Annotated in this window: 43 protein-coding genes (1 of these 43 running past the window's edge); 15 read left to right on the forward strand and 28 right to left on the reverse strand. The window is 71.7% G+C overall.

Annotation, left to right across the window (positions count from 1 at the left end; all coding sequences use genetic code 11):
- Positions 1–153 precede the first annotated feature (153 nt).
- The 4 genes from K8638_RS00005 to K8638_RS00020 form a co-directional block, all read right to left on the reverse strand.
- Entirely contained in the window at positions 154–5,763 is a 5,610-nt protein-coding gene (locus K8638_RS00005; RefSeq protein ID WP_223752284.1) for a DnaJ domain-containing protein, read from the reverse strand.
- Positions 5,764–5,777: 14 nt separating this feature from the next.
- Positions 5,778–8,165, reverse strand: a complete 2,388-nt coding sequence (priA, locus tag K8638_RS00010; protein ID WP_223752285.1) for a primosomal protein N' — start codon at positions 8,163–8,165, stop codon at positions 5,778–5,780.
- Positions 8,166–8,342: 177 nt separating this feature from the next.
- Complete coding sequence (locus tag K8638_RS00015; RefSeq protein WP_223752286.1) at positions 8,343–8,969, reverse strand: glutathione S-transferase family protein; 627 nt, start codon at positions 8,967–8,969, stop codon at positions 8,343–8,345.
- A 124-nt stretch (positions 8,970–9,093) separates the two neighbouring features.
- On the reverse strand, positions 9,094–9,849 hold the full coding sequence (locus K8638_RS00020) for a hypothetical protein (RefSeq protein WP_223752287.1): 756 nt from the start codon (positions 9,847–9,849) through the stop codon (positions 9,094–9,096).
- A 222-nt stretch (positions 9,850–10,071) separates the two neighbouring features.
- On the opposite strand from K8638_RS00020, the gene K8638_RS00025 reads away from it, so the two are divergent.
- Positions 10,072–10,923, forward strand: a complete 852-nt coding sequence (locus K8638_RS00025; RefSeq protein WP_223752288.1) for a hypothetical protein — start codon at positions 10,072–10,074, stop codon at positions 10,921–10,923.
- A gap of 1 nt (position 10,924) precedes the next feature.
- Here K8638_RS00025 and K8638_RS00030 read toward each other — a convergent pair whose 3' ends face one another.
- Positions 10,925–15,319, reverse strand: coding sequence for a hypothetical protein (locus K8638_RS00030; protein WP_223752289.1), 4,395 nt, complete (start codon positions 15,317–15,319; stop codon positions 10,925–10,927).
- 22 nt (positions 15,320–15,341) lie between these two features.
- Here K8638_RS00030 and K8638_RS00035 point away from each other — a divergent pair, with 22 nt between their 5' ends.
- Positions 15,342–16,367: a glycosyltransferase gene (locus K8638_RS00035; RefSeq protein WP_223752290.1), complete on the forward strand. Its 1,026-nt coding sequence runs from the start codon at positions 15,342–15,344 to the stop codon at positions 16,365–16,367.
- A 634-nt stretch (positions 16,368–17,001) separates the two neighbouring features.
- On the opposite strand, the gene K8638_RS00040 is transcribed toward K8638_RS00035, so the two are convergent.
- Complete coding sequence (locus K8638_RS00040) at positions 17,002–17,964, reverse strand: RluA family pseudouridine synthase (RefSeq protein ID WP_223752291.1); 963 nt, start codon at positions 17,962–17,964, stop codon at positions 17,002–17,004.
- Between the two features lie 333 nt (positions 17,965–18,297).
- Here K8638_RS00040 and K8638_RS00045 point away from each other — a divergent pair, with 333 nt between their 5' ends.
- Entirely contained in the window at positions 18,298–19,818 is a 1,521-nt protein-coding gene (locus tag K8638_RS00045) for a peptidase M3 (protein WP_223752292.1), read from the forward strand.
- Between the two features lie 18 nt (positions 19,819–19,836).
- Here the strand turns inward: K8638_RS00045 and K8638_RS00050 are convergent, their stop codons facing one another.
- The 3 genes from K8638_RS00050 to K8638_RS00060 form a co-directional block, all read right to left on the reverse strand.
- The gene (locus K8638_RS00050; RefSeq protein WP_223752293.1) at positions 19,837–20,193 is read right to left on the reverse strand and encodes a hypothetical protein; all 357 of its coding nucleotides are present in this window, start codon (positions 20,191–20,193) and stop codon (positions 19,837–19,839) included.
- Positions 20,194–20,342: 149 nt separating this feature from the next.
- Positions 20,343–20,870, reverse strand: a complete 528-nt coding sequence (locus K8638_RS00055; RefSeq protein ID WP_223752294.1) for a porin family protein — start codon at positions 20,868–20,870, stop codon at positions 20,343–20,345.
- A gap of 199 nt (positions 20,871–21,069) precedes the next feature.
- Entirely contained in the window at positions 21,070–22,107 is a 1,038-nt protein-coding gene (locus K8638_RS00060; RefSeq protein WP_223752295.1) for a hypothetical protein, read from the reverse strand.
- A 105-nt stretch (positions 22,108–22,212) separates the two neighbouring features.
- Here K8638_RS00060 and K8638_RS00065 point away from each other — a divergent pair, with 105 nt between their 5' ends.
- On the forward strand, positions 22,213–23,103 hold the full coding sequence (locus K8638_RS00065; protein WP_223752296.1) for a DUF2058 family protein: 891 nt from the start codon (positions 22,213–22,215) through the stop codon (positions 23,101–23,103).
- Between the two features lie 290 nt (positions 23,104–23,393).
- Positions 23,394–24,155, forward strand: a complete 762-nt coding sequence (locus tag K8638_RS00070) for an SDR family NAD(P)-dependent oxidoreductase (RefSeq protein WP_223752297.1) — start codon at positions 23,394–23,396, stop codon at positions 24,153–24,155.
- Between the two features lie 110 nt (positions 24,156–24,265).
- Here K8638_RS00070 and K8638_RS00075 read toward each other — a convergent pair whose 3' ends face one another.
- Positions 24,266–25,471, reverse strand: coding sequence for a methyl-accepting chemotaxis protein (locus K8638_RS00075; protein ID WP_370643889.1), 1,206 nt, complete (start codon positions 25,469–25,471; stop codon positions 24,266–24,268).
- Between the two features lie 289 nt (positions 25,472–25,760).
- On the opposite strand from K8638_RS00075, the gene K8638_RS00080 reads away from it, so the two are divergent.
- Positions 25,761–26,363: a hypothetical protein gene (locus K8638_RS00080; protein ID WP_223752298.1), complete on the forward strand. Its 603-nt coding sequence runs from the start codon at positions 25,761–25,763 to the stop codon at positions 26,361–26,363.
- Positions 26,364–26,366: 3 nt separating this feature from the next.
- Here K8638_RS00080 and K8638_RS00085 read toward each other — a convergent pair whose 3' ends face one another.
- Positions 26,367–27,113, reverse strand: coding sequence for a PP2C family serine/threonine-protein phosphatase (locus K8638_RS00085; protein WP_223752299.1), 747 nt, complete (start codon positions 27,111–27,113; stop codon positions 26,367–26,369).
- A 391-nt stretch (positions 27,114–27,504) separates the two neighbouring features.
- Here K8638_RS00085 and K8638_RS00090 point away from each other — a divergent pair, with 391 nt between their 5' ends.
- Positions 27,505–28,362, forward strand: a complete 858-nt coding sequence (locus tag K8638_RS00090; RefSeq protein ID WP_223752300.1) for a hypothetical protein — start codon at positions 27,505–27,507, stop codon at positions 28,360–28,362.
- Between the two features lie 10 nt (positions 28,363–28,372).
- On the opposite strand, the gene K8638_RS00095 is transcribed toward K8638_RS00090, so the two are convergent.
- The 3 genes from K8638_RS00095 to K8638_RS00105 all read right to left on the reverse strand — a co-directional run bounded on the left by K8638_RS00095 (position 28,373) and on the right by K8638_RS00105 (position 31,864).
- Positions 28,373–29,671, reverse strand: coding sequence for a choice-of-anchor X domain-containing protein (locus K8638_RS00095; RefSeq protein ID WP_223752301.1), 1,299 nt, complete (start codon positions 29,669–29,671; stop codon positions 28,373–28,375).
- A 21-nt stretch (positions 29,672–29,692) separates the two neighbouring features.
- Positions 29,693–30,577 carry a hypothetical protein gene (locus K8638_RS00100; protein ID WP_223752302.1) on the reverse strand — a complete coding sequence of 295 codons (885 nt, stop codon included), beginning with the start codon at positions 30,575–30,577 and terminating at the stop codon, positions 29,693–29,695.
- Between the two features lie 168 nt (positions 30,578–30,745).
- A complete protein-coding gene (locus K8638_RS00105; RefSeq protein WP_223752303.1) occupies positions 30,746–31,864 on the reverse strand; it encodes an aminotransferase class I/II-fold pyridoxal phosphate-dependent enzyme in 1,119 nt (372 codons plus the stop codon).
- A 172-nt stretch (positions 31,865–32,036) separates the two neighbouring features.
- Here K8638_RS00105 and K8638_RS00110 point away from each other — a divergent pair, with 172 nt between their 5' ends.
- Together K8638_RS00110 and K8638_RS00115 are read left to right on the forward strand one after the other, a co-directional pair.
- The gene (locus K8638_RS00110) at positions 32,037–32,510 is read left to right on the forward strand and encodes a peroxiredoxin (RefSeq protein ID WP_223752304.1); all 474 of its coding nucleotides are present in this window, start codon (positions 32,037–32,039) and stop codon (positions 32,508–32,510) included.
- A 61-nt stretch (positions 32,511–32,571) separates the two neighbouring features.
- Positions 32,572–33,618: an SDR family oxidoreductase gene (locus tag K8638_RS00115; RefSeq protein WP_223752305.1), complete on the forward strand. Its 1,047-nt coding sequence runs from the start codon at positions 32,572–32,574 to the stop codon at positions 33,616–33,618.
- Positions 33,619–33,633: 15 nt separating this feature from the next.
- On the opposite strand, the gene K8638_RS00120 is transcribed toward K8638_RS00115, so the two are convergent.
- Positions 33,634–34,743 (reverse strand): MJ1255/VC2487 family glycosyltransferase, encoded by a 1,110-nt coding sequence (locus K8638_RS00120; protein ID WP_223752306.1) that lies wholly within the window; start codon positions 34,741–34,743, stop codon positions 33,634–33,636.
- Positions 34,744–34,811: 68 nt separating this feature from the next.
- Here K8638_RS00120 and K8638_RS00125 point away from each other — a divergent pair, with 68 nt between their 5' ends.
- Both K8638_RS00125 and K8638_RS00130 read left to right on the forward strand, forming a co-directional pair.
- On the forward strand, positions 34,812–35,132 hold the full coding sequence (locus K8638_RS00125) for a hypothetical protein (protein ID WP_223752307.1): 321 nt from the start codon (positions 34,812–34,814) through the stop codon (positions 35,130–35,132).
- Positions 35,133–35,274: 142 nt separating this feature from the next.
- The gene (locus K8638_RS00130; RefSeq protein WP_223752308.1) at positions 35,275–36,180 is read left to right on the forward strand and encodes a LysR family transcriptional regulator; all 906 of its coding nucleotides are present in this window, start codon (positions 35,275–35,277) and stop codon (positions 36,178–36,180) included.
- A gap of 18 nt (positions 36,181–36,198) precedes the next feature.
- Here K8638_RS00130 and rsmB read toward each other — a convergent pair whose 3' ends face one another.
- From rsmB to K8638_RS00150, 4 genes are read right to left on the reverse strand one after another with little or no spacing between them, the layout of a single operon-like run.
- On the reverse strand, positions 36,199–37,515 hold the full coding sequence (gene rsmB / locus K8638_RS00135; RefSeq protein ID WP_223752309.1) for a 16S rRNA (cytosine(967)-C(5))-methyltransferase RsmB: 1,317 nt from the start codon (positions 37,513–37,515) through the stop codon (positions 36,199–36,201).
- Positions 37,512–38,432, reverse strand: coding sequence for a type II 3-dehydroquinate dehydratase (locus K8638_RS00140; protein WP_223752310.1), 921 nt, complete (start codon positions 38,430–38,432; stop codon positions 37,512–37,514). Before K8638_RS00140 ends, rsmB begins: the two co-directional genes overlap by 4 nt.
- A gap of 42 nt (positions 38,433–38,474) precedes the next feature.
- Complete coding sequence (fmt, locus tag K8638_RS00145; protein ID WP_223752311.1) at positions 38,475–39,416, reverse strand: methionyl-tRNA formyltransferase; 942 nt, start codon at positions 39,414–39,416, stop codon at positions 38,475–38,477.
- 30 nt (positions 39,417–39,446) lie between these two features.
- A complete protein-coding gene (locus K8638_RS00150; RefSeq protein WP_223752312.1) occupies positions 39,447–40,028 on the reverse strand; it encodes a signal protein in 582 nt (193 codons plus the stop codon).
- Between the two features lie 109 nt (positions 40,029–40,137).
- Between K8638_RS00150 and K8638_RS00155 the strand changes: the two genes are divergently transcribed.
- Entirely contained in the window at positions 40,138–41,733 is a 1,596-nt protein-coding gene (locus tag K8638_RS00155; protein WP_223752313.1) for a HEAT repeat domain-containing protein, read from the forward strand.
- A 112-nt stretch (positions 41,734–41,845) separates the two neighbouring features.
- On the opposite strand, the gene K8638_RS00160 is transcribed toward K8638_RS00155, so the two are convergent.
- The 4 genes from K8638_RS00160 to K8638_RS00175 form a co-directional block, all read right to left on the reverse strand.
- The gene (locus K8638_RS00160; protein WP_223752314.1) at positions 41,846–42,544 is read right to left on the reverse strand and encodes a hypothetical protein; all 699 of its coding nucleotides are present in this window, start codon (positions 42,542–42,544) and stop codon (positions 41,846–41,848) included.
- A 395-nt stretch (positions 42,545–42,939) separates the two neighbouring features.
- Positions 42,940–43,110: a hypothetical protein gene (locus K8638_RS00165; protein WP_223752315.1), complete on the reverse strand. Its 171-nt coding sequence runs from the start codon at positions 43,108–43,110 to the stop codon at positions 42,940–42,942.
- 122 nt (positions 43,111–43,232) lie between these two features.
- Positions 43,233–44,618, reverse strand: a complete 1,386-nt coding sequence (locus tag K8638_RS00170) for an LETM1 domain-containing protein (protein WP_223752316.1) — start codon at positions 44,616–44,618, stop codon at positions 43,233–43,235.
- A gap of 169 nt (positions 44,619–44,787) precedes the next feature.
- Positions 44,788–45,627, reverse strand: coding sequence for a metal-dependent hydrolase (locus K8638_RS00175; RefSeq protein ID WP_223752317.1), 840 nt, complete (start codon positions 45,625–45,627; stop codon positions 44,788–44,790).
- Positions 45,628–45,896: 269 nt separating this feature from the next.
- On the opposite strand from K8638_RS00175, the gene K8638_RS00180 reads away from it, so the two are divergent.
- Genes K8638_RS00180 through K8638_RS00190 form a run of 3 tightly spaced genes read left to right on the forward strand, consistent with a single transcriptional unit; the run spans position 45,897 to position 50,286 of the window.
- On the forward strand, positions 45,897–47,750 hold the full coding sequence (locus K8638_RS00180; protein ID WP_223752318.1) for an HSP90 family protein: 1,854 nt from the start codon (positions 45,897–45,899) through the stop codon (positions 47,748–47,750).
- The gene (locus tag K8638_RS00185) at positions 47,750–48,865 is read left to right on the forward strand and encodes a hypothetical protein (protein ID WP_223752319.1); all 1,116 of its coding nucleotides are present in this window, start codon (positions 47,750–47,752) and stop codon (positions 48,863–48,865) included. The genes K8638_RS00180 and K8638_RS00185 overlap by 1 nt, the downstream gene beginning before the upstream one ends.
- Positions 48,866–48,891: 26 nt before the next feature.
- A complete protein-coding gene (locus K8638_RS00190; RefSeq protein ID WP_223752320.1) occupies positions 48,892–50,286 on the forward strand; it encodes a hypothetical protein in 1,395 nt (464 codons plus the stop codon).
- A 10-nt stretch (positions 50,287–50,296) separates the two neighbouring features.
- Here K8638_RS00190 and K8638_RS00195 read toward each other — a convergent pair whose 3' ends face one another.
- The 5 genes from K8638_RS00195 to K8638_RS00215 all read right to left on the reverse strand — a co-directional run.
- Positions 50,297–52,702, reverse strand: coding sequence for a Tex family protein (locus tag K8638_RS00195; protein ID WP_223752321.1), 2,406 nt, complete (start codon positions 52,700–52,702; stop codon positions 50,297–50,299).
- 126 nt (positions 52,703–52,828) lie between these two features.
- The gene (locus K8638_RS00200; RefSeq protein WP_223752322.1) at positions 52,829–53,362 is read right to left on the reverse strand and encodes a GNAT family N-acetyltransferase; all 534 of its coding nucleotides are present in this window, start codon (positions 53,360–53,362) and stop codon (positions 52,829–52,831) included.
- 119 nt (positions 53,363–53,481) lie between these two features.
- Positions 53,482–55,680, reverse strand: a complete 2,199-nt coding sequence (locus K8638_RS00205; RefSeq protein WP_223752323.1) for an alkaline phosphatase — start codon at positions 55,678–55,680, stop codon at positions 53,482–53,484.
- A gap of 253 nt (positions 55,681–55,933) precedes the next feature.
- Complete coding sequence (gene recA, locus K8638_RS00210) at positions 55,934–57,019, reverse strand: recombinase RecA (protein WP_223752324.1); 1,086 nt, start codon at positions 57,017–57,019, stop codon at positions 55,934–55,936.
- 112 nt (positions 57,020–57,131) lie between these two features.
- Positions 57,132–57,173, reverse strand: the end of a protein-coding gene (locus tag K8638_RS00215) for a hypothetical protein (RefSeq protein WP_223752325.1). Its footprint extends 762 nt past the window's final position; 42 of the gene's 804 nt are visible here — the last part of the coding sequence; the start codon falls outside the window, past its right edge; the stop codon is at positions 57,132–57,134.

Consider the following 57,173-nt stretch of genomic DNA (forward strand, 5'->3'; position numbering starts at 1 on the left):
CCGCCCCAACCACCGACGCACCTCACGCAGCCTGCTCGGTCTCCCCGTTCACCCCTCGGGGCCCTGACGCAGTAGTGTTAACTCCCCCGGAGCGGGCGGGCAACCGCCCCCAGGGGCTTCCGGCCGCGCGCGCGCACGGCCGTCTTCCCGGCGTCAGTCGAGCAGACTGCGTGCGTACTCCGCGCGCAGCCGGTCGTCTCCCAGCGCCTGCGCCGCCTCGGAGAGCACGCTGCGGATCTGCTGCGCACGGTGCTGGAGCGCCGGGTCCGGATGTCCCGCGAAGCGCAGCGGATGGAACTCCGCGGCCAGCAGCTCGTACGCGCGCTTGACCTCCTCGCTCCCCGCCGTGCGGGCGAGCCCGAGCACGGTGAAGTAGTCGGCGTCCTGGATCTCCTCGTACTTCGCCTCCAGGCGGCGCACGTCCAGCTCCGGCGGCAGCTCCCCGGCGTCCTCCTCGTTGGCCGGCTGGAGCGTGATGAGCCCGAGCGTCCGCGCCACCGCGAGCGCCTTGAGGGCGGAGTCCTGCGGCAGCCCCGCGCCCAGCAGCAGGGCCTCCAGCGTGTGCTCGCCATCCACCTGCGACAGGAGCTGCAGGTCGCGCTGGGACAGGCCGAAGTCGTCGGGGCCCATCTGGATGTCGCCCCGGGTGACACGCGCGCGCAGGCTGCCGGCCGCCTCCAGCAGGGACTCGGCGGTGAGCGTGTTGCGCAGGGCCTCGGCCAGCAGGTGCAGCGGCGGACGCGTGGCGGCGGCGAGCGCCACCTCGTGCGGCGCCGGCTCCACCACCAGCCGGTACAGCGTGGAGGGCTCCGCGAGCGCGTCGAGGAAGACCTGCTCGGTGTAGCGCTGCACGAGCGGCACGGCCTCGGACTCGCGCAGGTAGCCACGGCCGCGCAGCGCGTCCAGCAGCGCGCTCGTGGTGGCGCTGCGCACCAGGCGCAGCTCGCCCTCCTGGCGCGCGTCGATGAGGCCATCCGCGCGGGCCCGGTCGATGAGCGACTCGCCGGACGCCGAGGAGACGGCGCCCACGAGCGCACCGTCCCGCAGCCAGAGGACGCGCAGGGCGTTCATCACCTTCAGCTCCAGGCGCACCTCCATGCGCGCCTCGCAGAGCCGGAGCACCAGCTTCGCCAGCCCGTCCTGGGTGACGCTGCCGCTGCGGGCCACCGCGAGCTCCGGACGGCCGGGCGGAGTCTCCAGCGGGAGCAGCGAGGCACGGGCCTGCGCGGCGGCCTCCTCGGCCTCGCGGCGCCCGCGCTCCTCCAGCTCCAGGCGCTCGCGCTCGGCACGGGCGCGCTGCTCGGCGGACTCGGTCTCCAGTTGCGCCTTCTCCGCGCGCAGCGCTTCCAGGGCCTTCTCGACGGCCTCCCTCGCCTCGCGCTCGCGGGCGAGCTCCTCGCGCACCTGCTGGATTTCACCTTCGAGGGAGGTGAGCCGGGCCTCGGCGGCGCTCCGGGCGCGGGACTCCTCCTCGTTCCGGGTCTCCGCGGCGGTGCGCTGCCGGGACTCGGCCTCCAGGCGGACCTCCAGCGCGGTGCGGTGGCGGCCCTCGGCCTTGGCACGGGCGGCGGCTTCGGCCTGGGCCTGCGCGGCCTCCTGCGCGCGAGCCTCTGCTTCCGCGCGGGCCTTGGCCTCGGCCTCCGCGCGGGCCTCGGCCTCCGCCCGGCGCTTCGCTTCCGCTTCAGCGCGAGCTTCCGCCTCGGCACGCTGCTTCGCCTCGGCCGCCAGGCGCGACTCCGCCTCGGCACGCTGCTTCGCTTCGGCCTCGGCGCGGGCTTCCACCTCGGCGCGCTGCTTCGCTTCGGCCTCGGCGCGGGCTTCCACCTCGGCGCGCTGCTTCGCTTCGGCCTCGGCGCGAGCCTCGGCTACGGCGCGCTGGCTGGCCTCTTGTTCGGCTCGGGCCTCGGCCTCGGCACGCTGGGTGGCTTCCGCTTCGACGCGGGCTTCGGCCTCCGCACGCTGCTTCGCCTCGGCTTCGACGCGGGCCTCGGCCTCCGCACGCTGCTGCGCTTCGGATTCCGCTCGGGCCTCCGCCTCGGCACGCTGGGTGGCTTCCGCTTCGGCGCGGGCCTCCGCCTCGGCGCTGGACGTGACGCCAGCCTCGGCGCGCGCTTCGGATTCGGCGCGTGCCCGAGCTTCGGCCTCGGCTCGCGCTTCCGCTTCCAGGCGCCGCCGTGCTTCCGCTTCGGCACGGGCCTCCGCCTCGGCCCTCAGCGTGGCTTCCTTTTCGGCGCGAGCCTCCGCCTCTACACGCCGCTGCTCCTCGGCGTCGGCACGGGCTTCGGCTTCCGCGCGCTGCTTCGCTTCGGCCTCGGCACGGGCTCCCGCCTCCTCGCTCCACTTCGCCGCCGCATTGGCGCGAGCCTCGTCCTCGGCACGCATCTCCGCCTCGGCCTCGATGAGCGCTTCGGCCCTGGCGCGCTGCTTCGCCTCGGCCGCCAGGCGCGACTCCGCCTCGGCACGCCGCTTCGCTTCCGCCTTGGCGCGAGCCTCCGCCTCCTTCCGCGCCTTCGCCTCGGCCTCCGCGCGCTCCTCCGCCTGGGCCTGGGCCTGGGCCGCCAGCTCCGCTCGGGCTTCCGCTTCCGCGCGCGCGCTGGCCTCGGAGGCCGCGCGGGTCTCCGCCTCGAGCCGAGCCTCGGCTTCCGCTTCCGCTCGGGCCTCCGCCGCTTCCCGGGCGCGAATCTCCGCTTCCGCCCGGTCCTCCGCCGAGGACGTCGCCGTCTCCGCCGACTCGGCACGGGTGTCCGCGTCGCGCCGGGCCCTGGCCTCCGCCTCGGCGCGAGCCTCGGCCTCGACGCGGCCGGCGGCCTCGGACTCCAGCCGCGCCTCGACCTCCTTCAGCGCCTGCATGGCCGCCTTGGCGCGCGTCTCCGCCGCCGCGCGGGCCTTCGTCTCTTCCCGGAGCCGCGCCTCGAGCTTCTCGATGCGCACCTGCAGCTCGCCGCGAGCCAGCGCCTCCGCGTCGGAGCGCACCTGCGCCTCGTCGCGCGAGGCCAGGACATCCCGCGCCCGGTCCTCCGCCTCGGCGCGGAGGCGCGCCTGCTCCTCGAGCTCCGCCGTCAGCGCGTCGAGCCGCGCGCGAAGCTCGGTGAACTCATGCTCCCGCTCCTCGAAGCGTCCCAGCGCCGCCTTCGCCGCGGCGTCCACGGTGGCACGCTCGCGGGCCGCCGTCCCCACGCGGGTCTCCGCCTCATTCAACCGCGCCTGGAGCTCCCGTACCTGGCGCTCCGCTTCGAGCCGCAGCTCCGCCTCGCGCGAGCGCTCCTCGTCCAGCACCTGCTCCCGCTCGCGAGCCGCCTGCGCGAGCTGCTCGGCCACGTGCCGGAGCGAGGCTTCCTGCTCTCGCGCGGCCTCGGCTTCGACTCGCAGCGCGGCCTCGCGGTCCAGGATGCCGCGCAGCGAATCGCCCAGCTCGCGAGCCTCGGCGACCTGCCGCTCGAGTTCGCCGCGGAGCGCGACTTCCTTCTCCAGCTCGGCTCGCGCCGTGAGCACGCGCTCGTGGGCTTCCGCGAGCTGGCGCTCCGATTCCTCCTGCTGGGCCTGCCACTGCGCGAGCAGGGCGGGCGTCGCGCCGCCGCCGGCAACGGCGAGGCCCCCTTCCGGTGCCGCGACAGGCGCCACCTCGTGGGTGAGCGGGTCGCCCTCGTCCGCCCCGCTTGACGGAAGCGTCGAGGACTTCTGCACCAACCCGGGAGGCGCGAACTCCAGCAGCGTCGGCGCGGATGCAACGGCGGGGGTAACCGGCTCCGTATCCGTGTCCGAGTCGAACCAGTCCGCGCCCGCGCTCGTCCCCGGAGTCACGGTGTTCACCGGAGCCTGGCCGCCGCTCCAGCCCGCGTCAGCGCCCACGTCCGGGGCCGAGGCGTCGGCCGTATCCGAGACGCCGCCCCAATCCGCGTCCGCGCCCACGTCCGGGGCCGAGGCGTCGGCCGTATCCGAGACGCCGCTCCAATCCGCGTCCGCGCCCACGTCCGGGGCCGAGGCGCTGTCCGTACCCGAGACGCCGCTCCAATCCGCGTCCGCGCCCACGTCCGGAGCCGCGGCGCTGTCCGTACCCGAGACGCCGCTCCAGTCCGCGTCCGCGCCCACGTCCGGGGCCGCGGCGCCGTCCGCACCCGATACACCGCTCCAGTCCGCGTCCGCGCCCACGTCCGGGGCCGCGGTGCCATCCGCACCCGATACACCGTTCCAGTCCGCGTCCGCATCCGGAGCCGCGATGCTGGCGGCAGCCGGCTCGCCGTCCTCTGGAGCCGCGCCGGCGGCAGCACCGGACTCGTGCCCGTCCCCGCTCGCGCCCGCGTCCTCGACCGGAGCGCGCTCACCCTCCCCGCTCGCCGCGGCCTCCTCCCCCTCGCGAGCGCGCACCGCGGCCTGCAGCTCCGCCTCGAGGATGTCCCAGGCCGACGGCACGGCCTCGTCCGAGGCGGGCTCGCCCGAGTCCTCCGGTGCGGCGCTGTCCTCGGAGGACGCGCCGGCAGAGGCCCCCAGGTCCGCCCCGGCCGGGCCGTCCTCTCCCAGCTCGGCCTCCGTTCCCCACTCCGAGTCCTGCGCGGAAGACGCATCCGGCGCCCAGGACTCGCTCTCTGCCCCAACCGGAGCAACCTCGGACGCCGGAGCCGGCTCGGACCAGCCCTCCGCCATCCGAGCGGTGTTCTCCATCTCGGGGTCCGGGGGCAGCTCCATCCACCCCGGAGTCTCGGCCGCGGCCCCCGCGAAGGACGTCTCGGCCCCCACCGCCGTCTCCCCCGGGACGTCGAAGAAGCCCTCGTCTCCCAGTTGCGGCCCCGAGGCCGCCGGACGCGTCACGGGCTGCGAGACGGGCTCCTCCGTCCACGCGAGCTGTCCGACCGGTGGCGAGGCCTCCGCCGCCAGCTCCGCCTGCTCTCGCGCCAGGGCCGCTTCGATTTCGAGCTGCGCCAGGCGCTCGGCCTCCGCGCGGGCCTCCGCCTCCACATCACCCGTCCCCGCCGGAACCTCCGCACCCACGGAGTCCGCCAAAGCCCCGGGCTCCGCCTCGGCCCCACCGTCACCCACGGCCGCGGCCCAGTCGTCGGCCGCGGCCGGCGGCGTCCCCTCGCCCCAGGCCTCCTCCGTCCCGCCCGAGGCGAGCACCGAGTCGATGGAGGCCATTGCCTGCGCCTCGACCTCCTGGTGCGCCTGCTCCATGGCGGTCTGCATGTCGAGGGACGTCTGGTGCGCGGTGCGCTCCTCCTGCGTCATCGCCGCCAGCTCCCAGTCCGCCTGGTGCAGCGGTGCCAGGTCGCCGAAGAGCGCATTGGCCAGCGCGGGGTCTCCCGCCACCGGAGACGGCGGCGAGGTGGCGTGCCAGGCCTCGGCCTCGGTCCCCGCCGGTGCGTCCGCATTGGGGCCGGACGCGGGCAGGGTGCGGTTCTCCACCACGTGCCAGGCATCCGCCTCGGAGGGCGCGCGGATGATGGAGTCCACCAGCACCATGAAGCTGGTGCCATCCAGGGGCAGCGGCGTCACCGGGGCGCTGAAGCCGGCAATGGGCTCGCCCAGCAGCAGCACGCGGGCCTTCTTCCCGTCCGGGTGCTGGAGCAGCTCCTCCAGCACCAGCCGGCCGCGCCCGCTCTCCACGGCGGGGGCGAGCACGATGAGCACGGGCTGGTAGTGCCCGAAGCCGATGACCGCATCCGCGACGGAGGTGGCGAGGATGACCTCGTACCCCTCACGCGTGAGGAGGCGTCGCACGGCGGCGATGGTGGCGATGTCGTCGTGGACGAGGAGAACCGGTGCGCCCATGGGGGGCAACCAGTCTACAGCATGGCCCCCGGATCCACGTCGATGACGACCTTCACCGCGTTGGGCACGTCAGCCAGGGCCGCCTCCACCCTGGCGAGCAGCGGGGCGAGCGCCGTATGTGTCGGCCCCTTCACGAGCAGTTGCCACCGCGTCTTTCCCCGGATGCGGGAGATGGGCGCCAGGGCCGGCCCCAGCAGGCGCACCCCCGCCGACGCGGGCGGCATGTGCCGCGAGACGAGGTTGCCCAGGTGGCGCGCCACGCTGGCCACCTGCTCGGGGTGCTCCCCCTCCAGGCGGACGGCGGCCATGCGCGAATAGGGAGGGTACGCCAGCGCCTTGCGCCACTCCAATTCCTGCCGCGCGAAGCCATCGAAATCATGGGCCAGCACGCGCTTCACCGGCTCGGCGTCCGGGTTGTACGTCTGCACCAGCACGCGCCCCGGGTCCTTGCCCCGTCCGGCGCGTCCGGACACCTGGGTGAGCAGGTGGAAGGTGCGCTCCGCCGCGCGGAAGTCCGGAATGGCCAGCGACGTGTCCGCCATGACGACGCACACCAGCGTCACGCCCGGAAAGTCGTGCCCCTTGGCCACCATCTGCGTGCCCACCAGCACGTCCAGCTCCCTGCGGGCGAACGAGGCCAGCATCTCCGTCAGCCGCTCCGCGCTGGTGGCCGAGTCCCTGTCCAGCCGCGCCACGCGGGCGGTGGGGATGCGCTCCAGCACCTCCGCTTCCACCTTCTCCGTGCCGATGCCCAGCTGCAGCATGGGGCCCGTGCACTCCGCGCACCGGTCCGGCACCGGCATGGCCAGGCCGCAGTAGTGGCACACCACCCGGTTCTGCGAGCGGTGGTGCGTGAGGCACACGTCGCACTCGCTGCACTTGAGCGACAGGCCGCACACCTCGCACAGCAGCACGGTGCTGTGGCCCCGGCGGTTGAGGAAGAGGATGACCTGCTGCCCGCGGCCAATCGTCTCCTCCATGGCCGCCAGGAGCGGCGGGCTGAGGATGGGCGCCTCCTCCGTCACCACGCCCTCGCGGGGGCGCTCCACGCGCAGGTCCACCAGCTCGATGCTCGGCATGGGCCGGTCATCCACCCGGTTCTTCAGCTCCAGCAGCCGGTAGCGCCCGCGCCGCACGTTCTCCAGCGTCTCCAGCGCCGGAGTCGCCGAGCCCAGCACCACCACCGCCCCCGCCTGCTTGCCGCGCACCACGGCCAAATCACGGGCCTGGTAGCGCAGCTTGTCCTCCTGCTTGAAGGACGGGTCGTGCTCCTCGTCCACGACGATGAGGCCCAGGTTGTCCACCGGGGCGAACACCGCCGAGCGCACGCCCACGGCAATCTTCACGTCTCCGCGGCGCAGCGCCTGCCAGTGGAAGAGGCGCTCGCGGTCCTTCAGCGCCGAGTGCAGCACCGCCACGTCCGAGCCGAAGCGGCTGCGGAAGCGGCCCACGAGCTGCGGCGTCAGCGCGATTTCCGGCACCAGGATGAGGCTGCCCTTGCCAAGCGACAGCGCATGCTCCGCCGCGCGCAGGTACACCTCCGTCTTCCCGCTCCCGGTGACACCGTGAAGGAGGAAGGGCTGGAAGTCGCCCACGTCCAGGGCCTTGCGCAGCTCCTGCACGGCCGTGTCCTGCTCGGGGGTGAGGCGCTCGGGACGGCCCTGGATGAGGCCCTCCTTCACCCCGGCCTCCAGCTTCTTCTCCTCGATGCGCGCCAGGCCGCGCGCGGCGAGCTTCTTCAGCGTCTCTCGCGCGCCCGGAATCGCGTGGGACACCTCCTCCAGCGGAGCGCGCCCTCCTACGGCCAGCAGGTAGGCGAGCGCGGCGGACTGGGCGGGCGCGCGGTGCAATTCCGCGGGCACCTCGTTGACGAGCGCCACCGCGAAGTGCTGCACGTCCGGCTTCGCCTCCTTCTCGTCCACCGCCTTGGACAGCCCGGGGGGCAGCGCGCCTCGGATGACCTCGCCCAGCGGGTAGCGGTAGTGCACGGCCGCGAAGCGCAGGAGGGCGATGAGGTCCGGCGGCAGCGACGGCGAGTCCTCCAGCACGCGCTGAATCGGCTTGAGCTTCACCCCCTCCTCGGCGGGCGGGGAGGCGGGCCCCAGGTAGAAGCCCAGCGCCGTGCCGCGGCCGAAGGGCACCAGCACGCGCTGGCCCGGCGCCAGGTGGCCGGCGAGCTCATTCGGGACGGAGTAGGTGAACTCGCCCCGGACGGGGCGGCCCACGGCGATGGAGGCCAGGACGGGAGGACTCACTGCGGGGCCCACTGTAGCGGCGCCTTCGGGCTCGGACAGTTCCCGGCGGCTCCTCGCACCGGAGGTACGCACGGACATGGAACCCCGCGTGGAGGGGTTCTCCACCGGCTCCTGGCGCGTGTCGTCCCACAAGGAATGCTGTTCCATGTCGCTCCCTTCAACCGCCGCCCCTGCCCCATCCGTCCTGCTCCCGGGGTACACAGTGCAGGACGGGTCTGACATGCCCTCCCGGGTCCTCACCCGTGGGCACGGCTGGCGAAGGCGGTGGAGCGGGCACGGGGCCCCATTCGAGGGGCCCCGGCCAGGGAGCACCGGTGCCGCGAACTACTTGCCGGCGACCTTCTTCCACGACGGGCGGGCGCCGACGCGCTCCCACCAGCCGGCCACGTTCTTGTACTTGCCGACGAGCTCGCCGCCGCCGGACGCGATGAAGAACTCCATGTACGGCATCCAGCACACCTCGGCGAGCGAGAAACTGTCACCCGCGAGGTACTGCTGCTTGCCCAGCACCGGGTCGACGATACCGAAGACCTTCTCCACGCCCTGGAGGCCCTCCGCCACGCGGGCCTCGTCCGCCGCGCCGCCGCCCATGTACGGCTTGAAGAACCGCTCCCAGATGACCTTCATCGCCGCCGGGCCGAAGTAGGAGCTCTCCACGCTGATGTACTGCTCCATCCGCGCGTACGCGCGCGCGTCCGCCGGCGTGAGCGAGGGGCCCGTCAGCTTGCGGTCCAGATAGCGGAAGATGGCGCTCGCCTCGTACAGCATGAAGCCGTCGTCGTCCTCGAACGCGGGGACGACACCGAACGGATGGCGGGCCACGTGCGCGGGCTGCTTGTGCTCACCCTTCCCCAGGTCCACGAGGACGAACTGGGCCTCGTGCCCCTTCTCCGCCAGGGTGGTGAGAACCTTGCGCGTATAGGTGCTCATCGGGTGGCCGTACACCTTCATGTGCGTCTCCTCTTTCTTCGTCGAGGGCCGGGTGGAGCCCCGGCCGTGCGGGCCGGACTCTTCATCGGCGGCCCGCGCGTCGCAAGGGCTACGGAGGTGGGAGCCCGGCGGAGCGAAGCGACGGCTACGGCGCGAAGAGCTTGTCCGGGATGGCCGCCCGGTTGTCCCCCTTGAGCGCGGTGAAGCGCAGGGTGCGCTGCCCACCGCGCCAGACCTCGATGGTGCGCGGCATCCACTCGCCCGTGGCGGGCGACGTGTAGTCCAGGAAGCGCACGTCCCAGGCGTTGTTGGCGCTGTCCGTGTAGCGCAGCCGCGCCGGCCGGAAGGAGTCCTTGTAGACCCAGAACTGCGGGCGGCCCTCGGCCATCTCGCCAATCACATAGGCCACCTCGCCGCCGAAGCGCGCCAGCCCGGTGCGGCCCGTCTCCACGCCCAGCGACTGGAGGTACTGCATCAGCGACTCCTTGAGGTCCTGCACGTCGCCGCCCCCCGCCGCGAGGATGGGGCACACCTGCGCGACGAGCACCGACATGGAAGGCACCTCGGTGCCCTCCGCGCGGCGGCGGCCACCCGCCTGCACCGAGGCGGCACGGGCGTTGCCGTCGGGCACGGCGGCCTCGAAGCGGCAGCGTCCCGGCACGCGGATGTACAGCGTGCCGTCGCCCTGAATCTCGGGACGGTCCGTGGGAGTGCCCAGCGCGGCGCCGGCCTCCTTCACCGCCGGGCCGCTGAAGCTGACCGAGCCTTCCACGCGGAGAGAGGACAGCTTGAGCTCGCTGCGCTCGGCCACCATGCGGCGGAGGATGGAGCTCCCGGGCAACACGTAGGCACCCGCGGCGAAGGAGACCAGGACTGCGAGGAGTGCGGCAATGCGCTTCACGGCTTCTCCGTCTCGATGACCTCGCGCAAGGAATTCGAGCAATCCAGGCGCTCGAGCGCGGAGGCGATATTGGCCTTGAGGGGGGCCGCCTTGTCACCCGCGACGTAGCGTGGGCCCGTGAACGTGTAGTCTGGTGGACCGAGCGAGGGGGCTGGCGGACATGCGGGCCGGGAATCTATTGATGGCCTCCGACCCCTTCAAGCTCGATAGGATGCGAACGCCATGCCGCTCCGCCCCACAGTCCTGCTGTTCGCCCTGTGTGTGTCCACCGCCGCCCTGGCCCAGCCCTCCGAGGACCTGAGAGACGTCATGAGCGCCCGGGCCTACGGCATGGGCGGAGCGTACCGGGCCCTGGGCCTGGGCTCCGAGGCCGTGCTGGGCAACCCCGCCGCCATGGCCCTCTACCCGTCCTACCGGGTGGAGGGCACGGGCGCGTGGGACGTCGAACAGAAGGAGGGCCTGCTGGGCATCTCCATCGTCGACGCCGCCACCAGCAAGCTCGCCATGGGCGTGGACTACCACTGGGTGAGCCTGGGGCGCGGCGGCGCCCGCTCCAGCGCGCACCTCAGCTCCCTGGGCGTGGGGTTGCCGCTGAGCCAGATGTTGATGATTGGCGCCACGGCGCGCTACCTGCGCCTGAGCGGCCAGTCGCGGTACGTGAACTCCGTCACCGTGGACACGGGGCTGCTGCTGCGGCTGTCCAACTCGTTCGTGGCGGGCGTCTCGGCGCACAACCTCATCGACACGGGTGACGAGGAGCTGACGCGCTACTACTCGGCGCACGTGGGCGTGCTGACGGGGATGCTGACGGTGGCCGGCGACGTGCGCGCGGACTTCACGACGAACAACGAGAACACGTTCACGTACAGCGGCGGCCTGGAGTACCTCCTCGGGCAGGTGCTGCCGGTGCGGGCGGGCTACACGTATGACGGCTTCCTGCGCACGTCGCAGCTCAGCACGGGCATCGGCTTCATGACGGAGAGCGGCGGCGGGCTGGACATCGGCTACCGCCACGACCTGGGCGGCCCGAAGGGGCGCCTGCTGGCGCTCACCTTCAAGATGCAGATGCGGTGAGTCAGCGCGGCGCGCGCAGCTCGAGGTAGCGCTCGGACGCGGCGAAGCGCAGCAGCTCCACCAGCTCCGCGTCCGGGTTGTGGCGCGCGCGCAGGACGGCCAGGGCGGGGCCCACGCTCCCACAGGCGACGAGCCCCGCGCGGTTGGCCGAGTCCCGTGCCGCGTCCGCGAGCGCGGAGGCATTGAAGTCACGGGTGCCGGGCTCCACCAGGGCGACGGCGCGCTCCAGGGCTCGGGGCGAGAGGGACTCGCGCACCACGCGGGCCTCGGGGCCGGAGGCGCGCGGGTCCTTCAGGATGGTGGTGAGGAGGGCCAGGGCGCGCAGGAGCTGGCCGCCCTTGAGGGCGCGCAGGGCCAGCAGGTCCGGGGACAGTGACAGCAGCGCGCGGCCGGCGTGGAAGCGGAGCTCGGCGGCGGGCAGCGGCTGGCGAAGCGCGAGCCGCCCCACGAGCAGGCGCGGGCTGCCGGTGTGGACGGCGGTGAAGGGCGGGCCGTCGTCCTCGGCGAGCACCAGTTCCGGCAGGTGGACGCCCAGCAGGCGCGCGGAGGTGTGGAGCGCGTCGAGGACGGCGGGAGCACCAGGGCCCGCGGAGGCGCGCAGGGGCTCCGACGTGCCGGCGGCGCGGCCCTGGGCGGGGAACAGGCGGCAGAGGGCGATGCCGGTGCAGGCGAGCAGCTCGCCCGAGGGCGTGCGCAGGCCGGGGTGGCGCAGGCCGGCGCGCTCGTCGGACGTGAGCGGAGGACGCTGGTGGCGGGGGGTTGGCGTCTCGCGCCCTTCGAGGGCGTCGGCGATTTCCCGCATCAGCGTGGCCCGGGCGGCGTCGCCGCGTTCGTCGAAGTAGCCGGCGAGCTCGCGGTAGGGCTTCGCGTCGAGCGGGCGCTCGCGGAGGTGGCGGAAGGCGTTGGGCTCGGTGTCCGGGGACGGCTCGACGACGACGGGGGCCTCGCGCGTCTCCGCGGCCCCGGGCCCCACCCTGGCGGGAGGCTCGCGCGTCTCGGGAGGAGGCGGAGGCTTCGCGGCGGCGGGGCGGCCTGGCGCGGGCAGGGAGACGGTGCCCTCCGGACGCGAGCGGACGATGCGGCGCACCGGGTCCATGCGGCCGGGAGGGGCTTCCCAGGAGATGACGCGCGTCTCCGGCACGGGCGCGGAGCCGAGGTCCAGGGCCTCGCCGGCCATGAGGTCCGTGGCCTGTGCGCCCCGGGAGGGCGAGTCGGTGTCACCGGCGGCGGACCGCCCTTGCTGACCGTGGACGCGGGTGCTGGCGCCCAGGGCCCGCGTGGCCGCGACGGAGGGCTCGCCGTCGCTCACGGCCGGAGGGGCGGAGTGCTTCTCTCCCCGTGGGGCCGCGCCTCGCGGCGGAGCGGGTGACTTCGAAGCTGGGGCAGCTCCACCTGAAGCGGAGGCGCGCGGCTCGGCCCGGCCCGAGGGTGCGGCGGGCGAACCGGCGGGGGGCGCCGCGACGGATGCCCGGTCAGCGCGGCGCGACCCGGCTCCGGCGCCCACCAAGGTGGAAGGAACGTTCGTTCCACCTGCAGCGGGGGCCCGGTCCGCGCGGCGCGACCCGGTTCCGGCGCCCACCGGCGTGGAAGGAACGTTCGTTCCGCCTGACGCGGGGGCGCGTTCGGCGCGGCGCGACCCGGCTCCGGCGCCCACCGGCGTGGAAGGAACGTTCGTTCCACCCGACGCGGGCGCGCGTTCGGCGCGGGACGCCCCGTCACCGGCGCCCTCCGCGGTGGAAGGAACGTTCGTTCCACCCGACGCGCGAGCAGGCCCGGCGGGGCGCCCAGGACCTTCACCGGCAGGAGCCGCATCGCCCGCGGCCGAAGCGGGTGCTCGGGAGGATTCAGGTCCAGCCTTCGCTGGCGGTGCACTGGCGCCACCCGCCTTGGACGCACGCTTCCCACGGCGAGCCGGCGACGCCGGAGCAGGCTCCTCTGGTGGCGCCTCCGAGGACTGCACGGCCTTGCCGGTCGGAGCCGCGGACGTACGCTCGGCCCGCTCTCCCGGAGGCCCGGAGACCGCTGACGCCCCTCCCGGAGCAGCCCTGTCGCGCGCGCCGGGGGACGACGCGCCCCCCCCGCGAGCACGTGCCCCCTCATTGCCGGAGACGGGTTCGCCCACCGCCGCGGGCGGAGCGTCAGGGTCGGTGGTGGAGGTGACCTCGTTGGCCAGTGCCGCGATGCCCGAAGGCGTGAGGGACACCGTGGGGGGAGCCGGGACGAGCGGCGACCTGGGGCCGCTCGGCTCGCGCCGGGGCGTGGCGCTGCGTGGGGGCTCGGGAGGAGGCATCTCGCGCTCCTCGCGGGCCAGCCGCAGCCCCTCCGCGCGACGTGCGAAGACCTGTGCGCGCTCGGGATTGCGCAGCACGTCCGTCCAGAGCCGAGCGAGCCGCTCCCAGGTGCGCTCGCGCTCCAGTTCGTCCTCCGTGGCGGTGGCGGCGTGCTCCAGCGCCCACGCCGCCTCGCCCATGTTCCCGCGCGCGATGAGCCGGTCCACCAGGAGCAGCCACGCCTCCTTGTGGCCGGGCTCGTAGCGCACCGCCTGACGCAGCTCGTGCAGCGCGGCCTCCGCGTCGCCCAGGGCCTCCAACGTGGACACGAGCTCCAGGCGGGCCTGGCGGGCGGAAGGACCTCGGGACTCCCGGGCAAGCTGCGCGCGGAGGAGGTGGCCGAGCGCCTTCGGGTCTCCCAACCTCCGCGCGAGCGCCACGAGCCGCTCTCGGGCAAGCTCGCTATCGGGGCTCTCCGCGAGCACCTCGGTCCAGGCCCACTGCGCCATGCGAAGGTCGACCAGGGACTCCTCGGCCGCCTGGGCGAGCAGGCGCAGCGCTTCGAGCCGGTCGGGCGCGCGGCGAGGCGCGGCCGCCAGCGCGAGACGGAGCCGCTCGGCGGCGGCTGGACGCTCCGCGTCGGTGACACAGCGGAGCAGCCCGGCGAGCACGGGCAGCAGCCCCGGCGCGAGCGCATCCGCTGCCTCGAAGTCCTCGCGGGCCTTGAGCGGCTCGCCCATGTGAAGCCAGCGCTCGCCCCGCGTGAGGAGGGCCCCGGCACGAGCCCGGTCCGAGCGAGCCCGCTGGATGGCCTCGTCGAGCGCACGCCGCACGAGGGATGCATCTCCACGCGAGGATAGGAGCCGCACCTGCTCACGGAGCGCGGCGCGGTCTCCGGTCAGGTCGACAATCTCGCGGTACATGCGCGCGGCGCCCGCGGGGTCCTGGAGCTCGGTCTCCATCACCTCCGCGAGGCGGGTCAGCGCTTCCGCGCGCACCGCCGCATCCTTCGCCCGGTCGGCGCGCTTCAGGTAGAGCTGGGCCAGCTCGCGCCAGGCCTGCCGTGCGATGAGCTGGGCCTCCAGCTTCTGTGAGCGTGCCAGTTCCTCCGCATCCTCGGCTCGGGAGGCAGCTCCCGGACGCGCGGGCCCGGCGCCAGCGGCTGGCACGGCGGCGCCCGGCGAATGCGCGGCTCCAAGCGCGGCCTCCAGGTCCGCCATGGAGACTTCCTGCGTCTCCCACGGAGAGGCCTCGGCGGCGGGCCGGTCCTTCACGGGTCCCGCTGCGGCCTGGGTAGCGGGTGGAGCCTCCGTTCGCTCCGCACGCACGGGTGATGGAGGCTCGGAGCGAGGAGCGCCTTCCCCCAGTGGCTTCGACCGCCGTGGCGCTCCCGGTGACAGGCCGAACGCCGGAAGCTCCACCTCCGTCTTCGTTCGAGACTCCGCGCCCGGCCCCCCCAGGTTCAACGCGGGGAGCTCCACCTCGGTCTTCGTACGAAGCTCGGTCCGTGATGCGCCCGATGACAGGTCCACCGCCGGAAGTTCCAGCTCCGTCTTGGAGCGGCAGCCGGAGTCCTCCTCCCAGATGGCGGGGACCTGGACCCCGGCCTTCCGGGCCGGCAGCTTCGACAGCACGCCACTGGAGGCCGGCTCACCCTCCAGCCGAGCCCGGAGCACCTCGAGTCCCCACCGTGCCCGCCGGTCCTCGGGGTACTCCGTGAGGATGGCCTCCAGCGAGGCGATGGCGCGAGGGAGCTGCCCCACCCGCCGCAGCACCCGCGCGAGCTGCCGGCGCGCCGCGAGGCGGACGGCGGGAGTCGGGCCCGTCGCGGCCTCCAGGAGGGTGATGGCGGCGGCCTCGGTGCCCGCCAGCAGGGCGAAACGCACGAGGGCGGCGGCCAGGCGCGGCGTCATGGGCGCGGTGCGGCTGGCGCGGGCCAGCTCGCCGAAGGCCCGGGGCGCGGAGCCCTCGCGCAACAGGCCCAAGGCGGACCGGAGGTGCCGGTCCACCGCGTCTCGCGTTTCCTCCGCCGGCCCGACGTCGGGCGCGCCGGCTCGCAGCGCGTCCTGTCGGGCGGCCGCGGGCTCCGGCGTGCCGGCGCTCTTGCCGTTTCTCACGCCACCCATGGGTGGGGCAGTCTACACAACGATGCCCGTCCCGGCTGTCACCGTCCTTCTCCCCGCCCGAAATGCGGAGACCACCGTGGCCCGGGCCGTGGAAAGCCTCCTGGAGGGCACCTTCGGGGACCTCCGCGTGCTCTCGGTGGATGACGGTTCCACGGACGGTACGCGGGCGGTGCTGGAGGGGCTCGCGGCGAGGGACACCCGGGTGGAGGTCCTCGACGGTGGAGGCCGGGGGCTGGTGGCGGCGCTGAACCTGGCGCTCGGGAAGGCCACCTCGCCCTATGTGGCCCGGATGGACGCGGACGACGAGGCACTGCCCCGCCGGCTGGAGGCGAGCGTGGCCGCGCTGGAGGCCGAGCCGGAGCTGGCCGGGGTGGGCACGGGCGTGGAGCTGTTCCGCGAGGACCAGCCCGTGAGCCCCTCCTTCCAGGCCTACGCGGCATGGCTCAACGGGCTGACCTCGGCCGAGCGCCTCTACCGCGAGCGCTTCATCGAGAGCCCGGTGTGCCACCCCTCGGTGTGCCTGCGCCGGGAGGCCGTGGTGGCCGCGGGCGGCTGGAAGCACGGGGACTTCCCGGAGGACTACGCCCTGTGGCTGGAGTTGATGGACCGGGGCCACGGCATGAGGAACGTCGCGGAGGTGCTGCTGCGCTGGAGGGACAGCGACCAGCGGCTGACGTGGACGGACCCGCGCTATGCGGTGCGGCGCTTCACGTGGACGAAGGCGCACTACCTGGTGCGTGGACGCGGGCCCCTGGCGGACGGGCGTCCCTGCACGGTGTGGGGCGCGGGCCCGAGCGGCAAGACACTGGCCCGCTTCCTGCGCGAGGAGGGCGCCGCGGTGGAGCGCTTCGTGGATGTCCACCCGCGCAAGGTGGGCACGTGCATCCAGGGCATCCCCGTGGTGTCACCGGAGAAGCTTGGCCCGCCGGAGCGTGAGCGGGGCCACCTGCTGGTCTGCGTGGGCGTGCGCTGGGCGCGGGAGGAAATCCGCGCCGACCTGACGGCACGCGGCTGGGTGGAGGGGCGCGACTTCACCTGCGCGGCGTGATGCGGCTCGTGTAGTAGGGTCGGTGCTGGGCGGGTAGACGCAGCGTTGCCGGTGGGAGGTATGAGTGATGCGGTGGCATCCGACGCGAACCATCATTGGCGTGCTCCTGGGCTCTGGACTCGCGCTCTCAGCAGGAGTTTCGGCATCCAGGGCTGGCGGCACTCCGCTTCCAGAGGGGGTCCGCGGCGTCTTCCACCTCCGCAAAGGGCCGGATGCGCTCAACCTTCAGCTCGATGACTCAGGCTGGCGCTGGACATTGAATGGCTGCGATAGCTGGGGCGAGGAGAAGGGCCGCTGGGAGCTGAACGGCACCACCCTGGTTCTGTTGCCGGAGCAGGGCAAGCAGCGCTTCAAGTGGATGGGGGTCATGGGGTGGTATCCCGGCCCCGAGCGCCTGGAACTGAGCCGTGAGCCTGACGGCAACCTCCGCGTACGTGGCAGAACCTCGAAGGAGCCGGTGGACCAGGTCCTCCAGCCGGGACGCCTCTGTGCGGTTTGCGCCGGAGATGCGGATGCCCCTGCCGAGCCCCCGACAGCGGAGGGCACCAACTCAATCCAGCTTGCGCCTGTCCGCCTCAAGTCCTGCGAGGGGCCGCTTCCCGCTGGCTCGCCATGGGACGAGTAGGCGGCCGCATCACCCCTCCTCGCCAGTCACGACTCGCTCGCCTCGCGACTCCGCGATGACGCCCTGGGGAGGAGGAATCCCCGCCGCGGTGAAGAACCGCATCAGGTCCTCCGGCACCGGCGCCTCCACGCGCAGCACCTTGCCCGTGCGCGGGTGTCCCAGCTCCAGCGCCTGCGCATGCAGCAGGCACCGCGGCGCCTCCACCCCACCCGCCTTCGCCGCGCCGCCATAACGCGCATCCCCGAGAATCGGCGCCCCGAGCGCCGTCAGGTGCGCGCGGAGCTGGTGCGTGCGTCCCGTCTGGGGCAGCAGCTCCACCACGCAGAACTCCGGCCCCGCGTAGAGCGTGCGGAAGTCCGTCAGCGCGGGCACCCCGTTGGCCGCGCGAGTCGCCCGCCAGCGTCCGGGACGTGACGGGTCCTTCGACAGCGGCAGGTCCACCGTCCCCGAGGGCGGCAGCCCCGGCCCCGTCGCCGCCACGTACCGCTTGCGCGCCCGTCCCTCGCGGAACTCCTCGGCCAGCGCCGACGTGGCCCGCGCCGTCTTCCCGAACACCGTCACCCCGGAGGTCTCCCGGTCCAGCCGGTGCACCAGCCCCGCCTCGCGTCCCAGGTGCGCGCCCACCAGGTCCACCAGACTCCCGCCCACGCGCCCCTCCGTGGGCTGCGCCGTCAGTCCCGCCGGCTTGTCCACGGCGATGACCTCCGCGTCCTCGTACAACACGCGCAGCGCCGGGGGCGGTGGCGCTTCGGCCAGCGGGCTCTCACCGCCCTCCTCCAGCACCACCATCACCACCTGCCCCGCCGTCAGCCGCGCCCGGGCGTCCCGGCTCCGCCGCCCGCCCACGTACACCGCGCCCACGTCCACCAGCCGACGCGCCTCCGCCGCCGGCAGCCCCAGCTCGGAGGCCACCGCGTCCGCCACGCCCCGCCCCACCAGTGCGCCCTCCGCGCGGAACGTCCGTCGCTTCACGGCTCCACCTCGCGCGCAGCCACGTCCACGGGGTGGCCTCCATGAGGAGGGGCACGCCTGCCCCCACCGCTCCTGGCGTTGGTCCCCCCACGGAGTGCCGCCAGCCCGACGCCCCAGGGCCCCGATGCCCGCCGGGCACCCGTCAGCCGGATGCCGCGCGGCGCCTGTCCATCGAGGGAGGCCTGCGCCCGAGCATGCCCCCCCACCCCATCCCGCTGCCGCTCGCGGAGCGCAGCCCCCATCCATGTGTCAGACGCAGCTGTCATGCGGCGGCACTCTACGCCCGCATCGCCCTTCCGCGCCGCCCGCTTCCTGTTACCTTCCGCGCCCTCTATGGACCGTCCCCTGCACTCCGTACGTACGCGGCTGGACGACTTCCTCGCCGAGCTCGCCACGCTCCACTACCGGCATGGCGCCGGCCTGGCGCCGGAACTCCCCGTCTCCCGCCTCCACGCGTCCTTCCCCGAGCTGTCCTCCCCGGACACCTTCGCCGCCGCCAACGAGGCCCTCTCCAAGGCCCGCACCCGGGACGAGCCCCTGGCCGTCCGCCGCATCCAGCTCCTGCGCGAGCTGGTCGCCACCCAGGTGGAGGAGGCGCTCGCCGCCCGTCCCGCCGAGGCCGTGGCCACCCTGGAAGCCCAGGCGCGCCTGCCCGTCGACGACCAGTCCCTCTCCTTCGGCGAGGTGCTGGCCCGGATTCCCCGCGAGCCCGCCCGGGGCCGCCGCACCCTGCTGGAGCGCGCCGCCGGCAACTTCCTCTGGGAGCACCGCGGCCCGTACGGCGACCGGCGCGAGGCCGCCCTCCACGCCGTGGAGCGGCTGGGCGCCAAGGACTACCCCGCCCTGCGCGAGGACGTCACCGGCATCCCCTTCGCGAAGCTGGCGGAGTCCGCCGAGGAGACGCTCCGCCGCACCGAGGACGCCTACCGCGACGTGCTCGCGTACGTCCTCAAGAAGCTGGACCCGCTGCTGCGCCCGCTGCCCGGCGGCGACGCGCGCCGGCATGACCTCCAGGCCGCGCTCCAGGCGCCGTGGATGGACCCCTTCTTCCGCCGCGAGGACGCCTTCCCCGCCGTGGTGCGCTGGCTGGGCGAGTGGGGCCTCACGCCCCACGCCGACGGCCGCATCCGCATCGACGACGAGGCCCGCCCCGGCAAGGCCTCCCGGCCCTTCGTCGCCGTGGTGCGCGTGCCCGGGGAAGTGCGCCTCGTCCTCCAGCCGCGCGGCGGCCTGGACGCGCTGGGCAGCCTCCTCCACGAGATGGGCCACGCGCAGCACCGCGCCCACGTGCCGGAGACGCTGCCCGTGGAGCTGCGCCGGCTGGGCGACGCCTCGGTGACGGAGGCCTACGCGTCCGTCTTCGAGCGGCTGCTGCTGTCCCAGGGCTGGCTCAAGCGCTACCTGGACCTGCCCTCCATGCCCGCGCGCGACGCGGTGCGGCTGGCCGCCTTCCAGGCCCTCACCGTGCTGCGCCGCCACTGCGCGAAGCTGTCCTACGAGCTGTCCCTCGGCACGCGAGGCCCCTCCACGGACCGCGCGGACGAGTACGCGGACGGCCAGCGGAATGCGCTCTTCGTCGAGCCGCACCCGGGCTTCTTCCTCCACGACGTGGACCCGCAGCTCTACGTGGCGAACTACCTGCGGGCCTGGGCCCTGGAGACCCGGCTCACCGCGCGCCTCACGGAGCGCTTCAACGAGGATTTCTGGAGGAACCCCGCCGCCGCGAACTGGCTGAAGGGGCTGTTCGCGCGGGGAGGCGCGGACGACGCGGAAGGACTGGCCACGGAGGTCTCGGGCACGCCGCTGGCATTGCCCGAGGCGGGGGAGCGCCTCGTGGCCATCCTCAACCGCTAGGGGGTACTCCGCGTACGACTACTTCTTCTTGCGGAGTGCCCGGACGATCTTGTCCTTCGTCGGGTTGCCGGCAGCCGCCTTCACCGGCGCCGGCGCGGGGGCCATGACGTGCTTGTTGTTCGCGCTGGCCACCGGCTTGCCACCGGCGCGGGCGCGCATGGCCTTCAGCAGCTGCATCTCGATGACGAGCAGCTCGTCGCCCAGCTCCTGGTTGTCACCGGCGGCGCGGGGGAGGGGAGCACGGGTGCTGGAAGCGCCTGCGCCGTGGCGCATGCGCAGAACCTTCTCCTCCTCGGCCGTCAGCGTGCGCGTCTTCTCCAGCGCAGCCTTGACCTCCTTGGCCGTCACCGTGCTACTTCCGACCTTGCGCTCCATCACCGCTCCCTTGCTGTGAGGCCCGCTGAACGCCCGTACATGTCGGACGCGTCCGAGCCGCAACCGGTGAGGATTGTAGAGGACGCAAGAGTGAGCGCAAATTTTCTTCCAACAGGCCGGTGCCGGGCTGTAGCGGAAGGGTCCGGGCGCTACAGACGGAAGCCCAGCCCCAGATACCCTGAGGTCATAGATTGCCGTTCACCCGAGAACGGATCCCCATCCGCGGAGAAGTTCTGGTAGCGGGCCTCGGCGGAGAGGAAGAGCTGACGCCCCAGCTCCACCCCCACCCCGCCGCATAGCTCCGCGCCCACCTGGAGCGTGCGCGAGGCGGCGGCGTCCTGCTTCTCGTGGGCCAACAGCAGGCTGGCCCCCGCGCCCAGGTAGGGCCGGATGCGCCGGGGGCCCGCCGGGGTGATGCGGATGGACATGGGGGTGGCCTCGGTGCGCAGGCGGCTGGACGCCATGTGCCCGCCCACCTCCACCACGGAGAGCTCCCTGCGGTAGCCCCAGGCCACGCCCGCGCTGTAGCCCGACTCGCGCGTCCCATCGGTGTCCTTCAGGACGTACGCCCCCACCGGCGCGACGGTGACGCCCAGGTCGCGCAGGGGCGGCTCGGCGTGCGCCACGGAGGCGGACAGGGCGGTGAGGAGGGGGGCGAATACGGTGAGGCGCGGCATGGCCCCCGCTTGAGCAAGGGGCACGCCACGCAGGAAAAGCCAGGAACATCCAGGACTTGCGGGCGACGTCCGGGCACCCTGTCCCGGGCGCCCGGGCGGGGCCGTCAGGGCAGGCGAGCGGCCCGGGGCGCCTTCGGGCCGGCCTCCCTGACACGCGGGCCAGGGGCGCGGCGCACCCGGTGGCCCGGCCTGCCGTGGCTCAGTTGCCCTCTTCGTCCTCGGGCTCGGGGGGCGCGTCCCCGCCGGCCTTGTCCTTGTCGGCGCCCTCGGGCTTCTTGCGCTCGATGCCGAAGGCGTCCAGCGCGTCCGCGATGCCCTGGGGCTTGTCGGCGTCGGGGAGGAAGCTCTCCGGCGGCTGGAGCTTCGGGTCCTGCCCCAGCTCGGTGAGGGCGGATTCCAGCGTCAGGCGCAGCTCGGCGGCCTCGGGCGTCTTCTCCGCGGGCACGCCGATGCGGCCATCCAGCCGGGCCTTGAGGACCACGGAGGTGGCGGCGTCCACCAGCACCTCGCCGTCCAGCGAGCGCGGCACGCGGTGGGCGAAGAAGTTGGCGCGGCGGCGGGTCGTCTCGTCGGCGCCGCCCTTCGGCTCGATGAGCCTGGGCAGCGCGCGGGTGGAGGCGTTCTCCAGCGCGGGGCCGAGCGTCACGGCGTAGCGCCAGGCGGTGCGGCCCTCGTGGGTGACGGTGCCCTGGGGGGTGAGCTTGATGCGTCCCTGGAAGAGGGCGTCGAAGTCGCGGATGGCGCCGGTCAGCTCCGTGCGGGTGCGCTCGGCCATGCCACGGTCGCGGAGGCGCTGGCGGAAGGGGCCGTAGCGGTTGCGGGCGAACACCTGGCCGCCCACGCGCATGACCTCCAGGCCCTGGTCCCTCGAGTTCTCCAGCACGCCGTGGAAGTCACCGCTGACGCCGCCGGGGCCGGCGCGGAAGGTGCGCGTCTCGGTGAGCTTCACGGGGTTGGCGTCCGCGGAGGTCCACTCATAGGAGAGGGTGGACTGGAAGCGGTGGGGCCCCAGCCGCTCGGTCACCTCGGCGGCGTCCATGCCCAGGATGCGGCGGGCCACCTGGGGGTTGTCCGCCACGTCCTCGGGGGGCAGCTTCTCCTTGGCGGACGCCACCACCTTGGGCGGGTCCTCGGGCGAGAAGATGCGTGCCTTGGCCGCCTTGTCGACCGGGTCGGAGCAGCCCGCGGCGGCGAGTGCCAGGGCCAGGGTGACGGCGGACTTCTTCATACGGCTCACGCTTCCTCCAGGACGGTACGGCGGGGCCGGCAAGTTACGTGGGCCATACAGGTGCGGCAAGCTGCGGCTTGCGTGCGGCCGTGCAAGGGATAGAACGCCCAACTCATGCAGAACCTGCGCGACAAGTTGTTGAAGGCGGGCCTCGTCACCGAGGAACAGGCCAAGAAGGTGGAGACGAAGGCCAGCCAGGCGGAAGCCCGGCGCCCCGCTCCACAGGAGGGCGGCCGTCCAGGCGGAAACCGTTCCGCCCCTTCCCGTGACGAGAACCGGACACAAGGGGGCCCGCCGCACCGCGAGGGCGGCGGCCGTGAAGGCGGACGGCGTGACGGCGGTGGCCGTCCCGGCGGCCCGGGCGGTGGTGGACGCTTCGGCCCGGGCGGCGGTGGCCGTCCGGGTGGCGGCGCGCCGCGCTATGGCGGGGGTCCCCAGCAGGGACGCCCGGCCGCGCCCGAGCGGTCCATTCCCAAGCTGCCGCCCCTGCCGGGCTCCAAGGCGTACCAGCGCGCGGAGTCCAAGAAGCAGGTGGAGCTGGACCGGGCCCTGCGGGAGCTGGTGCTCGGCGCCCAGGTGCCCGTCGAGCCGGGTGAGACGGCGTTCTACTTCATGACCCGCAAGGGCAAGCTGCGGCGGCTGGAGCTGAGCCCGGCGCAGGCGAAGCAGCTCGAGGACGGCGAGCTCGGCGTGGTGGAGCGGCCGGAGCCCGCGCAGATTGAGCACTCGCTGGTGCCCGCGGCGGCGGCGGAGCAGATGTACGCGCTGTCGAAGAAGGCGGTGCGCTTCCTCAACCGCAAGGAGAACCCCGTCGGCTTCATGAACGACGAGGAGCTCAAGGCGCAGCAGGCGGCGGAGGCCGCCGGCACCGCGCCGGAGCTGCCCGACGAGCCCGAGGCCGAGGAGGGCTCCGCTGAGGGCGAGGGCGCCGCGGAAGCCGCGCCCTCCGAGGACACCTCCGGGCAGACGCCCGAGGGTGGCGGCTCCAGCGTCGGAAACGGCTGACCCGTGCGCCGCCACCCTCCCCCGCCGGATGGAGGAGGGTGACGGCCTCAGCCGCCCCGCGCCTCCCCTCCCCTGCCCGCATCGGGGAGGGAGCTGCCCCCGGTCCTTCTGATACCTGGCGTGAGGGGCTCCGGAGGGGGCCCGCAACCCTTCGCCGAAGCGGGGGTTGCATCGGCGGGCGCGTCCGTCCCTCCGAGCCCCCCGCCACGCTGGCGCCCACCTCCTGAGGGCCTTCTCGGCGCGAGCCGGCGTTGATGCCGAAATCAATCGCTGACGCTACGCTCGCGCCCATGACGACGACCCAGAAGTCGGTGGTGGTGACGGGCGCGAGCCGGGGTATCGGCCGCGCCGTGGCGCTGTCCTTCGCCCGCGAGGGCTACAACGTCTGGGCGCTGGCGCGCTCAACGGAGGCGCTGGAGTCGCTCCGGAGCGAGGGCGGCGAGCGCATCCGCCCCCACGCGGTGGACGTGGCGGACGAGGCGGCCCTGCTGTCCGTCTGTAGAACCATCCTCGCGGACGGTGCGCCGCGCGTGCTGGTGAACAACGCGGGCATCACCGTCTCCGCGCCGCTGAACAAGACGCGCACGGAGGACCTGGCGCGGGTGATGGCCGTCAACGTGACGGCGCCCTTCATCCTCTGCCGCGAGCTGATGCCCGCCATGGCCCAGGCCGGCGGCGGCCGAGTCATCAACATCGGCTCCATGGCCGCGGTGCGCGGGGTGAAGTACACGTCGGCGTACTGCGCGTCCAAGCACGCGCTGCTGGGACTGACGCGTGCACTGGCGGCGGAGTACGCGAAGAAGAACATCACGGTGAACATCGTGAACCCGGGCTGGGTGGAGACGGACATGTTCACCGGGGCGACGTCCGCCATCTCCAAGTCCACGGGCCGCACCGAGGAGCAGGCGCGCGAGGCGCTCGCGTCCATGAACGCCATGGGCCGCATCATCCAGCCGGAGGAAGTGGCCGCGCTGTGCGTCTTCCTCGCGTCGGACGCCGCGGGAGGCATCACCGGCTCCGCCTACGCCATCGACGGCGGCGAGCTGGGCTGAGCCTCACTCCATTGGCCGCCCTGCCCGTGTCCACGGCGGGGCGTGTGGCACTCCGGGATTCGCATCACCGCGCTCCCAGCCGTGAGCCGCTCCGCCCTCCCCCACGCCGCTCAGAGCCGGTAGCGGTCGACGATGGAGATCAGCTCCTGCGAGGCGGTGGAGAGCTGGATGGCGGCCTGGTCGCTGGCGGCCATGCGGTCCACAATCTGGTCCGCCAGGTCGGCCATGGAGCTGAGCGCGGCGAACAGCTCCGCGATGCCGGCGTCCTGCTGGCTGACGGCGTCGGAGATGGCGCGCACCGTCTGGCCATTGGTCTGGATGATGGCGGCCAGCGAGCGCAGGCTCTCCCCCGCGGCGCGCACCTGCTCCAGCCCGCCCTCCACCTCGCGCGCACCGCCCTCGCTGGTGCGCACCACGTCGGAGATGGCCCGGCTGATGTCGCCCAGAATCGACTGCACCCGCGTGGTGGCACCCGCGGACTGGTCCGCCAGCGAGCGCATCTCCCGCGCCACCACCGCGAAGGAACGGCCCGCGTCGCCGCTGCGGGCCGCCTCGATGGAGGCGTTGAGGGCCAGCACGTTGGACTGGTCCGCCAGGTCCTTCACCGTGCGGGTGATGTCACCCACCTGCCGCGTGCGGTGGTGCAGCTCGGAGATGGTGCGGCCAATCTGCTCCACGTGCGAGCGGATGTGGGTGAGCCCGCCCACGCTGCCGGACACCGCGGCCTCGCCCGCCTGACCGAACGCGCTGGCGCGCTCCGCCTCGCGCTGGATGGCCTCCACCCGCTTCGCCGCCGCCCGGGACGCCTCCTGGAGCTGCTGCGCCGCGAGCTGCGTCTCGTGCAGCGCCACCGCCTGCTGGGACACCGCCTCGTTCTGCACCGACGCGGACTCGGTGAGCTGCGTGGACGCGGACTCGAGCTGCTCGGCCGAGTGGCGCAGCGCCATCAGCGTCGAGCGAAGCTGGAACACCAGCTCCGAGAAGGTGGCGGCGAGCTGGCCAATCTCGTCCTGCGAGCGCAGCGCCGAGCCCGCCTCCAGCGCGCCCCGGAAGTCGCCCTCGGCCACCATGCGGGCCGTCGCGGCGGTGAGCTGGCGCAAAGGCGACGTCAGCCGGCGCACCATCAGGAAGACGACGGCCCCCGCTCCCAGCGCGAGCACGCTGTTCAGGAGCACCACCCACATCACGGAACGGAACGTGACTGACTCCGACCCGGAGCCGAACACGACGCCCGTGAGGGTGGCGCTCACGGCGGTGAGGACGAGGATGACCAGGGTGGTGGCCGCGGACAAGCGCGCGGCAAGGCTGTGCGTCATTCGCTGCGAAGCCGGACGAGATGGGTGGGGGGACCCCAGGGGATTCCCAGACTACTCCGATAACAGCGTCATGTAGAGAGGAGAACGTGGATCATCTCCCTCGCGGAAAGTGGTGCGCGGGGTGGCGGAAATGACTCGTGAGACGCGGAGCGACTCGTGGAGTCGCCCGCCCGCACACGAGGTGCCAGGGTGGCTCGGACGCGGGGGCTCCGCCGCTTTCGCCATGCGCGCGACAGTGCGCGGGCCGGCGCCTTGACGGCCCCGGAGCCGCCGCGCTTCGGTTCCACCCATGCGCCCGTCCTCCGCCCTCGCTTCCGTGCTGGCCGTGCTCGCCCTCGCGCCCACCGCGTCGCGGGCCGAGGAGGCGGTGGGTGAGGCCCGGGCAACGTCGGAGGTCCCCTTCACGACGCGCAACTTCGGCAACCTGCGGGTGGGAGGCTCCACGGCCAACGGCAACGGCCGGCCGGAGCTGTGCCTGGAGTTGTCGCCGGTGTCCTTCCTCTCCTTGGAGGGCTGCGGCACGGGCAGCGGCCTCCTCCATGGGGACCCGGAGCCGGAGGTGGCGCACTTCCGGACGAAGCTGCGGCTGGTGTCCTTCGACAAGGAGGGCTGGGGCACCCTCCAGCCCTTCCTGGCCGCGGGGTTCGCCGAGGCACAGGTGGGCAGGGATGACCCGGGCTTCCAGTTCACCGGCACGGACGCGCGGCGCGTGGCCACGACGGGGCCGGAGATGGGGCTGGGGCTTCGCTTCCTGCGGCCCCTGGCCTCCGGCTTCGAGCTGGTGGGCGACCTCAACCTGGGGATGGCGTGGCTGCCATATGGACCGGACCTGGTGGAGCCCGTGGACACGTGGCTGCCCTCGGCCAGCCTCTCCTTCGGCGTGGGCTTCTAGGCCTCACGCCTCCGGCGGGACGCGCAGCACCACCGCGGTGATGTTGTCCTTGCCACCGGCCTCGTACGCATCCGCGACGAGCGCGTCGCAGGCCTCGCGCGCGCTGGACAGCGTCAGGCGCCGCATCAGCCCCTCGTGGCCCAGCGGCTCATAGAGCCCGTCCGAGCACAGCAGGAACACGTCTCCGGGCTCCGTGCGCAGCCGCTGCACGGTGGGCTCCGCGTTGTCGGTGCCCAGCGCGCGGGTGATGAGGTGCCGCCAGCTCCCCGCCCCGCCCGGCGGCGTCATGCCGGCGTCACGCAGCTCCTCGATGAGCGAGTGGTCCCTCGTCAGCGGCTCCAGCTTCCCCGCGCGCAGCCGGTACAGCCGGCTGTCCCCCACGTGGGCCACGGCGGCGCCGTGCTCGCTCACCGCGAGGGCCACCACCGTGGACGCCATCTCCTTCAAGCGCCCCACGCGCTGCGCCTGCAGGTTGCGCTGCGCCAGCGCCGAGCACGCGGACAGCAGGTTCTCCTCACGGCTGCGCGCCGGGTCCGGCACCGTGGGCCACGTCGAGTCCCGGTCCTGTTCCAGCCTCAGGCCGAAGCCCGCGAAGGTGTCCACCACACAACGGCTGGCGACCTCTCCACCCTCTTGTCCGCCCAGCCCATCCGCCACGACGAACAGCCCCAGTTCCGGCAGGACGCAGAACGCGTCCTCGTTGTGCTGCCGCCGGCCGATGTGACTCTGTCCCGCGCTGTCCAATCTCATTGACTGCCTCCTCGGGCCTCTCCCCAGCAAGCGTGAGGCCAGCGCCCTCTCCCCCGGTGGGCACAGGGAACGGATACTCCCGTTCGGGGGCTCCCTGGAGTGTGAGTGCCACAGGACCCCGACATCCGCGCCCCACCCCGTCCGGTGGCCGACGCTGCGAGCGCGCTCCATCCACCAACGCACCCCTCAAACGTGGGGTAGCCACCACACACGCTGTGACTCCGGGGGCCTCCAGTCCCCGGAAAACGTGTACGCGCACCTCGGTGGGGACCGGGCGCGGGAGGCTCATGCCCACACGGGGAGGGGACGCGGCGGAGGCGCCCTCGCAACTTTTCCGGTGACGGAGCGACAATCCCGATGCGGCCACCCGTGTGTGCCGCACGGGGTGCTCATGTCCTCCATCCGCCGCATCATCTCAGGCCTCTCCAGCTCCATCTCCCGCGCACGGCTCGACGTGGAAGCGGAGCCCGTGACGCCGCTCACCCCGCGCGAGCCGCTGCAGCCCATCGCGCCGGTGCGGCGCGGCTTCGCGGACCAGAGTGACTTCCAGGCGGAGGTGGACGACCTGGACACCTCGCTCGCCGCGCACGCGCCCCACCTGGAGGGGATGTCCGCGCCGGGCGAGGCGGCGGGAGCGCCCGCGCCCGAGCAGCTCCGCGTGTTCTCCGGTGAGAGCTCGTTCGAGAGCGCCTTCGAGTCCTCGAGGCCGCGCTACGCGCAGCTCCTGGGCTCGCAGCTTCCGTCGTCGCTGGGCGCGCCCTCGGAGTCCGCGGGCGGCGTGGGCGCGCTCTCCGGGCGCCGTGGCGCGGGTGGCGTCCAGGGCATGGACGACCTGCTCTCCGCCGAGACGGCGGCGTGGGAGCTTCAGAACCTGGACACCTCCACGGCCAGCGTGGTGGAGCCGGAGGACCTGCTCTTCATGCTGGACCCGCCCGGCTCCGCGGCCGCGTCCGCGCCCGTGGTGGAGCTGGGACTCGAGGACGTCTTCGAGGTGGACGGCCACGGCGCGCCCGCCCTGGACTCGCCCGAGCTGCTGGACCCGGCCGTGAGGCCCGCGGGCCCGGACGAGTTCCTCGCGGACACGGACGACCTGGGCTCGCTGGTGCCGGAGGAGCCCTCCACGGGTGACGCGGCCCTGACCGGCGTGGAGGCGGACCTCCAGGCCCAGCCCTCCGTGATTGTGGACCTGGGAGCGGCGGCCCCGGGCGAGCCCGTGGCGAAGCCCCCCTCGGACACGTTCGAGGGCTGAGCCCCGCGGCCTACGGCTTCTTCTCCTCGGCGGCGATGGCGTCGAGCTGCGCCTGGGCCTCGTCGACGTCGGCGGTGAGCTGCCGCTGGTAGCGCGAGCGCTCCTCGCTCTGCCACTCCGCGGAGGAGAAGACGGAGGCCGCGTACTCGTTCGTGGTGTGGACGTAGCCGCGCAGGCTGGCCATCAGCTCGCGGTCGGGGTCTCCCTGCTCCTTGAGGAGGAAGCCCTCCACGTCACGCAGCTTCAGCGGGAAGGTGGGCACCTCGTCCACGATGAGCTTGCCGAAGATGGTGAGCTTCACCTCTTGCGGGCCCTCCTTCAGCTCCTCGTTGAAGGACACGTGCGCGAAGGGCACGCCGCTCTCGTCGTCCACGCGGCCCGCCACCACATAGCGGCCCGCCTTCCGGACGAGGACTCCGAGGTAGAGCTGGAGCGAGCCCGCCTCCAGCACCTCGCGCACCCTGCCGGTGAACAGCGCCGGAGGTGACGGGGTGTAGAGGATGTCGAAGAAGGCGGAGCCCTCCGCCTTGCCCGAGCGCACGCGCAGGCTCACCCGCAGCGTGCCGGAGGACATCGGGAAGCCCTGCTTCGACGGCTGGAAGCGCCCCGTATAGGTGCCGTCGCCCGCCTGCGCATCACCCTCCGCGCCGGTGTCCATGAAGCTCAGCGGCGCCGGGGACTCCGCCTTGCCGCCCGTCATGTACTCCGCCTCGTGCGCGGAGGCGGTCATCACCTCGCAGGGCCTCGGCATGCGCTGCGCGTCCTCGCAGCTCACGAAGAAGTGCACCGTCTCGTCACCCACGACGAAGACGCGGTCCTGCTTCAGCCGCAGCTGCACGTCCGGGTTGTCCCGGCTCAGCGGGCGCGTGCGCTCCGGCTCGGCCATGTCCATCTGGTCCGGCTGCTCGCGGCTGGGGCGCGACTCGGGCGGGTAGCGCGTGGCGGCAAGGTAGTTGTCCAGCGTGCGCTTCGCCCGCTCCAGACGCTGCTCCCACAACCTGCGCCGGGCCTCGCGCTCCAGCTCCTGGGGCGTGCGCGCGGGCACCGGCCCGGTGGCCGCCAGCACGGCGCCCGGCCCGGGCGACGCCCCACCCGGCTCACCCCGGCCCTTGCCGGGTGCTTCTCCTACTGGCGCTCCGGTCCGCGCCAGCTCCAACGTGGAGGACGGCGCGGAGCCCTCCAGGCCGGCGCCGCCCTCTCCTCCCCACCACCATCCCAACAGGCCCAGGGCCGGAAGCAGGAGCGCGACGGCCCACCAGGCGCGGTGGGAGCGGGAGACGGAGGGAGGGACGGGACCGGTCGGAGTCATGGCGCTTCAGGGGGGCGAGGCTCAGTAGGCGTAGTTCACCACGTCCGCGCGGACCGGGGCGACGATGCCGCCCCAGTTACCGTTGGCGTAGTGATTGTACGACTCGCCGTCATCGCGAAGCTGCACGGTGTGGTAGCTCCACTTCGCGCGGCCGTCGCTGCACGCGGCGGTGCCGGTGTTGAGGGTGCCGCCGCAGAACCAGTCACCCGGGTTGCACTGCGAGCTGCCCGAGCTGCCCGACACGCCACCGGTGGAGTGGTACGACACCGCCTCGTCGTCCTGGCCCGGGAGGATGCCCGAGTACACCGTGCCGCTGGCACCGGCGAACATGTAGAACCAGACGTTGCGGGTGGTGTTGTGGTTGTACAGGGCGCGCGCGTTGGTGGTGACCAGGTCCGTCACCAGCGGCTCGCTCACCGCCCACTCGCCCACGTCGGCCAGCTCGCTGCCGCCGCCCGCGCCGGACGCCACGTCCACCCACTTGATGTTCCAGCCCACCTGCGTGGTGCCGTCCGTGTTGCCACACACGCCGCTGGAGTTGGGCACCGCGTTCTTCTTGTAACGCGCCGTGCCGCCGTACAGCGACAGCGCGTAGCCAATCTGCAGGTTGCCCGCGCTGTGCGCGGCGATGTAGCACCAGTTGTTGCCGGTGCAGAAACAGTCCAGCGCGTCACGGATGCGGTAGTTCTGCCCGCCGATGCGCTGCGTCCCGTTCCAGTTGACGGCCTTCTTGTTGACTCCGGCAGCGGTGCTGGAGGGCCCCCAGTAGCTGAAGTCGTTGTAGTTGCCGGCCTGCGTCGAACCACCGTTACGTCCGTGGATCCACAGCGTGTAGTTGGTCGCGGCAGCTTCCGTGCCCGCCAGCAACGTGGCGGCGGCAACCGCCATACCCAGCAGCTTCTTCATGTGAGCGCCTCCGGCTCCAAGGTGAGGGAATCCCCCGCTCGGAGGGGGACCGGGCAGGGAGGCCCACACTTTAGAGGCCAGGGATGTAAAAGGTCGAGATCACGGAAATCTGGAAGTGGGAGAAAGAACTGACGCAGCGCGTCGCACTCTCGACGCCGGCCGTCGCTGTCAGCGCGTCGCGTTGACGTAGCGCTCCAGGCGACTCAGCGCGTCGGGGAGGTTGGCGCGACCCAGCCCCAGGCGGAAGTGGTTGCCGGGGAAGTCGTAGACGTCGCCGGGCAGGAGCAACACGCCTTCGCGCTCGACCAGGTCCTGGGTGAAGCGGGCCACGGGCGTGTCACGCAACAGGCGCGGGAAGGCCACGCTGCCGGCGCGCGGGCGCACCCAGCGGAAGGTGTCCGCGTGGCGCGCGAAGAAGGCGTCCAGCAGCGCGAGGTTGGAGGCGAGCAGCTCGCGGCTGCGCGCCAGCACCCGCTCCTTCGCGCGCAGGGCGATGAGCGCGAGCACCTCGCTGGGGGCGCTGTTGCAGATGGTGGTGTAGTCCTTGAAGGCCATGCAGCGGCGCAGCACCTCCGCGTCGCGGCAGGCGAGCCACCCCACGCGCAGCCCGGCGAGGCCGAACGCCTTGGACATGACGCCCAGGCTGATGCCGCGAGGGAAGCGCTCGGCGGCGGCGGGCAGCGTGTCACGCGCGTCGTACTCCAGCAGCCGGTATACCTCGTCGGACAGCAGGTGGATGCCGCGCTCCTCGGCCAGGGCGCACAGCGCGTCGAAGGTGGCCCGGTCCGGCAGCGCGCCGGTGGGGTTGTGGGGGAAGTTCACCACGAGCAGGCGGGTGTCCGGCCGCAGCGCGCGGCGCAGGGCGTCCATGTCCAACGCCCAGCCGTCCTCCTCGCGCAGCTCGAGCCGCGTCACGTCCGCGCCCGTGGCGCGCGCCACCTCGTGCAGGGACTGGTAGCCCGGCCATGTGACGATGGCGTGGTCCCCTGGCCCCAGCAGGACGTTCATCAGCACGAAGACGGCCTCCTCGGCGCCCGCGAAGGTGAGCACGTCGTCCTCGGACAGGCCCGGGTAGAGGGCGGCAATCTCCTGTCGCAGGGCGGGCAGGCCCGGCGACTCGGTGTACCCGAGCGTCAGCCCCTCCCAGCGGGCCCGGGCGTCCGGGCCGGCGAGCGCCAGCAGCTCCGCCATCCGCCAGCCCTCGATGTCGGACGAGCACAGCAGGTAGGGCGCGGCGAACTCCCAGCGCGCGAAGTACCGCTCCAGCTTGAAGTCGGGGATGCGCATGCCCCGCCTCTCTGCCTGCTCTGGCGGCGGGCGTCCAGCACCCCATCCAACACTTGCGTGCCCGCGCCGTCCGGGCAGGCGGGCGGCCCCGGGGGACTCGCGGGGGGAGGACGGCGCCGGCCGATGCATAGCTTGAGTCGCGTCCTCCTGAAGCCCACTCGTGGGAGCACGCATGCCGACGCTCGACATCCCCATCAAACTGCTGGACCCGACGGGCGGCTGGGTCAACACCCCGGTCCACGTCTCGGAGCTGGATGAGCTGCCCGTCCTCCTCCACTTCTTCTCCATGAAAGAAGTCCACGCCACCGCGGACTTCGACGACCTCAAGCGCTTCATCGCGGAGTACGGGCCCCGCGGCCTGAAGGTCATCAGCGTGGACGTCACGCACTCCGAGAAGGAGCTGCGCGACACCAACGCGGTGGAGTCCTTCGCGCGCAAGCACGACCTGCGCCACCCCATCGCCGTGGACGACGGCTCCATGGCCCAGGCGTACGGCGTGACGCAGACGCCCGCGTGGCTGGTGTTCGACGCGGACGCCGGCCGGCTGCGCCACCACTTCACCGGCCGCAACGGCGCGCACCACGTGCGGCAGGTGCTGGACCGCTACACCCGGTACGACACCTCCGCCGCGGCCCCGTCGCCCTGAGCACCGGGTTCCAGGTACCGAGCACCGGGGCCCACGGGCCCCGACACACGGAGAGCACCGCATGGCAAATCGCCGCAAGGACAAGAACGCTTCCCGCTTCTCACTCGGGACGCTGGCGGCGGCCGGCGTCGGCGCGGCGCTGGGGCTGCGCAAGGCGCTCCGCTCCCGCTTCCAGTTCTCGGGCCGCACGGTGCTCATCACCGGCGGCTCGCGGGGCCTGGGGCTGGTGATGGCGCGCCTGATGCTGAAGGAAGGGGCGCGGGTCGCCATCTGCGGCCGGGACGAGGCCACGCTGGAGCGGGCGCGCGAGGAGCTGGAGCGCGGCGGTGGCGAGGTGCTGGCCATCCCCTGCGACGTGCGCGAGCAGGTGCAGGTGGAGGCGCTGGTGGCCGCCGTGCACGAGCGCTGGGGCGCGGTGGACGTCCTCATCAACAACGCGGGCGTCATCCAGGTGGGCCCGCTGGAGTCGATGACGCTGGAGGACTTCCGCGAGTCGGTGGACACGCACCTGTGGGCGCCGCTGTACACCACGCTGGCGGTGCTGCCGGAGATGAAGCGGCGCGGTCAGGGCCGCATCGTCAACATCGCCTCCGTGGGCGGCAAGGTGAGCATTCCGCACCTGCTGCCGTACGCGGCGAGCAAGTTCGCGCTGGTGGGGCTGTCGGACGGGATGCGCGCCGAGCTGCGGCAGGACGGCATCCTGGTGACGACGGTGTGCCCGGGGCTGATGCGCACGGGCAGCCCGCGCAACGCGTACTTCAAGGGCAACCACGAGGCGGAGTACGCGTGGTTCTCCGTGGGCGACTCGCTGCCCCTGATGTCGATGAACGCCGAGGTGGCGGCGCGGAAGATTCTCGACGCCTGCCGGCGCGGGGACGCGGAGGCGCTGGTGGGGCTGCCCGCGAAGCTGGCCGCGGTGGGCCGGGCGCTGGCGCCCAACCTGATGGCGGGCCTCACCGCCTTCGTCAACCGCAACCTGCCCCAGGACAGCAGCCCGGACCGCGCCCGGGGCAGCGAGAGCGAGACGCCGCTCTCCCAGTCGTGGCTGACGGAGCTGACCCGCCGCGCCGCCGAGCGCAACAACGAGAACGAGGTGCCCATCCACTGACACCCCGGGCCCGGCTCACCCCTTCTCGGCCATCTCCGCCCGCTCCATGGCCCAGTGGCCGCGGTGCTCGTAGGCCAGGGCCAGCTGCTCGCGCAGGGCGGCAATCATCTGCGTGTTGCCGTCCTGCTCGTAGCCCTTGAGCGCCTCCTGGCAGCGGGGCACGCGCTGGAGGAACTCCTTCAGCGCGTCCACGGACAGCTCCTTCACGTACATCCCGTACCCCAGCTTCTCCAGGTACAGGGCGTTGATGATCTGCTCGAACTGGCCCACCAGCGGCACGCTCAGCATCGGCTTGCGCAGGTACACCGCCTCGCTCATCAGCGTGTAGCCGCCGCTGGCCACCACGCCGCGCGCGGTGCGCAAATCGTCGATGAAGCCCTTCTCGCTGAAGGGCCGGTACGTGAGGTTGCCGTCCACCAGGTCCTCGGTGAGGTCCCGGCGCAGCCCGTACACGCGGCAGGGAATGCCCGCGGCCTTGAGGATGTCCGGCAGCGCGGTGTTCGTCGTGGACGTCTGGTACACGAGCAGGTGCTCGCCCGGCTCCGGCTTCGCCTCCAGGATTTCCGGCCGCAGAATCGACGGCGCCAGCGTGGTGCGCCGCTTGCGCACCGGCGGGTAGAAGAACGTGGTGATGAGGTAGTGGAAGGCCCCCGGCAGCTTCGCCTTCACAATCGCCCGCGACGTCTCGAAGCTGTCCTCGTACCCGGCCAGCAACTCCGGCGCGTGCTGGCAGCGGTTGATGATCTGCATGTTGTCCACGCTGATGACCGGCAGCCGGTGGTTCTTCGCGAACAGGTAGCTGAACGTCTCGAAGTCGCTGACCACCACGTCCGGGCGGAACTCGTCCACCAGGTCGAAGTACTGGCGGACGTTCTGCGGCCAGCCCTTCACGGCGCCCGAGAGGTTCTGGAGCACCGTCTGCCACTTCTTCACCGAGTTGCCCTCGTACGCCAGCGTCAGGCCCCAGATGCCGTGCACGTTCTGGAAGCGCTTCTTGAGGTAGTCCTGGGCCCGCCCGGAGACGACGATGTGGACCTCGTGCTCCTTCGTCAGTTCCTCGAGCAGCACGCGCGAGCGCGTCGCATGGCCCATGCCTTCACCGACGACACCGTAGAGGATTCTCATGGCCCGGGAGCATACGCGCCCCCGCCCGCCCCGTTGAGCCCACCGGCCCCCACGGCTATACCGCGCCCATGTCCTCCGCCCCGGAGCCCCGCCCCACCCGGCGCCCGTCCCTCGGCCGCTCCGCCGCGCTGGGGCTGTGCGGTGGCCTGCTCCTGGGCGGGCTCGGCCTGCTGGCCGCCGGCCTGCGCTCCCTCTTCGGCGCGGTGGACTGCGCCGGCCTCTCCGGCCCCGAGTGCGAACTGCTCCAGACGGCCACCCGCGAGGTGGGCCGCATGCAGACGCTCAGCGGAGGGGCCCTCACCGCCCTCGGCGCCGCCCTCTTCGTCCTCCTCCGCCCGAAGGCCCCCGCGCCACCCGAGGACCCGGGCGCTCCCTCCGCCAGCCCCTGATGACGCGGGGCGCGGGAATCCCCTCCCCGCTCCGCTGAACGGCCGGGCAGACCCCGGGGGGGTAAGGTCATTTCGCGGCGCGAGGTAGGTGAGCTAATTAACTCTGGCCTAATCGTTGGGTTTGGGGGTAGGAGACGGCCTTATGCAGCTCGAATCCTTGAAGATGTTTTGCGACGTCGTGGAGACGGGTTCGTTCTCCAGGGCGGCTCAGCTCAATCACGTCACCCAGTCCGCGGTGAGCCAGCAGATTCGCGCACTGGAGAACCGGTACGAGCAGAAGCTCTTGTCCCGCAGCGCGCGGCAGGTGACGCCGACGCCCGCGGGCGAGCGGCTGTTCCGTGGGTGCAAGGAAATCCTCGCCCGCTTCGCGGAGGTGGAGCAGGAGATTCGCGAGCAGGCCGCGGAGGTGGCCGGCACCAGCACGGTGTCCACCATCTACTCGGTGGGTCTGCACGAGCTGAACACCGTGCAGAAGCAGCTCCTGAAGACGCACCCCAAGGTGAACATGCGCCTGAACTACCGGCGCAACGACCAGGTGTACGACGACGTGATTCTCGGCGCGGCGGAGATTGGCATCGTCGCCTACCCGCAGCCGCGCGCGGGCGTGGACATCCTCCCGTTCCGCGACGACAAGCTGGCCGTCGTCTGCGCGCCCAACCACCCCTTCGCCACCAAGCAGAAGGTGAGCCTCACCGCGCTGTCCGGCGTGCCCTTCATCGCCTTCGACCGCGAGGCGCCCACGCGCAAGGCGCTGGACAGGCTCTTCCGCGAGAAGAACATCGACATCAACCCGGTGATGGAGATGGACAACGTGGAGACCATCAAGCGGGCGGTGGAGATGGGCCTGGGCGTGGCCATCCTCCCCATGGCCACGGCGCAGGGCGAGGTGAAGGGCGGCTCGCTGGTGGCCAAGCCCTTCGCGGAAGGGCCCGTGTCGCGTCCCATCGGCCTGCTCATCCGCAAGGGCAAGTACCTGGACCGCGCGTCCGCCGCGGTGCTGGAGGCCTTCAAGGCCGCCGCCGCCCAGCCGGTAACCGACGAAGGCTGAGCGAGCGGCACCCGGGCGTCAGTAGAGCTTCCGGAGGCGCGCGGCGAAGAACCCGTCGAAGCCCTCCGGACCCGGCAGCGTGCGCAGGTACGCCTGGGTCAGCGGCAGCTTGAGCCCCGGGAGCACCGGGGGCTCCGCCGTCCACTCCGGGTGGCTTCGCAGGAACATCTCCACCTGGTCCTGCGCCTCCTGCGGCTCCACCGTGCACACCGCGTACACCAGCAGCCCGCCGGCGGGCACCGCCTCCTGGCAGTTCTCCAGAATCCGCCGCTGCAGCAGCGCCAGCCGGGAGAGGTCCTCCTCCTTGCGGCGGTAGCGCAGCTCCGGGTGGCGGCGCAGCGTGCCCAGCCCGGAGCACGGCGCGTCCACCAGGATGGCGTGGAACTCGCCCCAGGCCTCCGGGAAGGGCTCCGCGGCGTCGTGCGCGTACGCCTTCAGCCGCCCGGAGAGGCCCAGGCGCTTCGCCTCGGACTCGATTTTGCGAATCTTGTTGGCGTGGAGGTCCACCGCCACCACGTCGTGCTCCTGCGCCAGGTGGCAGGCCTTGCCGCCCGGGGCGGCGCACGCGTCCAACACGCGCGCCGTCTCCGGAATGGCGCCGTAGACGCCCACGAGCTGGGCGGCCTCGTCCTGCACCTGCCACAGCCCCTCCGCGTACCCGTAGACGTCCTCCACCCGGCCCACGGACGGCAGGATGATGCCCACGGGGGACACCGGCGTGGCCTTCGCGTCCACGCCCGCTTCCTGGAGCTGGGTGAGCAGCGCGTCGCGCGTCACCTTCGCGGTGTTGGCGCGAATCACCACCGCCGGGGCCTGGTTGTCCGCCGCCAGCATGGCCTCGGCGCGCTCGCGGCCGAACTGGCGCAGCCAGCGCTCCACCAGCCAGCGCGGGTGGCTCTCACGCACGGACAGGTGCTCCACCACGTCCGAGGCCGGAGGCAGCGGCGGCGCGGGCAGGTCCGCCAGCTTGCGGAGGATGGCGTTGGTGAAGCCGGCCGCGCGGGCCAGCCCCACCTCCTTCAGCGCCTGCACCGTCTCCGCCACCGCCGCGCGCGCGGGCACGCGGGTGTGGAAGATTTGATAGGCGCCGATGCGCAGCGCGGCCAGCACCTTGTCTTCCAGCGAGTCCAGCTTGCGGTCCGCGAAGCGGGAGATGGCGTAGTCCAGCGCGAGCTGCCGGCGCGTGGCGCCGTAGGCCAGCTCGGTGACGAGCGCCGCGTCGCGCGAGTCCTTCGGCGGAGACTCGGACAGGAGCGTGTCCAGCACCACGTTGAGGTACGCGTCCGTGGCTCGGACACGCGAGAGGACCTGGATGGCGAGTGCGCGCGCGTTCATTCGTCCAGCCGGGTCAGCATGTCCACGAGCTGCTCATCCGAGAGCCGCGACGCGGGAAGGGTGGAGAGGGTGAGTCCCTGGAGGCTCTCCTCCAGCAGCTCGCGGTGGCCGCTCTCCGCGGGAGCGCCGCGCTGCACGGCCTGCCACTGCGTGCGTGCCCAGGCGGCCAGCTCGGCCGGGGTCATCTTCCCGGACAGCCGGTCGGAAATCTTGCGCCGCACCACCGCGCGCGTCAGCAGGTCCGCCGCGGGCGTGAGCGACCTCGAGCCCCGGCCCAGCGTCTTCCCGGAGCGGGCCTCGGGGGCCGCTTCCTTCGAGGCCGCCGCCTTGCGGCCCAGCGTCTTCGTGGAGCCACCGGCCTCCGCGGCGCGGGCCAGGGACTTCGCGGGCGAGGACTTCACCAGCGACAGGGTGGGCGCCGAGGGCTCCTCCTTCCCACGGCCCAGGGACTTCGCGGGCGCGGGCTTGGAGGCGGAGCGCGACTTCTTCGGCCCCGCCGGCTCCGGCGTGAAGACACCGCTGGCGAAGGTCTCCAGCGCCTGGAGGTACGGCTCGAAGCCGCCATGGGTGCCGTGCACCTGGAGGACGCACGCCTCGCCCACCACGGACTCGCGGGCCGGCGGCTTGAGAAGGACTTCAATGGCGGGCAGCCCCACCGCCTCCAGCGCCTCCTTGAGGGGGTACGAGGCGAAGAGCCCCGCGGGGTTGATGAGGATTCCGTCCACCGCCTCGCGCTCGGCGGCGAGCGTGTCCAGCAGCACGCCCTCGTGGTTGGACTGCACCACCTTCAGCTCCAGCCCCAGCTCCTCCGCCCGCTCGTTCAGCGCGGCGTCCAGGTCCGACAGCCTTCCCCCGGAGGTGCCCTCTCGCACGCCCAGCAGGTTGAGGTTCGGCCCGTGCAGCACCAGCAGTTTCATGCCCATCCCGATTCCACTCCCATCAATCCAACAACGCCCGCCCTACTGGCTCGCGCCGAAAGGCTGGCTGCCCGGCGCCAGCTTGTGGCCCGCCAGGAAATCCGTCGCGCTCATCACCCGCTTGCCCTCCGGCTGGAGCTCCAGCAACACGAGCGAGCCCTCGCCGCATGCCACCTCGATGCCGTCGCCACCGGCGGCCAGCACCGTGCCCGGCGCGCCCCTCCCCTGCCCCACCCTCACGCGGTGCACCTTCAGCAGCTTGCCACCCAGCGTGGTGAAGGCCCCGGGCCACGGGGTGAAGGCGCGCAGGCGCCGCTCCAGCACCACCGCGGGCCTCGTGAAGTCCAGCCGCCCCTCGTCCTTCTCGATGATGGGCGCCAGCACCACGCCCTCGGACGGCTGCGGCACGGGCTTCAGCTCCCCGCTGAGGTACTTCGGCAGGGACTCGCGCAGCACCTCGCCCCCGAGCGCGGCCAGCTTCACGTGCAGCGAGGCGCTCGTCTCGTCCGGGGCGATGGGCAGCCGCTTCATGGCCAGCACGGGGCCGGTGTCCAGGCCCTCGTCCATCACCATCAGCGACACCCCCGTCTCCGCGTCACCGTGGGCAATGGCCCACTGAATCGGCGCGGCGCCCCGGAAGCGCGGCAGCAGCGAGGCGTGTACGTTGACGCAGCCCTTCGGCGGCAGCTCCAGGATGTCCTTGGGGAGGATGCGCCCGTACGCCGTCACCACGCAGATGTCCGGGGCGAAGCGGCGCAGCTCCTCGGAGAACGGCGGCGTCTTCAGCTTCACGGGCTGAAGCACGGGCACGCCGCGCGACAGGGCCAGCTCCTTCACCGGCGGCGCGGCCAGCGCGTTGCCACGGCCCTTGGGCTTGTCCGGCTGGGTGACGACGGCCACGACTTCGCCGAGGTCGAAGCAGGCGGCGAGCGAGGACACGGCGAACTCCGGCGTGCCCATGAAGATGATGCGAGGTCGGCTCATAGGGATAGCGCTTCTCCTGCTCCGGGCGGCTCAGGCCACCGACTTGAAGGTGCCGCCGGTGGGGTTGTCCACCGCCTGACGCTTGCGGGTGTACAGGGCGGACAGCGTCTCCAGCGCGGCGCGAGACTCCGGGGTGGTGGCCACGGGCTTCAGGGCCGCCATCGCGGACTCCAGGGCGTGGGCCTCGTCCGCCTCGCGCTGGCGGATGCGGTCGAACGCCTCGCTGAAGCGCTCGAAGAAGCGCTTCAGCTCGTCCCCTTTGCGGAGGGGGCGCAGCCGCGGGTAGCGCCCGGCCGCCAGCGCCGCGACGTAGAGACTCATGACGTGGACGGGCCCGGCGACACGGTGCGTGAAGAGGAGGCCGAACAGGCCCAGCGCCACGGCCGCGCCCGCCGTGCCCAGGCCGGTGAGCCACAGCAGCGTCTCGCCGCCGTCCACCCCCGAGGCCACCGCGGTCACGTGGACGCGGTGCGCCAGGACTCCGAACAGCCCGATGCTGCCCGCGCCGATGCCGGCCAGCAGCAGGATGTATTTGAGCTGGAACTCCCGGTCGAGGATGTAGGTCCGGCGGGTGTGGGCGGGACGTGTTGCCTTCTGAACGTCTTCGGACATGGGCATGTCGTTGACCAGCGTACCCCAGGTGACCTGGGTGGTTTGCTTCCTTCGTCACGAGAGGTTTACACGGAAGACAGGACAACCCCGCAGACGCCAAGGAGACCGCATGTCCCGCTCTCTCGTAGCGTTGTGTGCCGCACTCATGTTGCTGTCGCAGGCCGGGTGTAAGGGTGATTCGACGACGCCGGAGTACTGGGAGTCGAGCATCCAGCAGTCTCGCCGGGCGGAGGACCGGGTCCGCATGGTGGAGGCGCTGCGGACGTCGGGGAAGATGAACGCATCCTTCCTGCCGATGCTGCACGAGAAGCTCGCCTCCGAGAAGAAGCCGGAGGTACGGGCGGCGCTGGCCCGGGCGCTGGGAGATTTGAAGCACCCCTCCTCGGTGGAGCCGCTGAAGGCGGCGCTGGACCCGGCCGCCGGGGACATGTCCTCGCAGCTCGCCAACAAGGCGATGGTGACGACGCTGGGGGCCATCGGGGACGTGAGCGCGGTGCCGGCGCTGGTCCCGCTGCTGCGCGCGAAGGACAACTACACGCGCATCGAGGCCGTCCAGGTGCTGGGGGCGATGAAGGCGAAGGAGGCGGTGGAGCCGCTCATCGCGCTGGCCACGGACGAGAGCGTGGAGCCCTTCCTCAACAAGAAGGCCATCGAGGCGCTGGGCCATATCGGCGACCCGCGCGCGGCGCCGGCGCTCGTGCGGATGCTGACGAAGGAGCGCAAGGGCAAGTCGTTCTACGTGGAGAGCTCGTTCGCGCTGTTCCAATTGGGCCAGCCCGCGGCGGACGCGCTGCTGCCCGCGCTGGAGGGCAAGGACCAGGAGCTGCTGAAGTGGGCGCAGGCCAACGGCGTCAACCCCGCCAGCTACGCGATGAAGGCGGCGACGGTGCTGGGCGACCTGCGCGAGAAGCGCGCGGTGGGGGCGCTCTTGAAGCAGCTCTCCTTCACGCACTCGGACCCGCAGATTCAGGCGCTGGTGAGGATGCAGGCCGCGGACGCGCTGGCGCGCATGCGGGCGACGGAGGCGGTGAAGCCGCTGGCGGGGCTGGTGGCGGAGACGGACCCCACGGTGCGCGACGCGTACGTGCGCGCCCTGTCGCGGCTGGGCGGGCGTGACGCGCTGCCGGCGCTGGAGAAGGCCGCGGCCACGGGCGACTGGTACTCGCGCGAGCTGGCGGTGAAGGGCCTGGCCATGCTGGGCGACGCGCGCGAGGCGCCGCTGATGCAGAAGCTGGCGGCGGCCGAGCCGGCGAAGACGGCGGCCGACTGCAAGGCCACGGGCGAGGAGGGCTGCGAGGACGTGGCGAAGCTGGGCAAGCAGCGGGCGGAGGAGATTGCGAAGTACGCGAAGCTGCTGGAGGCGGCGCAGGCGTGCACGGGCAACGCGGGCTGCTGGGTGCAGCGGATGGAGAAGGCGGACCCGCTGCTCCTGGAGCGGGCGGCGCTGGAGGTGGGGCGCTCGGGCTCGGCGGAGCACGCGGCGGCGCTGGCCGCGCGGATGGGCGAGCGGAACACCGATGCGCGCATGGCAATCATCCTCGGCGTGGGCTGGCTGCTGGAGGACTCGCGGGACGCCGCGAAGAAGGTGAAGGAAGCGTCGCTGCCCGCGCTCCGGAAGCAGCTCCAGGAGGAGCAGGGAATGACCCAGTTCGCCAGCGTGAACGAGGACCTGCGCCGGCTGGTGATGCGCATCGACCGGACTTGAGCGCGGATGACGGACGCTCCGCCGGAGGGGCCGGTCCGGCGGGGCCCGAAGCGAGCAGCCTGGGCGGCGGGAGCTTCGGCCCCGCGGCCCCAGCCTGGCGTGTCACGCCGTATCATCGGGCGGTGGAGTCACCCGTCCATTCGAGGACCCCGGGCCCGGCGGCGGCCCGGAAGCAGTCGGAGAACCAGGCCGCCGCCATGCGAGCGGCCGCCGCGAGGGGCCCGTCTTCGGGGAAGCCCCGCGTCGCCCCCTCGACGAGCTGGAGGGCCTTGCGAGGCTTCAGCGCATCGAGGACGCGGCGGTTGAGCGCGACACGGTCGGCGTCCTCCGCCGCGGCGAGGAGTAGCGTGGGGGCTCGCACTTCGCCGAGGAACTCGCCGGCCATGTCGGGCCGCCCGCCCAGGGTGACGACGGCCTGGACACCACAAGGCTGATGCGCGGCGGCCACGAGCACGGCGGCGGCTCCCAGACCGGAGCCGAGATAGCCCAGGGGTAGCAGCGACAGGGACTCATCGCGCTGGAGCCAGTCGCGGGCCACCTCCAGCCGGTGGGCGACGAGCTCCACGTTGGAGCCCTCGCGCAGCGTCCACTCCTGGGCCAGTTCCTCTTCCGCCGTGCGCAGCCCCAGCTTCAACGTGGCCAGCCCCGCGGCATGGAAGACCCGGGTGACCTGCCCGCTCCGGCGCACATCCTGTCCCGCGCCGTCCGTGGCGAGCACCACGAGGCCCGCGGCCCGCTCGGGCACCGTGAGTTGCCCCCCCAGCAACCGTCCGGCGACACCGATTTCCACGTCACGGTCGTGTACGCGCATCGACACTCCTCCCGACGCGGGCACCGCGTGTGCCCGGGCCCTGTCCCGTAAAGCTGGTGTTCACGGGCGCTTCCGGCCGGGCCGTCTCCCCGGGTGCAAGGGGAGCGTGCGGCCGTGCGCCACGGCGGGCTCCTGCTTCAGATTCTCCGAGGTGCCAACGCCCGGAGGTGCGGGCCGACATGCGAGCGAAGGCCGGGGCGGCGGAATCCAGACGTGAGGACAGGTGCTCGGGCCCGCCGCCGTGCTCATTGGCTTGGATAGGGCCCTCTCCAGGTGAACCGCACATGCTCTCCCGGGAGTGGCTGGCGGAGCGGCGCCACACGGCGCGTATCCAGTACGCCACATGCGGCGTCAGGGCTGCTCCAGGGGCACGGGGTTCGCGGGCGGAGAGGAGCTCAGCGCTCCGAGGGAGAACACGCCATCGGAATGCGGAGCCCCCTCGCCCAGGTGGATGACGCGCGCGGGAAGGCGGCGGCGGGCGTACTCAGTTCCATCGGGCCGCGGGTGCCCGCGCGGTTCCACACGCTGCCGCCCGCGTGCTGGATGAGCAGGGACGTCGTCGGCATACCGGCCTGCTGGAGAATGTCGCCCAGCGCGCCCAGCGCATTCTTGCGCGTGTGGTAGCTGCCGGAGCGCCCTGAGCCGCCACGGTACGCGCGCCCTCACGGGCACGCTCCGAGACCCCGCCTCACCCCACCTCGCGCTCCGGGACGAACTCCTCAAGGTCGTTCTCCGCCTCGGCGGCCTCTTCATCCTGGAACGAGCTGGGCAGCAGACTGAACGGCAGCACCTTGGCCAGCGCCGCCAGCAGGAGGATGCCTCCGGGGGCCGCGAAGATGGCGAGCGCCGGAATCGCCTTCGCCACGTCGATGAGCTGCGCCTTCATGCGCTTGCGCTCCTCGCCCTCGAGCTTCTGGCCCCGCGCCACCTTCGACAGCAGCACCGCCAAATCCCCAGTCTCGCGGACCTCCTGCATGAGCCGCTGGAAGTTCTTCTCCAGCGTCTCCTGCATCCCCGCCACCATGTCCTCGCCCATGGCGCTCGCCGCGGCCGACACGGTGAAGACATCCACGATGGAGCGGTGCCGCGCGTAGAACTCGGCCATCTCCAGCTCCAGCCGGGCCAGCTCCTCGCCAGGCACATGGAGCGCGTCCGCCAGCTCGCCGATGAACACCCGCTCGCGGCGCGTGCGCCGGCCGTCCACCAGGGCCGCCAGCAGCGTCTGCTCCAGCAGGAAGTGCCGCATGTCCACGCTGCGCACCTGCCGCACCACGTCCCGCACGGAGCGCCGCCGCTCGAAGGACTGCTTCACCGCCGCCTTCAGCTCCGCCTCCATGGCGTCCGGCAGCCGCAAGTCCTCCACCTGCTTCAGGATGGCCCGGCGCGCGGGCGGCCCCGGCAGCCGGTCCACGCAGGCCAGCCCCGTCAGCACGTCCACCAGCAGCGCCTTCTGCTTCGCCGCGAAGTCCAGCCGCCGCTGCGCCTGCTCGCGCTGGAACCGCCCGCTGGCGAAGTAGTCGATGGCCTGCCGGCAGAAGAGCTGCGCGTCCGCGTACTGCGCGCCGTTGTGCAGCACCAGCCCGTACACCGGGTCGCCCGCCAGCGTCGGCTCCCGCTTGCGCAGCGCGGCCTCCACCTTCCCCACCAGCCGCTTCGGAATCTCGCCGCCCGCCGCCAACCGTGTCCCCAGCGCATCCGCCAGGTCCAGCTCCCCGGCGAGCACCGCGAACAGCAGCAGGAGCTGCTCCCGGCGGGGCCCTTCCGGCGCCCCCACCAGGCGCGCCAGGTCCAGCGCGAGCCGCGCCAACGTCTTCACCACCGCGCGGAAGAGCTGCTCCTCCAGCGCCCGCGTCTCCAGCTCCGTGGGAGGCGCCGTATCCGCCGAGGTGGGCACGTCCGCCGGGGTGCCGTACAGCAGCCCGCTGGCGCGCAGCGTGCGGCGCAGGTACGCGCGCGCCCGGGCGCGGCCGGACGCCAGCGTCCCGGCGGACGGCTCCGGCGAGGGCGAGCCCGCGGAGGCAATCGCCTCGTCCAGGAGGGGGACGAGCCATCCCGCCTTGCTGAAGTCCAACACCGGAACACCCCCGGACCCGCCGCCGGCACGCCCGGAGCAGTGAGCCCGGATGTAACCCAGCCGCCCTCCGGTTTCCACCCGGCCTGGGACGGGGCCCGCGCCCCCGGGCCGGCGGCCCCCAACCGGTGCTTCCCCCCGGCTCGGGAGCCCGCCGACCTGGGGAAAAGGACTACAGGGCGGTGGCCTTCCCAGCCTCCAGGTCCATCACCTTCGCCGGGCCGCGCAGCTTCTTCAGCTCACCCCGCAGTGCGTCGGGGTTGCCCTGGAGCAGCGGGAAGGTGCCGTAGTGCATGGGGACCACGGTCTGCACCTTCAGCACCCGCGCGGCCTGAGCAGCCTCCGCCGGCCCCATGGTGAAGTGCCCGCCAATGGGCAGCATGGCCACCGTGGGCTTGAACTGGGTGGCGATGAGCGCCATGGACTCGAAGGCCGCGGTGTCGCCCGCGTGGTACAGGGTGGGGCCGTTGTCGATGGCCACCACGTACCCCAGCGGGGCGCCCGCGTACTGGGCCGGGGCCTTGGGGTCCGCGGCGTAGCTGCTGGAATGCACCGCCTCCACCAGGTGGATGGTGGCGTCCTTCACCTTGAAGGTGCCGCCCGTGTTGGCGCCCACGGCCTGGGCCTCCGGCAGCCCCAGCAGGTTGATGAGCTCGAAGGAGCCGAACACCTTCGCGCCCGTCTTCTGGGCCAGGGCCTTGGCCTCACCCACATGGTCGAAGTGGCCATGGGTGAGGAGGATGGCGTCCAGCGCCTCCGGCTGGGCGACGCCCTGGGGAGCCTTCGGGTTGGTGAGCCACGGGTCGATGGCAATCACCGCCCCGCCCGGGGTGCGCACCACGAAGGCCGCGTGCCCCCACCACGTCACCTCCGTCTTCCCCTTCGCCGCCGCCGGGGCCTTCGCGCCCGCCGCGGCCTTCCCCGGGGCCGCCGCCGAGTTGCCCTGCGCCCCCGCCGTCCCGGCGATGGCCACCAGCGCGCCCACCACCACTGCCACGAGCTTCGTCCGCATACGTGTCGCTCCTGTGCTCGATATCGACTGCCGCCGTGGTGCCCGAGGGCACCCCACGGCCGGGCCGCCGCTTGTCATTCCCCGGGCGGCCATTCAAGGGCCTGGAGCACCTGCCTGCTCCGCGCCGGACAGATGCCCCGGCTGGCGGAGCGCCTCAAGCTCGATTCGACCGTCGATACGACGGGCATCCGGGCGGCCGGAGGGACTCCCGGGCGGGCCCAGGTTCCTTCCCCGCCAGGGGCGGGCGCTGGGCTAACGTCCCCACCGCCGTGGACCACCGATTCCAAGTCAGCCTCCGCGGGGTCATCGACCTCCTGTCGCACCACCTGTACAGCTCGCCGGGGGTGTACGTGCGCGAGCTGCTCCAGAACGCCACGGACGCCATCCGCGCGCGCCAGCTCCTGGAGCCCGGGCACGCGGGCACCGTGCGGCTGGAGCTGATGGAGAAGCAGGATGGCAGCCCGCCCACCCTCCTCTTCAGCGACGACGGCGTGGGGCTGACGGAGGAGGAAATCCACCGCTTCCTGGCCACCATCGGCGAGTCCTCCAAGCGCGAGGCCCTGGCCGCCCGCCGCAACGACTTCATCGGCCAGTTCGGCATCGGCCTCCTGTCCTGCTTCATGGTGTGCGACGAACTGCTGGTGGTGACACGCTCGGCGCGCGGGGACGGACGGACGCTGGAGTGGCGCGGCCGGCACGACGGCACCTACGCCGTGCGCGAGTCCGAGCATCCGCTCGAGCGGCCGGGTACCCAGGTGTTCCTGGTGGCCCGCCCGGACATGACGGAGTGGTTCTCCGCCGAGCGCCTGCGGAGCCTGGCCCGGCACTACGGCGGCCTGCTCCCCTTCCCCATCCAGCTCACCGCGGGCGGCCGCACCGAGCGCCTCAACCCGGACGGCCCGCCCTGGCGCCGCGACTACGAGAGCGCCTCCGAGCGGCGCAAGGCGCTGCTGGCGTACGGGCGCGACGTGTTCGGCACGGACTTCATCGACTGCATCCCCCTGCGCTCGACGGCGGGGGACGTGGACGGGGTGGCCTTCGTGCTGCCGGCGTCGCCGCACTTCAACGCGCGGCAGAAGCACCGGGTGTACCTCAAGCACATGCTGCTGTCGGAGAGCGCGGAGAATCTGTTGCCGGAGTGGGCCTTCTTCGTGAAGTGCGTGGTGAACGCCAACGCGCTGCGCCCCACCGCCAGCCGCGAGTCCTTCTACGAGGACGAGCCCCTGGCCCTGGCCCGCGAGGCGCTGGGGCAGTGCCTGCGCACGTACCTGGTGGAGCTGGCGCACGAGGACCCGCGCGCCTTGCAGCGGCTGATTGCCCTGCACGGGCTGAGCGTGAAGGCGCTGGCGCTGGACGACGACGACTTCTACCGGCTCGTCGTCAACTGGCTCCCCTTCGAGACGTCGCTGGGGGTGATGACGCTGGCGGACTACCGGCGCGCGCACCCGGTGGTGCGCTACACGCCCACGCTGGACGGCTTCCGGCAGGTGGCGCGGGTGGCGGGGGCGCAGGGGCTGTGCATCATCAACGCGGCGTACACGCACGACGCGGCGCTCCTGGAGAAGCTGCCGCACGTGGTGCCGGACGCGCAGGTGGAGCGCTTCTCCGCGGCGGACCTGCCGCAGAGCTTCGAGGAGCTGACGCTGGACGAGCGCGAGGCCGTCTTCCCGCTCGTGCGCATGGCGGAGCGGGTGCTGGCGCCGTTCCGCTGCGGGGTGGTGGTGAAGAAGTTCTTCCCCGCGGAGGTGCCCACGCTCTACGGCTCGGACGCGGAGGGCGCCTTCCGGCGCGACGCGGAGCGGGCGCGGGACGAGTCCGACGACCTCTACGCCGGGGTGCTGGAGGGGGTCATGGCGTCGGCGGGCGGAGAGCCGGCGCAGCTCTGCTTCAACCTGCACAACCCGGTGGTGCGCCGGCTGGCGGCGGTGACGGACCGGGAGCTGCTGAAGCTGTCGGTGGAGATGCTCTACGTGCAGGCGCTGCTGCTGGGCCACCATCCGCTGAACGCGCAGGAGATGGCGCTCTTGAATCAGGGCCTGCTGGGCCTCATCTCCGCGCAGCTCGGTGAAGGCGGCGGCGATGAGGGTGGCAACGGCGGCCCGGGCCCGAGGGGGTTCCACTGATGTCCGGCGACTGGCGCGAACAGGCGCAGGGGCTCTGGGAGCAGGCGGACGGGCTGGAGCCGGGCGAGGGCAAGGTGCGGCTGCTGGAGGAGGCGGTGCGGCTGGCGGACGCGCACTCGGACACGGGAATGGGCTACATGCTGCGCGACGCGCTCATCGACGCGGCGACGTTCGGCGGCTTCCCGGACAAGGCGCTGGTGGCCTTCGCGTGGTGCCGGGGGCAGCAGAAGAAGGACCCGAAGCGCTTCGACCCGGAGGGGATGCTCTGGAAGCAGAAGTGGGTGGTGGGCCGCATCAAGGAGTTCCCGCACATCACCCGCAAGCAGATCGCCGACGCGCTGGACGACATGGAGCAGTGCTTCGCGACGGCGGATGCGGGGAAGCGCTCGGTGCTGAAGCTGCGCTACTTCGCGGCGCGGGAGATGGGGGACACGGCCGAGGCGGAGCGCCTGTGGGCCGCGTGGCTCGCCGCTCCGAGGGACCACCTCACGGACTGCCGGGCCTGCGAGCTGGATGACGAGCTGGACCACCACGTCGACAAGGGCGAGTGGGAGCTGGCGCTGCGCAAGGCGCGGCCGATTCTGGAGGGCCGGCAGGGCTGCGCGGAGATTCCGCACCTCACCTACGGCACGCTGCTGTATCCGCTCTTCAAGCTGGGCGACCTGGAGCGGGCCAGGGAGCTCCACCGGCGCGGCTACCCGATGGTGGCGAAGAACCGCGAGTTCCTGGCCACGGTGGGCGAGCACCTGGAGTTCCTCGCGTTGACGGACAACCTGTCGCGCGGGCTGACGCTGCTGGAGAAGCACCTGGGCTGGGCGCTGGACCACCCGAGCCACCGGGACAGGTTCACCTTCTACGCGGCCGCCGCGTTCCTACTGGAGCGGATGCTGGCGGAGGGAAGCCGGGACGTGGTCAGCCTGCGGCTGCCGAAGAGCTTCCCCGGCCACCGCGCGGACAGCGGCTACGAGGTGAAGGCGCTGCACGCGTGGGTGCACGGGCAGGCGCGGGACATCGCGGCCCGGTTCGACACGCGCAACGGCACGGACCGCTTCTCGCGGCTGCTGGCGCGAGGACAAATCCTCTCCAAAGAAATCCGCCCTTTCCAGATAGACTAACCCCCCCCCATCCAGCCCCAACCATAATGACCACACCACTGTCAGCCCCTCCGCCCTCACCACAAAGCCCCGACTACGCAACCGTCGCAATCAGATTCCTTGACAGCCTCAACAGTCTTCGAAAGTGCGCCACAAGCTACCTTCCGCTAATCGCCAAAATCGAAGGCAAACGGCTCGCACACATCGCCAAGGAGTCGGACGAAATTGCCGAATTAATCAAAACAGAATCACAAGAGAAAACACAAGAAGGAATCCGAAAGTTCAAGCAAATAGAGACCGACATACGAGAATTACAGGCAACAAGCCCCCTTCAAATTCTCGTAAGAAGTCTGTTTTTGGCGGTATTCAGCTACTTTGACGCATTCACGGGCGACCTGCTCAACGCACTGTACCATCAAAAACCAGAACTGCTGGACTCCATAGACAAGTCCATCACCCTCAGGGAAATACTGCGTTCCAGGAGCATCAACGACATAAAAGAACAGGCAATCTCACGAGATATCGAACAGATCCGACGAGACAGCTATTCAGAACAATTCAAGACACTCGAATCTCGATTCGGGATAAAGACGCTCCGCGAATTCAAGAACTGGTCAAAATTCATTGAATGCTCCCAGCGCAGAAACCTCTTCACCCATTGCGATGGAATCACATCAGACCAATACATTCAGGTATGCAAGCGAGAGGGCTATAGCTTCTCAACTGAACCTCCAATAGGCGAACGCCTTGAACTTCGCCGAGACTATTTCATGGACGCAATTGACATCGTCTATGAAGTCGGACTCAAGCTTGGTCAAACGCTATGGAGACAAGCGCTCCCGAATCAACTGGAGGCACTTGACACCTTCCTCATCGCGCAGGCCTACTCCCTGCTTCAACAAGAGCGCTGGAAACTCGCCGAAGTCATTGGCGATTTTGGACTATCTCAGAAGAAGCACTCATCCGACGCGAACCGCAGGATTCTCCGCATCAACTACGCCCAGGCAATCAAATGGAGCGGAGATAACACACGGGCCAAGGATATTATCAACAGAGAGGACTGGTCGTCTTGCGCCGACGACTTCCAACTGTGCGCTGCGGTCCTGAATGACGATATCAAGAAAGCCGTCGCGCTCATGAGGAAAATTGGGAAATCCGGCGCATATGTAAACCAACTAAACTACAGCGAATGGCCAATTTTTCGCGAGCTTAGACACACAGAGGAATTCAAGGAGGCATACAGGTCGATTTACAATGAGGCACTTGAGACCACCATTCAGCGAACAGCCAGCACCGAACTCCTAAAAATGGAGAGCAGCGCACCACAACTCTCCACGACAATTTCGCGCGATCAAAACCAGAGCGGAGATGCCGCAACGCATTCTCTATCGAGCGCCATAGCTCAAACTGAACATGAGATTCCGAAGCCGAGTCTCGAATGATAAGACACGGTTAGGGCTTCCTTAAATTGCGGAACGGGTTGTTGAACGGCTCGGCGCTCTTCTTTTCGCTGAAGCCGGAGCCCCCTGGCCCCGCAGTGGGCTTGCCTCCTGGACTCGAAGCGCCAGCGCCCGAAGAAGGCCTGCCTCCTAAGCCACCGGAGGGCCGAGCGCCCTGCCGGGGCCCGCCGCCGCTCCGCTCCGTCATCCGCCCCGGCCCCGACGCTCCGCCCACGGCGGGCCGGCTCGAACCCGGCTGCGGCGCCCCACCCTCCTGCACGGCGCGCACGGAGAGCGCCAGGCGCTTCCGGGCCAGGTCCACGGTGAGCACGCGCACCGTCAGCCTGTCACCGACCTTCACCACCTCGGACGGGTCCTTCACGAACTTCGTGGAGAGCTGCGACACATGCACCAGGCCGTCCTGGTGCACGCCCACATCCACGAAGGCGCCGAACGCGGTGACGTTGGTCACCACGCCCTGGAGCACCATGCCCTCCTTCACGTCCTCCAGCGTGCGCAGGTCCTCGCGCAGCTGCGGCGCCGTGAAGTCACCACGCGGGTCTCTGCTGGGCTTCTCCAGCTCGGCGAGGATGTCCTTCAGCGTCATCTCTCCCAGGTCCGGGCCCAGGTAGCGCTTCGCATCAATCTTCCGCACCAGCGCCGCGTTGCCCACCAGCGCGCCCACCTCCACGCCCAGGTCCTTCGCCATGCGCTCCACCACCGGGTAGCGCTCCGGGTGCACCGCGCTCGCGTCCAGCGGCTCCGGTCCGCGCACGCGCAGGAAGCCCGCCGCCTGCTCGAACGTCTTGGGCCCCAGGCCGCTCACCTTCAGCAGCTCGCGCCGCGTGGTGAAGCGCCCCTTCGACGCCCGGTGCGCCACCAGCTTCTTCGCCAGCGACGGGCCCACGCCCGACACGTGCTCCAGGAGCTGCGGCGACGCGGTATTCACGTCCACGCCCACCGCGTTGACGCACGAGTCCACCACCTCGCCCAGCTTCTTCTTCAGGAGCCCCTGGTCCACGTCGTGCTGGTACTGCCCCACGCCGATGCTCTTCGGGTCGAGCTTCACCAGCTCCGCCAGCGGGTCCTGCAGGCGCCGGCCGATGGACACCGCGCCGCGCAGGCTCACGTCCAGGTCCGGGAACTCGTCGCGCGCCACCTCGGACGCCGAGTACACCGACGCGCCCTGCTCGCTCACCGACACCACCGGGAGCTGCGAGCCCATGGCCTTCAGCGTGTCACGCACGAAGCCTTCCGCCTCGCGGCTGCCGGTACCGTTGCCCACGGCGATGAGCTCCGGCTTGTGCTTCTTCACCACCGCTTCCAGCAGCTTCGCCGCCTTCGCGCGCTCGTCCGCGCTGCGCTCCGTGTAGAGCGTCAGCGTCTCCACCACCTTGCCGGTGACGTCCATCATCGCCAGCTTGATGCCCGTGCGCAGGCCCGGGTCCAGCGCCAGCACCGCCCGCGCTCCCGCCGGCGGCGCGAGCAGCAGGTGGCGCAGATTCTCTCCGAACACGCCGATGGCCTGCTTGTCCGCGCGCTCCTTCAGCTCGGCGCGCAGCTCCGACTCCAGCGACGGCCCCATCAGCCGCTCCCACCCGTCCTCCACGGCGGCGCGCAGCTCCTGCGCGAAGAGGGACTGCGGCTTCGTCACCACCCGCGACGCGAGCAGCGCCTTCACCTCGTCGTCCGGCATGCCGAGCTTCACCTTCAGCACGCCCTCCTCCTCGCCACGCAAGAGCGCCAGCACGCGGTGGGACGGGGCCTGGGACAGCGGCTCCTCGTGGCCGTAGTAGTTCTCGAACTTGGTGGGCTCGCCCTTCTTCGAGGCCACCACGTCCGAGCGCACCGTGCCCCGCCTCGTGCAGACCTCGCGGGCCTCGCGGCGCAGGCCGGCGTCCTCGGCCATGCGCTCGGCGCAGATGTCGCGCGCACCCGCGAGCGCCGCCTCCAGGTCCGGAACCTCCTTCTCCGGATTGACGAACGGCCGCACCTTGCCGTCCCGGTCCTCGCCGCGCTTGCCCTCCTGCTTCCACAGCAGGTCCGCCAACGGCTCCAGCCCTCGCTCGCGGGCAATGGCGGCACGCGTGCGGCGCTTGGGCTTGTACGGGAGGTAGAGGTCCTCCAGCTCGGTGCGCGTCTTCGCGGCCTTGAGCGCCTTCTCCAGCGCCGGGGTCAGCTTCCCCTGCTCTTCAATGGAGCGGAGGATGGTGTCGCGGCGGGAGTCCAGCTCGGCGCGCTCCTCCGCCCGGTCGAGGATGGCTTGAATCTGGACCTCGTCCAGTCCTCCCGTCGCTTCCTTGCGGTAGCGCGCGATGAAGGGAACGGTGGCGCCTTCGGCGTTCAGCGCGAGGGTCCTGTCCACCTGCTCGGGCTTGAGGCCCAGCTCCTGGGAAATCTCAGCGGCGTAGGCGTGCATGGCCCCGCTTCTATAACCCGGCCCCCACGCGCCTCCCAGCGTCCTGCCGCCCCAGGCGGCCGGTGGCGGTGGCCCCACGACACCGCTTCTGCTCGGAGAAGAACAGCGCTTCGCCAGCGGTGCGTCTCACCCGCGCCGCCGGGCCTCCCACTCCGGCCGGAGCAGTCCCCAGAGCTGCTGGTCCCTGCGCTGGCCCAGGAACATGCAGTGACCGCGCATCGTGCCCTCCTGCGTGAAGCCCAGCTTGCGCGCCACCGACTGCGAGGCGAGGTTCTCCGCCAGCGTCGTCAGCCACAGCCGCTGGAGGAAGGGCAGCGTGAAGAGCTGCTCCAGCATCATCCCCACCGCGCGCGTGCCCAGCCCCCGGCCGTGGTACGCGTCGGACAGCATGTAGCCGAGCTGCGCCCGGCCGTGCGTCCGCGAGATGTCCCTCGCGGACACCGTGCCGATGAGCCGCCCGTCGTACTCCACGAACCACCGGAAGCCCTTCGCGCGCGTGTCGCCCCACGTGCCCGCCTCCGCGATGCGCTTCAGCAACTGCTCGCGCGAGTCGTCCTCCGTGTCCACGAAGCGCCGCGCGCCGGGCTCGGAGCGCAGCACCATCCAGAAGTCCACGTGCTCCGGACGGGCGGGCACGAGTCGAACGTCGGAAGAACCCATGCCCGGCACTCTACTCCCCGGGAAACGGCGGGCCCCCTGAAACGGCCGAGGGCCGCGGCCGGAAGCACGAGGCTCCCGGCGCGGCCCTCTTCCCCACCACGAGGGCGGGATGCTGTCGCTCAGATGGCGGTGATTTCGTCGTTCTTGATGCGGAACTGCTTCGTCGCGAACTTCCCGCTCAGCTCCTCATCGGTGCGCAGCGAGTAGTCCTTGGTGATTTCCGAGCTGGGGATGAGGTGGAACGTGGCGAGCGCCTCGTCCGCCTTCACCTCCATCATCACGAAGCCGTGGGCGTCGCCGTCCGCGAACCGCATGCCCCGGTGGGCCGCCTTCATCGTGTCCTCCAGCTCCTTGACGATGTAGCGGTACACCGTGCTGCCGGAGCCGTAGCCCGCGCCCAGCAGCGCCAGTCCCGCCAGCTCCTTGATGGAGCCGGAGGAGATGGCCGGCGCCGTCAGCGTGGGCACGCCGCCCTCCACCGACGCGAAGGACGCGTGGATGTCACCGGAGATGAACAGCGCGTTCTGCACGCCGCTCGCCTTGAGGGTGCCCAGCAGCGCCGCCTTCTCCGTGGGGAAGCCGTCCCACTGGTCCACGTTGAAGTAGAACGTCTGGCGCAGCGTGGGGTCCGGGATGTCCGTCTTGCCGCTCAGGTCGAACACCATGGACGTCAGCGACACGGAGGAGACGATGATCTTCCACGTGTTGGTCGCCTGCACCGACTGCAGGAACCACTCGCGCTGCTCGGTGCCCAGCGCGTTCTGCGTGTTCTTCGGGGGATTGGCCAGCCGGCCCAGCTGGTACTTCACGCCCGCGAACAGGTCGAAGGCGGGCTTGACGACGATGTAGCGCGAGCCCTGGATGCCGAACAGCCCGGGCTTGCCCATGTGCACGAAGGCCAGGCCGTGCAGCACGCCCTCGCCCGCCGTGGGGAAGCGCGGGAGGGCCGGAGCGCCGGCCGCCCGGCGGGCCTCGTTGACCGCGTCCAGCACCTGGTTGGCGTAGTACACCGAGATGCCGCCCTTCACCGTCCCGGCGGCCTTGGCGGCGGCCTGCTCCTGGGTGAGGCCCGCCTGCATGGCCTGCTGCACGTACGCGCCCTGCAGGGCCAGCTTGTGGTTGCTGTACACCTCCGCGTCGATGTCCACGTACGCGAACGTGCCGGAGGCGAGCATTCCCTGCACCTGCGCCTGCACGGCCTCGGGCAGCGCGGGCAGCGCCGCGCGCAGCTCCTGCTCGGTCAGCGCCACCGTGCCGGGGTACGCGTCCTCGGGGATGAGGTGGTCCGGGCGATGGGTGCGGAAGTCCGTCACCACCAGCTTCAGGTTCCGGCCGAACTCGAAGTCCCGGTAGATGCGCGTGTCCGGGAAGCGCGGCGCCGCGGTGGGGTCGATGGCGCCCGCGTTCGCGTTGGTGTTGTCCAGCGGGATGTACTCGAAGAAGGCCTGCTCCGCGTTGCGGCGGCGCTCCACCTGCTCCTCGTTCGTCAGGCCGTCCGTGTACGTGGCGGTGGCGCCGTGGCAGTCGTCGGAGAACTCGTGGTCGTCCCACATGACGATGAACGGGTAGCGCTCATGCACCCGCTGGATGACCTTGTCCGTGCGCAGGTTCTTGTAGAGGTCGCGGTAGTTGGACAGCGCGTTGGCCGCATAGAACGCCGCCAGGCCCTTGCCCTGCCGCAGCGCCTTCTCCGGCTCGCTGAAGAACACGGAGCGCTGGCCATTGGAGGACTGGAAGGACGCGTCGCCCGTCGTCTCGTAGATGTAGTCACCGAGGAAGACGATGAAGTCCAGGTCCGGGTTGAGCTGGAGCAGCCGCTGCCACGCGTTGAAGTAGCGGCCGATGTAGTCCTGGCAGCTCGCGAAGGCGAACTTCACCGGAACGTCGTCGCCGGCGGCCGGCGCGGTGCGGGTGCGGCCCGTCGCGGTGGTGAACTTCTGGCCGTCCTTCTCGAAGGTGAAGCGGTAGTAGTACGTGGTGCGGGGCGACAGGTTGGTGACCTTCACCTTGAGGGCGTGGTCGTTCTGCGCCAGCGCGGAGAACTGCTCGTTCAGCACCAGGGTGCCAAAGTCCTCGCTGGTGGACACCTCCAGCCGCAACCGCGCGTCGGCGCTGGCGTTGTCCGGGTCCACCGCGCGAACCCACAGCACCACGCTGTCGGCGCGCGGGTCACCCGAGGCCACCGACTGCGGGAAGTACTTCGCACGGTCATCCGACGGCGGCGCGCCGTTCTCATCATCCGAGCACCCGAACGCGGTGCTCGCCGCGACGGCGACGACGGCCTGAAGGAAACTGCGACGCTTGAATTTGTCGAACAAGGCAGGACTCCGGAAGCGCGGGGTTGGGAAGTAGAGCGCGGAGTCTAAGTCGCTCGTCTACCCGTCAGGAAACATCCCGGCTCGCTTCACGCGACAACGCGGCGTGTCATCCACCAGCGGTGCGTGCACACGGAGCCAGCGCGAGAAAAGAGAGAGGGCCAGCCCCCTTTCGGCGGTCGGCCCTCGCGCTCACGCGGCATGGACGGGAGTGGCCGTGGGCCCGGAGTGCCCACGACCCACTACCCGGCCCGGCTCACTTCACGGCCTTCACGCGGGCGCGCTTCTCGCTGGCACCCTCGGCGGCCTCCTCGGCGGCGGGCGCGGCGGCGACCGGCGCCTTGGTGATGCCGTACTTCTCCAGCACGCGGCCCTCGATGTCCTTGGCCACCTCCGGGTGCTCCTTGAGGTAGTCCTTGGCATTCTCGCGGCCCTGGCCGATGCGCTCTCCGTTGAAGGAGAACCAGCTTCCGCTCTTCTCCACGATGTTCTCGTTGGAGGCCAGGTCGATGAGGTCGCCCTCACGGGAGATGCCCGTGCCGTACATGATGTCGAACTCGACCTCCTTGAACGGGGGGGCCACCTTGTTCTTCACCACCTTCACGCGGGTGCGGCTGCCCACCACCGACTCGCCGTTCTTGATGGCGCCGATGCGGCGGATGTCCAGGCGCTGCGACGCGTAGAACTTCAGCGCGTTACCGCCCGTCGTCGTCTCGGGGTTGCCGAACATCACGCCAATCTTCATGCGAATCTGGTTGATGAAGATGACGCACGTCTGGCTCTTGGCGATGGTGCCCGTCAGCTTGCGGAGGGCCTGGCTCATGAGGCGGGCCTGCACGCCCATGTGCGCGTCGCCCATCTCACCCTCGAGCTCCGCCTTCGGCACGAGCGCGGCGACCGAGTCCACCACCAGCACGTCGATGGCGCCCGAGCGCACCAGCATCTCCGCGATTTCCAGCGCCTGCTCACCGGTGTCCGGCTGGCTCAAGAGCAGGTCATCGGTGCGCACGCCCAGCTTGCGGGCGTAGCCCACGTCGAGCGCGTGCTCCGCGTCCACGTAGCCGCAGATGCCGCCACGCTTCTGCGCCTCGGCGACGATGTGGAGACACAGCGTCGTCTTGCCGGAGGACTCCGGCCCGAAGATTTCGATGATGCGGCCCTTGGGAACGCCACCCACGCCCAGCGCGATATCGAGTGAAATCGAGCCCGTCGAAATGGCCTGGACATCCCGCATCAGCGGCTCGTCCTTGCCGAGCCGCATGATGGACCCCTTGCCGAACTGGCGCTCCACCGCGGACATCGCCAGTTCGATTGCCTTTTCCTTCTCCTGATTCACGGCCATTTCTCGTCGCTCCTTGTATTGGCGGACCACCCCGGTCCACCTGAACGCGCTTTTAGTACGCGATGGGTAGACCCTAGTCCACCCCTCTGACATCCGTACTGCATCCTGCTTCTCAGCTCTCGCGGAGGGCAGCCAGGAAGACGGCCACCAGCCC

The sequence above is a fragment of the Myxococcus sp. RHSTA-1-4 genome (assembly GCF_020037125.1).
In the GTDB taxonomy this organism is placed as follows: domain Bacteria; phylum Myxococcota; class Myxococcia; order Myxococcales; family Myxococcaceae; genus Myxococcus.

Excerpts from the sequence above, each read along its gene's own strand:
- K8638_RS00165 (WP_223752315.1), bottom strand. The coding sequence starts at position 43,110 with ATGCCGACGACGTCCCTGCTCATCCAGCACGCGGGCGGCAGCGTGTGG.
- K8638_RS00130 (WP_223752308.1), top strand. The coding sequence starts at position 35,275 with ATGCAGCTCGAATCCTTGAAGATGTTTTGCGACGTCGTGGAGACGGGT.
- K8638_RS00115 (WP_223752305.1), top strand. The coding sequence starts at position 32,572 with ATGGCAAATCGCCGCAAGGACAAGAACGCTTCCCGCTTCTCACTCGGG.
- K8638_RS00140 (WP_223752310.1), bottom strand. The coding sequence starts at position 38,432 with ATGAAACTGCTGGTGCTGCACGGGCCGAACCTCAACCTGCTGGGCGTG.
- K8638_RS00055 (WP_223752294.1), bottom strand. The coding sequence starts at position 20,870 with ATGCCGCGCCTCACCGTATTCGCCCCCCTCCTCACCGCCCTGTCCGCC.
- fmt (WP_223752311.1), bottom strand. The coding sequence starts at position 39,416 with ATGAGCCGACCTCGCATCATCTTCATGGGCACGCCGGAGTTCGCCGTG.
- rsmB (WP_223752309.1), bottom strand. The coding sequence starts at position 37,515 with ATGAACGCGCGCGCACTCGCCATCCAGGTCCTCTCGCGTGTCCGAGCC.
- K8638_RS00085 (WP_223752299.1), bottom strand. The coding sequence starts at position 27,113 with ATGAGATTGGACAGCGCGGGACAGAGTCACATCGGCCGGCGGCAGCAC.
- K8638_RS00065 (WP_223752296.1), top strand. The coding sequence starts at position 22,213 with ATGCAGAACCTGCGCGACAAGTTGTTGAAGGCGGGCCTCGTCACCGAG.
- K8638_RS00195 (WP_223752321.1), bottom strand. The coding sequence starts at position 52,702 with ATGCACGCCTACGCCGCTGAGATTTCCCAGGAGCTGGGCCTCAAGCCC.
- K8638_RS00015 (WP_223752286.1), bottom strand. The coding sequence starts at position 8,969 with ATGAAGGTGTACGGCCACCCGATGAGCACCTATACGCGCAAGGTTCTC.
- K8638_RS00110 (WP_223752304.1), top strand. The coding sequence starts at position 32,037 with ATGCCGACGCTCGACATCCCCATCAAACTGCTGGACCCGACGGGCGGC.
- K8638_RS00045 (WP_223752292.1), top strand. The coding sequence starts at position 18,298 with ATGGACCGTCCCCTGCACTCCGTACGTACGCGGCTGGACGACTTCCTC.
- K8638_RS00100 (WP_223752302.1), bottom strand. The coding sequence starts at position 30,577 with ATGAAGAAGCTGCTGGGTATGGCGGTTGCCGCCGCCACGTTGCTGGCG.
- K8638_RS00075 (WP_370643889.1), bottom strand. The coding sequence starts at position 25,471 with ATGACGCACAGCCTTGCCGCGCGCTTGTCCGCGGCCACCACCCTGGTC.
- K8638_RS00070 (WP_223752297.1), top strand. The coding sequence starts at position 23,394 with ATGACGACGACCCAGAAGTCGGTGGTGGTGACGGGCGCGAGCCGGGGT.
- K8638_RS00105 (WP_223752303.1), bottom strand. The coding sequence starts at position 31,864 with ATGCGCATCCCCGACTTCAAGCTGGAGCGGTACTTCGCGCGCTGGGAG.
- K8638_RS00160 (WP_223752314.1), bottom strand. The coding sequence starts at position 42,544 with ATGCGCGTACACGACCGTGACGTGGAAATCGGTGTCGCCGGACGGTTG.
- recA (WP_223752324.1), bottom strand. The coding sequence starts at position 57,019 with ATGGCCGTGAATCAGGAGAAGGAAAAGGCAATCGAACTGGCGATGTCC.
- K8638_RS00155 (WP_223752313.1), top strand. The coding sequence starts at position 40,138 with ATGTCCCGCTCTCTCGTAGCGTTGTGTGCCGCACTCATGTTGCTGTCG.
- K8638_RS00095 (WP_223752301.1), bottom strand. The coding sequence starts at position 29,671 with ATGACTCCGACCGGTCCCGTCCCTCCCTCCGTCTCCCGCTCCCACCGC.
- K8638_RS00030 (WP_223752289.1), bottom strand. The coding sequence starts at position 15,319 with ATGGGTGGCGTGAGAAACGGCAAGAGCGCCGGCACGCCGGAGCCCGCG.
- K8638_RS00050 (WP_223752293.1), bottom strand. The coding sequence starts at position 20,193 with ATGGAGCGCAAGGTCGGAAGTAGCACGGTGACGGCCAAGGAGGTCAAG.
- K8638_RS00175 (WP_223752317.1), bottom strand. The coding sequence starts at position 45,627 with ATGCGGACGAAGCTCGTGGCAGTGGTGGTGGGCGCGCTGGTGGCCATC.
- K8638_RS00080 (WP_223752298.1), top strand. The coding sequence starts at position 25,761 with ATGCGCCCGTCCTCCGCCCTCGCTTCCGTGCTGGCCGTGCTCGCCCTC.
- K8638_RS00185 (WP_223752319.1), top strand. The coding sequence starts at position 47,750 with ATGTCCGGCGACTGGCGCGAACAGGCGCAGGGGCTCTGGGAGCAGGCG.
- K8638_RS00025 (WP_223752288.1), top strand. The coding sequence starts at position 10,072 with ATGCCGCTCCGCCCCACAGTCCTGCTGTTCGCCCTGTGTGTGTCCACC.
- K8638_RS00150 (WP_223752312.1), bottom strand. The coding sequence starts at position 40,028 with ATGTCCGAAGACGTTCAGAAGGCAACACGTCCCGCCCACACCCGCCGG.
- K8638_RS00125 (WP_223752307.1), top strand. The coding sequence starts at position 34,812 with ATGTCCTCCGCCCCGGAGCCCCGCCCCACCCGGCGCCCGTCCCTCGGC.
- K8638_RS00190 (WP_223752320.1), top strand. The coding sequence starts at position 48,892 with ATGACCACACCACTGTCAGCCCCTCCGCCCTCACCACAAAGCCCCGAC.
- K8638_RS00090 (WP_223752300.1), top strand. The coding sequence starts at position 27,505 with ATGTCCTCCATCCGCCGCATCATCTCAGGCCTCTCCAGCTCCATCTCC.
- K8638_RS00200 (WP_223752322.1), bottom strand. The coding sequence starts at position 53,362 with ATGGGTTCTTCCGACGTTCGACTCGTGCCCGCCCGTCCGGAGCACGTG.
- K8638_RS00005 (WP_223752284.1), bottom strand. The coding sequence starts at position 5,763 with ATGGGCGCACCGGTTCTCCTCGTCCACGACGACATCGCCACCATCGCC.
- priA (WP_223752285.1), bottom strand. The coding sequence starts at position 8,165 with ATGGAACAGCATTCCTTGTGGGACGACACGCGCCAGGAGCCGGTGGAG.
- K8638_RS00120 (WP_223752306.1), bottom strand. The coding sequence starts at position 34,743 with ATGAGAATCCTCTACGGTGTCGTCGGTGAAGGCATGGGCCATGCGACG.
- K8638_RS00035 (WP_223752290.1), top strand. The coding sequence starts at position 15,342 with ATGCCCGTCCCGGCTGTCACCGTCCTTCTCCCCGCCCGAAATGCGGAG.